General features: G+C 63.2%; 50 protein-coding genes and 1 pseudogene (2 of these 51 only partly in view). 15 read left to right on the forward strand and 36 right to left on the reverse strand.

From position 1 onward, the window contains the following. The 12 genes from astB to OKW44_RS28805 form a co-directional block, all read right to left on the reverse strand. A protein-coding gene (gene astB / locus OKW44_RS28750; RefSeq protein WP_026225472.1) for an N-succinylarginine dihydrolase crosses the window boundary here: on the reverse strand, positions 1 to 310 show its 5' end (the start). Its footprint begins 1,031 nt before the window's first position; the window shows 310 of its 1,341 coding nt (coding positions 1-310); its start codon is at positions 308 to 310; the stop codon falls past the left edge of the window. Positions 311 to 322: 12 nt separating this feature from the next. Further along, a complete protein-coding gene (astD, locus tag OKW44_RS28755; RefSeq protein ID WP_018418513.1) occupies positions 323 to 1,786 on the reverse strand; it encodes a succinylglutamate-semialdehyde dehydrogenase in 1,464 nt (487 codons plus the stop codon). Between the two features lie 2 nt (positions 1,787 to 1,788). Then, the gene (astA, locus tag OKW44_RS28760) at positions 1,789 to 2,826 is read right to left on the reverse strand and encodes an arginine N-succinyltransferase (protein WP_026225473.1); all 1,038 of its coding nucleotides are present in this window, start codon (positions 2,824 to 2,826) and stop codon (positions 1,789 to 1,791) included. After that, the gene (gene aruF, locus OKW44_RS28765) at positions 2,823 to 3,875 is read right to left on the reverse strand and encodes an arginine/ornithine succinyltransferase subunit alpha (RefSeq protein ID WP_018418515.1); all 1,053 of its coding nucleotides are present in this window, start codon (positions 3,873 to 3,875) and stop codon (positions 2,823 to 2,825) included. The genes astA and aruF overlap by 4 nt, the downstream gene beginning before the upstream one ends. 67 nt (positions 3,876 to 3,942) lie before the next feature. After that, on the reverse strand, positions 3,943 to 5,178 hold the full coding sequence (locus OKW44_RS28770) for an aspartate aminotransferase family protein (RefSeq protein ID WP_018418516.1): 1,236 nt from the start codon (positions 5,176 to 5,178) through the stop codon (positions 3,943 to 3,945). Between the two features lie 149 nt (positions 5,179 to 5,327). After that, a complete protein-coding gene (locus OKW44_RS28775) occupies positions 5,328 to 6,371 on the reverse strand; it encodes a GlxA family transcriptional regulator (protein WP_018418517.1) in 1,044 nt (347 codons plus the stop codon). A gap of 28 nt (positions 6,372 to 6,399) precedes the next feature. Continuing rightward, the gene (locus OKW44_RS28780) at positions 6,400 to 7,191 is read right to left on the reverse strand and encodes an ABC transporter ATP-binding protein (RefSeq protein WP_018418518.1); all 792 of its coding nucleotides are present in this window, start codon (positions 7,189 to 7,191) and stop codon (positions 6,400 to 6,402) included. A gap of 91 nt (positions 7,192 to 7,282) precedes the next feature. Continuing rightward, complete coding sequence (locus tag OKW44_RS28785) at positions 7,283 to 7,996, reverse strand: ABC transporter permease (protein WP_018418519.1); 714 nt, start codon at positions 7,994 to 7,996, stop codon at positions 7,283 to 7,285. 5 nt (positions 7,997 to 8,001) lie between these two features. Beyond that, positions 8,002 to 8,691: an ABC transporter permease gene (locus OKW44_RS28790; RefSeq protein ID WP_026225474.1), complete on the reverse strand. Its 690-nt coding sequence runs from the start codon at positions 8,689 to 8,691 to the stop codon at positions 8,002 to 8,004. Between the two features lie 355 nt (positions 8,692 to 9,046). Then, positions 9,047 to 10,000, reverse strand: a complete 954-nt coding sequence (locus OKW44_RS28795) for a patatin-like phospholipase family protein (RefSeq protein WP_026225475.1) — start codon at positions 9,998 to 10,000, stop codon at positions 9,047 to 9,049. Between the two features lie 60 nt (positions 10,001 to 10,060). Next, the gene (bamE, locus tag OKW44_RS28800; RefSeq protein WP_018418522.1) at positions 10,061 to 10,612 is read right to left on the reverse strand and encodes an outer membrane protein assembly factor BamE domain-containing protein; all 552 of its coding nucleotides are present in this window, start codon (positions 10,610 to 10,612) and stop codon (positions 10,061 to 10,063) included. A gap of 527 nt (positions 10,613 to 11,139) precedes the next feature. Beyond that, positions 11,140 to 12,741 (reverse strand): rhodanese-related sulfurtransferase, encoded by a 1,602-nt coding sequence (locus OKW44_RS28805; protein WP_018418523.1) that lies wholly within the window; start codon positions 12,739 to 12,741, stop codon positions 11,140 to 11,142. Between the two features lie 336 nt (positions 12,742 to 13,077). Here OKW44_RS28805 and OKW44_RS28810 point away from each other — a divergent pair, with 336 nt between their 5' ends. Continuing rightward, positions 13,078 to 14,073, forward strand: a complete 996-nt coding sequence (locus OKW44_RS28810) for an LLM class flavin-dependent oxidoreductase (RefSeq protein ID WP_018418524.1) — start codon at positions 13,078 to 13,080, stop codon at positions 14,071 to 14,073. 126 nt (positions 14,074 to 14,199) lie between these two features. On the opposite strand, the gene OKW44_RS28815 is transcribed toward OKW44_RS28810, so the two are convergent. Next, entirely contained in the window at positions 14,200 to 14,934 is a 735-nt protein-coding gene (locus tag OKW44_RS28815; RefSeq protein ID WP_018418525.1) for an SDR family NAD(P)-dependent oxidoreductase, read from the reverse strand. Positions 14,935 to 15,392: 458 nt separating this feature from the next. On the opposite strand from OKW44_RS28815, the gene OKW44_RS28820 reads away from it, so the two are divergent. After that, positions 15,393 to 15,593: a hypothetical protein gene (locus OKW44_RS28820; RefSeq protein ID WP_018418526.1), complete on the forward strand. Its 201-nt coding sequence runs from the start codon at positions 15,393 to 15,395 to the stop codon at positions 15,591 to 15,593. 51 nt (positions 15,594 to 15,644) lie between these two features. On the opposite strand, the gene OKW44_RS28825 is transcribed toward OKW44_RS28820, so the two are convergent. Beyond that, entirely contained in the window at positions 15,645 to 16,562 is a 918-nt protein-coding gene (locus tag OKW44_RS28825; protein ID WP_026225476.1) for a LysR family transcriptional regulator, read from the reverse strand. Between the two features lie 130 nt (positions 16,563 to 16,692). Between OKW44_RS28825 and OKW44_RS28830 the strand changes: the two genes are divergently transcribed. From OKW44_RS28830 to OKW44_RS28850, 5 genes are all read left to right on the forward strand, one after another. After that, positions 16,693 to 17,625, forward strand: a complete 933-nt coding sequence (locus OKW44_RS28830; protein WP_018418528.1) for a DMT family transporter — start codon at positions 16,693 to 16,695, stop codon at positions 17,623 to 17,625. A gap of 266 nt (positions 17,626 to 17,891) precedes the next feature. Then, positions 17,892 to 18,638 (forward strand): SDR family NAD(P)-dependent oxidoreductase, encoded by a 747-nt coding sequence (locus tag OKW44_RS28835; protein WP_018418529.1) that lies wholly within the window; start codon positions 17,892 to 17,894, stop codon positions 18,636 to 18,638. A gap of 504 nt (positions 18,639 to 19,142) precedes the next feature. Next, a complete protein-coding gene (locus OKW44_RS28840; protein ID WP_026225477.1) occupies positions 19,143 to 19,877 on the forward strand; it encodes a hypothetical protein in 735 nt (244 codons plus the stop codon). Positions 19,878 to 20,407: 530 nt separating this feature from the next. Beyond that, the gene (locus OKW44_RS28845; RefSeq protein WP_162633904.1) at positions 20,408 to 21,451 is read left to right on the forward strand and encodes a hypothetical protein; all 1,044 of its coding nucleotides are present in this window, start codon (positions 20,408 to 20,410) and stop codon (positions 21,449 to 21,451) included. An 82-nt stretch (positions 21,452 to 21,533) separates the two neighbouring features. After that, positions 21,534 to 22,322, forward strand: coding sequence for a hypothetical protein (locus tag OKW44_RS28850; RefSeq protein WP_018418532.1), 789 nt, complete (start codon positions 21,534 to 21,536; stop codon positions 22,320 to 22,322). A gap of 321 nt (positions 22,323 to 22,643) precedes the next feature. Here the strand turns inward: OKW44_RS28850 and OKW44_RS28855 are convergent. The 11 genes and pseudogenes from OKW44_RS28855 to OKW44_RS28905 form a co-directional block, all read right to left on the reverse strand. Beyond that, positions 22,644 to 22,923, reverse strand: a pseudogene (locus OKW44_RS28855) (alpha/beta fold hydrolase); the annotation flags it as partial. A 441-nt stretch (positions 22,924 to 23,364) separates the two neighbouring features. Continuing rightward, positions 23,365 to 25,656, reverse strand: coding sequence for a two-partner secretion domain-containing protein (locus tag OKW44_RS28860; protein WP_026225478.1), 2,292 nt, complete (start codon positions 25,654 to 25,656; stop codon positions 23,365 to 23,367). Between the two features lie 510 nt (positions 25,657 to 26,166). Next, entirely contained in the window at positions 26,167 to 26,694 is a 528-nt protein-coding gene (locus OKW44_RS28865; RefSeq protein WP_018418535.1) for a hypothetical protein, read from the reverse strand. Between the two features lie 306 nt (positions 26,695 to 27,000). After that, positions 27,001 to 27,456 (reverse strand): RidA family protein, encoded by a 456-nt coding sequence (locus tag OKW44_RS28870; protein ID WP_026225479.1) that lies wholly within the window; start codon positions 27,454 to 27,456, stop codon positions 27,001 to 27,003. Between the two features lie 177 nt (positions 27,457 to 27,633). After that, positions 27,634 to 28,215: a carboxymuconolactone decarboxylase family protein gene (locus tag OKW44_RS28875; RefSeq protein ID WP_026225480.1), complete on the reverse strand. Its 582-nt coding sequence runs from the start codon at positions 28,213 to 28,215 to the stop codon at positions 27,634 to 27,636. A gap of 222 nt (positions 28,216 to 28,437) precedes the next feature. Further along, complete coding sequence (locus OKW44_RS28880) at positions 28,438 to 29,226, reverse strand: alpha/beta fold hydrolase (protein WP_018418538.1); 789 nt, start codon at positions 29,224 to 29,226, stop codon at positions 28,438 to 28,440. A 582-nt stretch (positions 29,227 to 29,808) separates the two neighbouring features. Next, the gene (locus OKW44_RS28885; protein WP_018418539.1) at positions 29,809 to 30,780 is read right to left on the reverse strand and encodes an AraC family transcriptional regulator; all 972 of its coding nucleotides are present in this window, start codon (positions 30,778 to 30,780) and stop codon (positions 29,809 to 29,811) included. A gap of 422 nt (positions 30,781 to 31,202) precedes the next feature. Continuing rightward, the gene (locus tag OKW44_RS28890; RefSeq protein WP_018418540.1) at positions 31,203 to 31,670 is read right to left on the reverse strand and encodes a DUF4188 domain-containing protein; all 468 of its coding nucleotides are present in this window, start codon (positions 31,668 to 31,670) and stop codon (positions 31,203 to 31,205) included. Positions 31,671 to 32,119: 449 nt separating this feature from the next. Beyond that, a complete protein-coding gene (locus OKW44_RS28895; RefSeq protein ID WP_018418541.1) occupies positions 32,120 to 33,358 on the reverse strand; it encodes an NHL domain-containing protein in 1,239 nt (412 codons plus the stop codon). A 525-nt stretch (positions 33,359 to 33,883) separates the two neighbouring features. After that, complete coding sequence (locus OKW44_RS28900; RefSeq protein WP_018418542.1) at positions 33,884 to 34,426, reverse strand: hypothetical protein; 543 nt, start codon at positions 34,424 to 34,426, stop codon at positions 33,884 to 33,886. 460 nt (positions 34,427 to 34,886) lie between these two features. Beyond that, a complete protein-coding gene (locus OKW44_RS28905; protein WP_035470118.1) occupies positions 34,887 to 35,999 on the reverse strand; it encodes an alpha/beta fold hydrolase in 1,113 nt (370 codons plus the stop codon). A gap of 474 nt (positions 36,000 to 36,473) precedes the next feature. Between OKW44_RS28905 and glgC the strand changes: the two genes are divergently transcribed. The 5 genes from glgC (at position 36,474) to OKW44_RS28930 (ending at position 42,636) form a co-directional block, all read left to right on the forward strand. Further along, entirely contained in the window at positions 36,474 to 37,739 is a 1,266-nt protein-coding gene (gene glgC, locus OKW44_RS28910) for a glucose-1-phosphate adenylyltransferase (protein WP_018418544.1), read from the forward strand. Positions 37,740 to 37,857: 118 nt separating this feature from the next. Then, complete coding sequence (gene glgA / locus OKW44_RS28915) at positions 37,858 to 39,342, forward strand: glycogen synthase GlgA (protein WP_018418545.1); 1,485 nt, start codon at positions 37,858 to 37,860, stop codon at positions 39,340 to 39,342. Between the two features lie 248 nt (positions 39,343 to 39,590). After that, the gene (gene pdxY, locus OKW44_RS28920) at positions 39,591 to 40,457 is read left to right on the forward strand and encodes a pyridoxal kinase PdxY (RefSeq protein ID WP_026225483.1); all 867 of its coding nucleotides are present in this window, start codon (positions 39,591 to 39,593) and stop codon (positions 40,455 to 40,457) included. Positions 40,458 to 40,602: 145 nt separating this feature from the next. Next, a complete protein-coding gene (locus tag OKW44_RS28925; RefSeq protein ID WP_018418547.1) occupies positions 40,603 to 41,064 on the forward strand; it encodes a hypothetical protein in 462 nt (153 codons plus the stop codon). A gap of 420 nt (positions 41,065 to 41,484) precedes the next feature. Continuing rightward, positions 41,485 to 42,636, forward strand: a complete 1,152-nt coding sequence (locus OKW44_RS28930; RefSeq protein ID WP_018418548.1) for a branched-chain amino acid ABC transporter substrate-binding protein — start codon at positions 41,485 to 41,487, stop codon at positions 42,634 to 42,636. Positions 42,637 to 42,694: 58 nt separating this feature from the next. On the opposite strand, the gene OKW44_RS28935 is transcribed toward OKW44_RS28930, so the two are convergent. Both OKW44_RS28935 and OKW44_RS28940 read right to left on the reverse strand, forming a co-directional pair. Further along, a complete protein-coding gene (locus tag OKW44_RS28935; protein ID WP_051103755.1) occupies positions 42,695 to 44,623 on the reverse strand; it encodes a DUF3857 domain-containing transglutaminase family protein in 1,929 nt (642 codons plus the stop codon). A gap of 187 nt (positions 44,624 to 44,810) precedes the next feature. Continuing rightward, positions 44,811 to 45,473, reverse strand: a complete 663-nt coding sequence (locus OKW44_RS28940) for a hypothetical protein (RefSeq protein ID WP_018418550.1) — start codon at positions 45,471 to 45,473, stop codon at positions 44,811 to 44,813. Positions 45,474 to 45,815: 342 nt separating this feature from the next. Between OKW44_RS28940 and OKW44_RS28945 the strand changes: the two genes are divergently transcribed. Beyond that, positions 45,816 to 45,950 (forward strand): hypothetical protein, encoded by a 135-nt coding sequence (locus OKW44_RS28945; protein WP_260328236.1) that lies wholly within the window; start codon positions 45,816 to 45,818, stop codon positions 45,948 to 45,950. Positions 45,951 to 46,286: 336 nt separating this feature from the next. Here OKW44_RS28945 and hutG read toward each other — a convergent pair whose 3' ends face one another. From hutG to OKW44_RS28985, 8 genes are all read right to left on the reverse strand, one after another. Continuing rightward, positions 46,287 to 47,099: an N-formylglutamate deformylase gene (gene hutG, locus OKW44_RS28950; RefSeq protein WP_018418552.1), complete on the reverse strand. Its 813-nt coding sequence runs from the start codon at positions 47,097 to 47,099 to the stop codon at positions 46,287 to 46,289. Between the two features lie 51 nt (positions 47,100 to 47,150). Next, positions 47,151 to 48,536: a formimidoylglutamate deiminase gene (locus OKW44_RS28955; protein WP_018418553.1), complete on the reverse strand. Its 1,386-nt coding sequence runs from the start codon at positions 48,534 to 48,536 to the stop codon at positions 47,151 to 47,153. 15 nt (positions 48,537 to 48,551) lie between these two features. Then, a complete protein-coding gene (hutI, locus tag OKW44_RS28960) occupies positions 48,552 to 49,781 on the reverse strand; it encodes an imidazolonepropionase (protein ID WP_018418554.1) in 1,230 nt (409 codons plus the stop codon). A gap of 84 nt (positions 49,782 to 49,865) precedes the next feature. Continuing rightward, entirely contained in the window at positions 49,866 to 50,516 is a 651-nt protein-coding gene (locus OKW44_RS28965; protein ID WP_018418555.1) for a HutD/Ves family protein, read from the reverse strand. Between the two features lie 8 nt (positions 50,517 to 50,524). Next, complete coding sequence (gene hutU / locus OKW44_RS28970; RefSeq protein WP_018418556.1) at positions 50,525 to 52,213, reverse strand: urocanate hydratase; 1,689 nt, start codon at positions 52,211 to 52,213, stop codon at positions 50,525 to 50,527. A gap of 61 nt (positions 52,214 to 52,274) precedes the next feature. After that, positions 52,275 to 52,970 carry a histidine utilization transcriptional repressor HutC gene (gene hutC, locus OKW44_RS28975; RefSeq protein WP_018418557.1) on the reverse strand — a complete coding sequence of 232 codons (696 nt, stop codon included), beginning with the start codon at positions 52,968 to 52,970 and terminating at the stop codon, positions 52,275 to 52,277. Positions 52,971 to 52,995: 25 nt separating this feature from the next. Next, entirely contained in the window at positions 52,996 to 54,516 is a 1,521-nt protein-coding gene (hutH, locus tag OKW44_RS28980; protein ID WP_018418558.1) for a histidine ammonia-lyase, read from the reverse strand. Positions 54,517 to 54,847: 331 nt separating this feature from the next. Further along, the gene (locus OKW44_RS28985) at positions 54,848 to 55,771 is read right to left on the reverse strand and encodes a LysR family transcriptional regulator (protein ID WP_018418559.1); all 924 of its coding nucleotides are present in this window, start codon (positions 55,769 to 55,771) and stop codon (positions 54,848 to 54,850) included. A gap of 103 nt (positions 55,772 to 55,874) precedes the next feature. Between OKW44_RS28985 and OKW44_RS28990 the strand changes: the two genes are divergently transcribed. Both OKW44_RS28990 and OKW44_RS28995 read left to right on the forward strand, forming a co-directional pair. After that, complete coding sequence (locus OKW44_RS28990) at positions 55,875 to 56,789, forward strand: NAD-dependent epimerase/dehydratase family protein (protein WP_018418560.1); 915 nt, start codon at positions 55,875 to 55,877, stop codon at positions 56,787 to 56,789. A 130-nt stretch (positions 56,790 to 56,919) separates the two neighbouring features. Further along, positions 56,920 to 57,102, forward strand: coding sequence for a hypothetical protein (locus tag OKW44_RS28995; RefSeq protein ID WP_018418561.1), 183 nt, complete (start codon positions 56,920 to 56,922; stop codon positions 57,100 to 57,102). Between the two features lie 92 nt (positions 57,103 to 57,194). On the opposite strand, the gene OKW44_RS29000 is transcribed toward OKW44_RS28995, so the two are convergent. Next, positions 57,195 to 57,671, reverse strand: the 3' portion of a protein-coding gene (locus OKW44_RS29000) for a DUF899 domain-containing protein (protein ID WP_018418562.1). The gene runs 270 nt beyond the window's last position; 477 of the gene's 747 nt are visible here — the last part of the coding sequence; its start codon lies beyond the right edge, outside the window; its stop codon occupies positions 57,195 to 57,197.

Genomic DNA, 57,671 nt, shown 5'->3' on the forward strand with positions numbered 1-57,671 from the left:
AGGCCGAACTCGCCGCCGCAAGCAGTTCGGGTGCGTTGTTCGCGACGCGCGCGATCACCGAAGCATCGTCGCCGGAAAAACCGAGCTCGCGCAACAGACGCATCGACGGACGCTCCTGCGGCGGCAGCACGCCCTGATGAAAGCCGAGGTCCGCCAACTGCTTCATCTTGCGCAGACCCTGGCGCGCGGCGGCCTTCGGATTCGCGACCGACTTCTCGTTGCTCTGCGACGCGACGTTGCCGAACGACAAGCCCGCGTAGTTGTGAGTCGGGCCGACCAGGCCGTCGAAATTGGCTTCAGTGGCTTGCAGCATCGTCGATCCTTAGAATTGAAGGCCCGGCGAGACGCTTGCGGGCATGTTCAGTTGCGCGCTCTCGACCGAGGCCATTGGGTATGCGCAGTAGTCGGCCGCATAGTACGCGCTCGGCCGATGATTGCCGGAGCGGCCCGGCCCGCCGAACGGCGCTCCAGAAGATGCGCCATTGGTGGGCCGGTTCCAGTTGACGATGCCCGCGCGAATCGTGCGCTGGAAATGCGTCCACAGCGCTTCGTCGTCGGCGAGCAGGCCCGCCGAGAGACCGAACTCCGTATCGTTCGCCTGTTCGAGCGCGTCGTCGAAATTGCGGTAGCGGATGATCTGCGCGAGCGGACCGAAGTGCTCCTCGTCGGGCAGCTCCTTTACGTCGGTCACGTCGAGAATCGCGGGCGTGACGAAGCCGAGTTGCGGATCGCGCTGCTCCATTTTCAGCAGAGCCTTCGCGCCGCTCGCGAGCAGACGCTCCTGCGCGCTGATCAAACGCGAGGCCGCGCGCGCCGACACCACGGCGCCCATGAACGGCTGCGGCTCCGCGTTGTATTCACCGACGCCGATGCGCGCGGTCACTTCCGTCAGGCGCGCGAGGAAACGCTCGCCGAACGCATCGTCGGGCACGAAGATGCGGCGCGCGCACGTGCAGCGCTGCCCCGCCGACAGAAACGCCGATTGAATCGTGTGGTGCACGGCGGCGTCGAGGTCCGCGACCGGGCCGATCACGAGCGGATTGTTGCCGCCCATTTCGAGCGCGAGCACGATCTCCGGCCGTCCGCCGAATTGCTTGTGCAACAATGTTCCGGTATCCGAACTACCGGTGAAAAACAAACCGTCGATCTGCCGGTGATTCGCGAGTGCGATACCGGTGTCCTTCTCGCCTTGCACGAGATTGAGCACGCCGGCAGGCAGCCCCGCATCGCGCCAGATCTGCACGGTCAGCGCCGCGACGCCGGGCGCGAGTTCGGACGGCTTGAACACGACCGCGTTACCGGCGATCAGCGCCGGCACGATATGCCCGTTCGGCAGATGGCCCGGGAAGTTGTACGGCCCGAACACCGCCACCACGCCATGCGGACGATGCCGCAGCACCGCGGTGCCGTCGGCCATCGCCGAGCGCTTTTCGCCGGTGCGTTCGTTGTAGGACTGAATCGAGATCTCGACCTTCGCGGCCATCGAGGCCGCTTCGGTGCGCGCCTCCCACAGCGGCTTGCCGGTCTCGCGGCCGATCGCTTCGGCGAGCGCTTCCTTGCGCTCTGTCACGAGCGCGGCGAAGCGGCGCACCACCGCGCAGCGCTCGTCGAGCGTCAGCGCCGACCATGCGGCGAACGCGCGGCGCGCGCTACGTACCGCGCGATCGACGTCGTCCGCCGACGCGCTGTTGCCTTGCCACACCACCGCGCCCGTGCCGGGATTGCGCGATGCGAATACGGGTCCTGTGCCGGCGGCCCATTCGCCGTCGATGAAAAGCTCGCTCATGATCATCCTTGTTTGTGTTTCAACGGCAGCACCCGCAGCGGATCGCCTGCCTGCACGCGAAGCGCGTCGGCCTCGGCCGCGCTCAGCCGGCACACACCGTTGCGCGGCACGCCCGTCACGACGCCAACGCGAAAATCGCCGAGCGACGTATTCGATACCATCGACTTCGGCCCGTCCTGCGCGGCTTGCTCCGCTGCCTCGCCAATTTCAGCCGCCACCAGCACGCTTTCGCGCACCGTGCGCAAATCGGCGATATGGCATTCGAGCACCGGACCCGCGTCGAAAATATCGACGTGATTCTCATAGCGCAGCCCTTCGGCTTCGAGCATGCGGCGCGCGGGGATCGTGTCGTTATGCGTGAGGCCGACGCAGCGCTGCGCCTCTTCCGGCAACAGTTCGACGTACACCGGATAGCGCGGCATCAGCTCGGCGAGAAACGCCTTGCGGCCGTGCGAGCTCAAATAGTCGGCCGCGTTGAAATCGATCTGGTAAAAATGCGAGCCGACCGCGCGCCAGAACGGCGACGTGCCCTGCTCGTCGAAATGGCCGCGCAGCTCCGCGCACAGACGCTGCGGAAAACGCTCGCGAAACTGCGCAAGAAACATGAAGCGCGAGCGCGACAGCAAGCCGCCGACGCCGCTCGTGCGATAACGCGGGCTCAGGAACAGCGAGCACACTTCCGCATAACCGGTGAGGTCGTGCGAGATGTTCAGCGCGTGCATGCGCGTCCAGATGCCGAGATCCTGGCTCGCGTGCACGACCGTGCTCACGCGATAGTTGTAGAACGGCTGCTGCAGACCCACCGCCGTTTCGATACCGCAGACGCCGGCCACGTCGCCGGTCGCGGTGTCTTCCATCACGAAGAAATAACCGGCCTCGTGCGGCGCGGCCTGATCTTCCATCGTGCGGCGCGCGCGCTCGACACGCGCCGCGAGCGCATCGCGATCCGGTTTGAAGGTGGTCAGGCCCGGCCCGGTTTCCTGCGCGAGCCGCATCAGCGCATCCACATCGCCTCGTTGTACTACGCGAACGACGATCATTGCGCGTCTCCCGATTGTTCATCCTGCGGCTGATGCAGCGGCACGCAGCGCACCGCATCGCCTTCCCGTACGCCGAGCGCGGCGCGCGCCGCCTCTGACAACCCGGCGCCCGACTTCTTGCCGGGCGCGAGATCGCCGAGCACGCACCGGAACTCGCCGGCGGCGCCGTTGTGCGCGATCAGGTATGTTTCGCCGTGCGTCGCAGATGCCTCGCGCACGACGCGCGTTTCGTTGTGCTGCACGCTGACACTGCGATCCACCTGCGCGGTCAGTACCGGACCCGCGTCGAAGATATCGACGTAGCGATCCGTCTCGAAGCCTTCCTCGAGATGAATCTCGTAGGCGAGCAGCGCGTTCGCGTCCGGCTCACCGAGCACGCGCTGGGCCGCTTCGGGCAACAGCGGCACATACACGGGATAGGTCGGCATCACTTCGGCGATGAAGGTGCGGCTGCGGCCGCCCGATTCGACTTCGATGTCGGCGAAATCGCGGCCGAAAAATTTGCGCCCCACCGCTTCCCAGAACGGCGATACACCGTTTTCGTCCGTCACGCCGAGCAGCAGCGAGAACACCTCGGGCGTGAAGCGCTTGCGATTCGCGGCGATGTACATCATCCGCGCGCGCGACATCAGTTGCGCGGCCGCGTCGCCGCGCAGCGACGGGTCGATGTAGTAGCCCGCGAGCCGGCTCTTGCCGGTCAGCTCGTGCGACATCGTCAGCGCGTGAATCTTGCGATTCACGTGCAGTTCGCGCGACGCATGAATCAGCGCGTCGTTGCGAAACACGTAGAACGGGTCCGCGTACCCGGCCGCCGCGACGATGCTCGCGGTGCCCATCAGCTTGCCGGTCTCCGAATCTTCGAGCACGAACAGATAAAACTCCTCGCCCGGAAAATCGACCTCCGCGCGAAACGAGTCTTCCGACAACGCGACCCGCGCTTCGAGCGCGCGCCGGTCGTGCGGCAGGGAATGCAGCACCGGCTGCGCGGTGCGTGCCATATGCTCGAGCGCATCGAGATCGGCAAGGCGGCCTGGACGTACGAAGAGCATCATCGTTCCCGTTGAATGTGACGCATGATCCGCTGCATCAGCGTGGGCGTGCGGGACTGCCTGAACATCAATGCGACGCCGCCTGCGCGTTCGCGCCGACGAGTTCGCCGAACGCCGTCTCGAGACGCGCGAAGCCTGCGGCCATGTCGTCGAGCGGCATGATCAGCGACGGCACGAAGCGCAGCACGTCCGGACCCGCCATCAGCATGATCACGCCGTGCTGGCCGGCCGCGTTGACGAAGTCCTTCGCGCGGCCCCGGAACGTGTCGTTCAGTTCGGCGCCGATCAGGAGACCCTTGCCGCGCACTTCGGTAAAAAGCCCGAAGCGCTCGTTCAGTTTCGCGAGATGACCCTTGAGCACTTCGCTGCGCGAGCGTACGCCTTCGAGCAGCTTCGGGTCGCTGACGAGTTCGGCCACTTTTTCCGCGATCGCCGAGCCGAGCGGATTGCCGCCGTAAGTCGTGCCGTGCACGCCGACCTTGAAGTGCGCGGCGAGCTCTTTGGTGGTCAGCATCGCGCCGATCGGGAAGCCGTTGCCGAGCGCCTTCGCGGTGGTCAGGATGTCCGGCGTCACGCCGGTGTCCTGGTACGCGTAGAAGAAGCCGCTGCGGCCCACACCGGTTTGCACTTCATCGAAAATCAGCAGCGCGTTGTGCCGGTCGCACGCTTCGCGCAGCGCCTTCAGGAACGCCGGATCGGCCGGGATCACGCCGCCCTCGCCCTGGATCGGCTCGACGATCACCGCGCAGGTCTGCGCGCCGATCGCCTTCTTCGCCGCTTCGATATCGTTGTACGGCAGATGCGTGATGCCGGCCGGCACCGGGCCGAAGCCTTCCGAGTACTTCGGCTGGCCACCGACGCTGACGGTGAACAGCGTGCGGCCGTGGAACGACTGCGCGAACGAAATGATTTCATCTTTCTGCGCGCCGTGACGGTCGAACGCGACCCGGCGCGCGAGCTTCAGCGCGGCCTCGTTCGCCTCGGCGCCCGAATTCGCGAAGAACGCGCGGTCGGCGAACGTGAGGCTTTCGAGGCGCTTCGCGAGGCGCAGCACCGGTTCGTTCGTGTAGCCATTGCCGATGTGCCACAGCTTGCTGCCCTGCTCATGCAGCACCTTTAGCAGCTCCGGATGCGCATGACCGAGTGCGGTGACGGCGATGCCGCCGGCGAAGTCGATATAGTCGCGGCCTTGCGTGTCCCACACGCGCGAGCCGAGACCGCGATCCGGTACGAAGGCGGCGGGGGCAAACACCGGCACCATGACTTCGTCGAAGGTCTGGCGTGTCACAGTCAGGTCGTTCATGGCAATTCCTTTTACGGGTGACAGGTAATACAGCTAGTGTAGGAAACCGCGCGCGGCACGTCTTGCGCATACGCGACGCTTTCTATGAGGTTCCGCGCGTCGCCGGGCCACAGCGGGTACTTTTCGTGCAGGCGTTTCGTTCGGACTCGTCAATCGAGCTCGGGCCGCTCGATCAGCGCGGCCGGCCGCGGCTCGCTCGCGCCGCCGTGCGCGCCGGTCTGGCGGTCGATCCAGTTGCGGCGATCCTCGCGCGGCGTGACGCCGAAGCGCTCCCGATACGCATTCGAAAAGTGCGCCGCCGACGAAAACCCGCATGCGAGGCTGATCTGCACGACGGATTTGCTGGTGCGCTGCAATTGCGTGCGCGCCTTCGACAGCCGCAGCCCCAGATAGTATTTGGACGGCATCGAGCCGAGATACTGGCGAAACAGGCGCTCGAGCTGCCGCCGCGAGACGCCTACGAAGCCGGCGATTTCATCGGTGGTCAGCGGGTCCTCGATATTGGCTTCCATCAGCAGCAGCGCGTCGTTCAGGCGCGGGTGTCGTTCGCCCGGCGCGGTCACGAACGGAATGCGCTGACGCTCCTCGCCCGCGCGCAGCACGCCTACGCCGAGCGTATCGGCGATGCGCTCCGCGAGTTCGGGCCCGTGCTCGCGGCCGATCATCGCGAGCATGAAGTCGACGGTCGCCTGGCCGCCCGCGCAGGTCGCGCGATCGCGATCGATTTCGAAGATCTGCTGCGTGACGATCGAGCGTTCGAACTGTTCAGAGAACTGCTGATAGGTTTCCCAGTTCACGCTGACGCGATAGCCGGACAGCTGCCCCGCCATCGCGAGCCACCACACGCCGTGGTGGATACCGGTGACGAGCGGCGTGCGCTGACCGACGCGCGCGAGGCTTGCGAGAAACAGCCGGTAGTCGGCGAACTGCTGGAACCGCTCGCTGACGATGATCAGCCAGTCACACGCGATCGCGTCGCCGAACGCGGCATCGGCCGGCCATTGCGCGCCGCCCGACAGTGGCACCGCTCGGCCGTCCCACGAACATACCTGCACGCGATACAGCGCGCGGCCGTCGATTTCATTGGCGAGATTGAGCGCGTCGACGATCGGCCCGACGCCCGACATCGACACGGGCGGCAGTGCCACGATCACGACCTGGGTCGTGCGAGCCGGGCTGGACGTGCGGGCCATCGGGTGTCCGTGAAAAGCGAGCCGCGCGTTACTTCAGACTGCCGGACAGGAACTGCTTCAGGCGCTCGCTGCGCGGCGCGCTCAGCACCTCGGCGGGATTACCCTCTTCCTCGGTGCGGCCCTGGTGCAGGAACATCACGTGGTTCGACACATTGCGCGCGAAGCCCATTTCGTGCGTGACGACGATCATCGTGCGGCCTTCCTCGGCGAGCTTCTGCATCACCTTCAGCACTTCGCCGACGAGTTCGGGGTCGAGCGCGGAGGTCGGTTCGTCGAACAGCATCACGTCCGGGTCCATCGCGAGCGCGCGCGCGATCGCGACACGCTGCTGCTGGCCGCCCGACAGATGCGACGGATACTGCTTCTCGAGACGCGGTGCGAGCCCGACCTTCTCCAGATACTCGCGCGCCCGGTCCTCGGCTTCCTTGCGCTTCAGACCGAGCACATGAATCGGCGCTTCGATAACGTTTTCGAGCACGTTCATGTGCGCCCACAGGTTGAAGTGCTGGAAGACCATCGCGAGCTTCGTGCGGATGCGCTGAAGCTGCTTGTGATCGGCGACTTCGAGATTGCCGGCGCGATCGGTCTTCGTCTTGACCGCTTCGCCGTCGACGACGATCTGCCCGGCGTTCGGCCGCTCGAGAAAATTGATGCAACGCAGGAAAGTGCTCTTGCCCGAGCCGCTCGCGCCGATGATGCTGATCACGTCGCCCTTGTTCGCGTTGAGCGACACGCCCTTGAGCACTTCGTTGTCGCCGTAGCGCTTGTGGATGTCCTGTACGGCGAGCTTGCAAGCTTCGGTTTGAGTGGTATGGAGCAAGACGCTCTCCCAGTGAGAATACGGATCGGTCTGGTGCGGACGCCACCGTGCCGAAGCTCGAGGCGCCCGATGCTATGTCGTCAACGCGGGCTCAGTGCGTGCGCACCGCGAGATGCGCGAGCCAGCGACGCTCGGCGCGCCGGAACAGCGCAACCAGCGCGAACGACACCACGAGATAAATCAGCGCCGCGAGCCCGAACGCATTGAACGACTGGTAGGTCGCCGAGTTCGCATCGCGCGCGACCTTCAGGATGTCGGGCACCGTGGCCGTGAACGCGACCGTCGTCGCGTGCAGCATCAGGATCACTTCGTTACTGTACAACGGCAACGCGCGGCGCAGCGCGGACGGTATCACAATGCGCCGGTACATCGTGAACCCGCTCATGCCGTAGGCACGCGCCGCCTCGACTTCGCCATGCGAGGTCGAGCGGATCGCGCCCGCGAAAATCTCAGTCGTGTACGCGCAGGTGTTCAAGGCGAACGCGAGGATCGCACAGTGAAAGCCGCTGCGAAAGAACGCATCGAGCAGACTGTGCGAACGCACGAACGCGAGACTGTACACGCCGGTGTAGATCAACAGCAGCTGGACGTAGAGCGGCGTGCCGCGAAATACGTAGGTGTACAGACGTACCGGCGTCGACAGCCAGCGCTTCTTCGACACGCGCGCGACCGCGAGCGGCACCGCGCACACGAAGCCGATCGCGATCGACGCGACCAGCAGCCACAGCGTGACCGCGAGACCCGACAGGCGCTGCCCGTCCCAGAACAGATACGCCTTCCAGAATTGATTGAGGATGTCGATCATGACGCTCAGAGCTCCGCGTGTCGCACGCCGATCGAATAGCGGCGGTTCAGCCAGATCAGCGCGACGTTCGATACGGTGGTGATCGCCAGATAGATCAGCGCGGCGACGAGGATGAAGAAGAACATGTTGAAGGTACTCTTGCCCGCGTCCTGCGCGGCCTTGACGACGTCGGCGAGACCGATGATCGACACGAGCGCGGTGGCCTTCACGAGCACCTGCCAGTTGTTGCCGATGCCGGGCAGCGCGAAGCGCATCATCTGCGGGAACAGGATGCGCGTGAACACGCGCACGCCGCTCATGCCGTAGGCGCTGCCCGCCTCGAGCTGGCCGCGCGGCACCGCGAGAAAGGCGCCGCGAAAAGTCTCGGTGAAATACGCGCCGTAGATGAAACCGAGCGTCAGCACGCCGGCCACGAACGGATCGATGTCGATCTGCTCGATGTTGAACAGGTCGGTCAGATCATTGAGCCAGATCTGGATGCTGTAGAACAGCAGTAGCATCAGCACGAGGTCGGGCACCGAGCGGATCAGCGTCGTGTAGCCGGTCGCGATGACCCGCAAGGGCCGGTTGAACGAGAGTTTCGCCGCCGCGCCCGCGAGGCCGAGCAACACAGCGGCCGCCAGCGACAGAACGGACAGCTCGATCGTCTGGAGTGTGCCGGCGAGCAGCACGGGACCAAAGCCGTATAGGAACACGCGTGTCTCCATCCAGGTTCGTTGAATTGGCGCGGATGGCGGCGGCTTCGTGGGCTGCTCGCTGCTCCGGTATGGCGCGGAGTCTCGCAAGCTGAAATCAATTTCTCAAATATGGGGCGGGTGGTTTGCTGCGACGCAACATGACACTTCGACGCACGACGGAAAGCTCGTAGCGCTTGGTTTCACGGGGGTTATCGTGTTGTCGCGCGCGCCGCGCGCGCCTGGCCGTGCGGCGATTTAGCAAGTTTCGGGTCGCTTTTTCGATAGGCCGCGCCGACGGCGGTGGCGCCGCCCGAACGCGTCGCGCTGTTGCATCAGCGCGTCCACGCCGGCTCCCACGCCTGACAGCTCGCGCTCAGTCGAGCCCGAGCCGCGCGCGAATCGCCGGCAGCATCTGCTCGACCGCCTCGCGCCCTTCCTCGATGGCTGGCGCCGCGCGATGAAAATCGAAGATGCCCATGCCGCCGAGACGCGGCTGGATCAGGATATCGGCCGGTTCGCCAGCGAGCCGGCTGCGCGTGATGCGCACCTGCATGATGTCGATGCTTTGCGCGATCGAACTCAGCATCGACGGCACGTTCGCGCTCGGCTTCGGCGGTACGCGCACGTCGTCGGTGGCGCTCGCCTCCGCCGGCGCGAGCCAGCGCGGCCACGGCTTGCCGTTGCGGCGCAGCGCGACGGGCGGCGGCGCGGTGGGATCGAGCGCGGGCGTTTGGACGACCGGGCCGCCGAAATCGCGGCCGTTCAGGATGTCGTTGTTCAGATCGATCGCGATCACGCAGTCCGCGCGCATGCCCCGCGCGACCGACACCGGCACCGGATTGCTGAGCCCGCCGTCGACGAGCCACACGCCGTTGTGCCATACCGGCGTGAAGATGCCCGGAATCGCAATGGATGCGCGCACCGAGTCGATCGTGCTGCCGTCCTGCAGCCAGATTTCGCGGCCCGTGTCGAGTTCGGTCGCGACCGCCGCGAACGGCATCTGCAGTTGCGCGATCGAGCAGCCGGCGAATTTGTCGGCGAATAGCTGGATCACCTTGCGCCCGCCAAGCAGGCCGCCCGAGATGCGCAGATCGAGCAGCCGCACCACGGTCTGCCACGTGAGGCGCGACACCCACTCCTCGAGCCAGTCGAGATCGCCGTTCGCATAGACCGCGCCGACCAGCGCGCCGATCGACGTGCCGCACACGACGTCGGGCCTGATGCCCGCGTCTTGCAGCGCGCGAATCGCGCCGATATGCGCCCAGCCGCGCGCGGCGCCGCCCCCCAACACCAGCCCGATCCGGCTGTATCGACGTCGACGTATCATGCCTACCCCGCTTTTTCGGCCCGCTTATCCGGCCGTCTTCTGATCGACATTGCCCCTCGCCTATCGCCCGCGAATCACGTCCGAGCGTGACGTGGTGTACACCCTCTGGTTCCGGTCGAAGTGAACGTTGAAGATGCCTTCTTCGGTCACGCCGCCCTCGCGCCATTTCCAGCTCCACACGGTTTCCGGCTTCAGCGGAAACACCGCGACCTGTCCAGGCTTGCCGAGCAAGCGCCGCACCTCGTCCTCGGACATGCCCGAGCGAACCTTCGCGAAGTTGTCCGCGGTCAGCACCTGCGTGATCGCCTGCAGCTTGCCGTCGCGATCGATGTCGACCATGTAGGTGTTCAGGCCTTGCGGGCCGCGCGGATATTCGAAGCGCTTCGAGCCGTCGGTGAAGCTGCGCGTGGTTTCGGGCCTGCCCATCTGCGCGAGGATTTGCGCTTCGGTCGTGACGCCCGGCGTCATGTTCTTGAGCAGCAACACGTCCGGTTTGACGGCGTTGAAAAAGTCCTTGAGTTTTTGCACGGCTTGATCGCTCTGCTGTTGGTCGCAGCCGGTCAGCGCACAGCACGCTATCAGTAGCGTGACGCCCAGCGGTTTGAGGCTCACTTCGGTTCCTGTCCGGATGTGCGGGATTTGTCGTCGCGGCGCCTGGCCGGTCTGTAGTGTGTACTACAAGGATAACCGCGCACGGAGAAAACCGCGAGCAACGCAGGCGCGACGGGTGCGGCTACGCACGCAACGTGTTGCGCGCAGCGCTAAGGGATCGGCTGAGGTCGGTTGAGATGGGCACGCCAGAAGCAAAAAGGCGACGCTGTATACAGCGTCGCCATGTCGGTCGATAGGATCAACCGGAAGTGACGGCGGCTCATTAGCCGCCTTGCGCGAAGCACCGCGGACGACGCGCAGCGGTCTGCTCCAGACGAAGCGATGAGCAACCTTGGCTACTCACCTTGCGCCATCGCCGAATGACAAACCGCTGCCTTTTATGGCCGCCCTGGTCCCTCGAAAAGCCTTCCAGATGCCGCTAATCTAAACGCATCGGAGGCTTTCGACGAGAGCGCGTTTACACCGAATCGGCAGAAGATTCGCGCGGCGCAAGGGGGGCCGCCCGCCCCCCCCGGATCGCCGGCCAATCAAATCACACGAAAGCCGTGCGTTCCGTCGCGCGCGAGTTGCGCGACGAGCCCATGCTCCCACTCCAGATACGCGCTCATCGCTTCGCGCGCGTTCTCGGTGCCCTCATACGGCCGCTGATAACGATCGATCCGCGGCGACGCCATCCGCGTGCCGCCCGACTCCACGGGCAAGCCCGCGTCGATCCACGCGGTCGTGCCGCCGCGCAGCACCTGCACCGGCCGCCCGGTCGCCGCGGCGAGCTCCGGCGCGACGAAGCGCGCGAGCACGTCGCTGCCGCACGTGAGCACATAGCGCTTCGCATCGGGCAGCGTGCGCAGCGCGTCGGCGAGCTGACTGCGGATCACGAACCACGCGCCCGGAACATGCCGCCTCAGATAGTGCGTGCTGCTCGTGAAGTCGAGCACGACGGTTCCCGTCGACTGCAGCAGCGCGGCGAGCTCGGCCGGCTCGATGTCGTCGACGTCGGGCGGCGTGACCGCGTTGCGCGCCAACGGCGTCATGCCCTTCTCGGCGAAATCGGCCGCCGTCAGGCCATCGACCACGTACACCTCTACGTTCATCTGCGCGAGCCACGATGCGGTCATGTTCGCGCGCACACCGTCGCTGTCCGCGAGGATCACGCGCGCGCCGCGCACCGTCACGAACAGGTCGGTTTCCTGCACGAGCTGGCCGCCCGGTGCGCTGCGAAAACCCGGCACGTGGCCCGCCTCGTATTCCTCGGTGTTGCGCACGTCGAAGCGATAGACGGTACGTACCGCTTCATCGGCCCAGCGGCGCGCTTCGTCGCGCGACGTGCGGCGCACGCGCGCCCGGTCGGCAACCGCGCGCGCGCCTTCTGCCGCGGCGAGACGGGAAGCGTCGTCGACCGCGCCTTCGACACGCCGCGCGCTGCCATGCGCGAGCGGTTGACCGGCGAGCGTCCAGCCCATCGTGCCGTTGCGCAGCGCGGCCACCGGATTCGGCACGCCCGCGTTGATCAGCGACTGCGCGCCGATGATGCTGCGCGTGCGCCCAGCGCAATTGACGATGATGCGCGTGGCCGGATCCGGCGCGAGCTGCCTGGCGCGCAGCACCAGCTCCGCGCCCGGCACGCTGATGCTGCCGGGGATGTTCATGGTCTGAAACTCGTCGAAGCGGCGCGCGTCGAGCACCACGACATCGGCCTCGCGATCGAGCAGCGCCTGCACCTGCTGGGCGGACAGCGACGGCGTATGACGCACGCTTTCGACCAGTTCGCCGAACGCCTTGCTCGGCACGTTGACATCCTTGAACAACTCGCCGCCCGCTTCGCGCCAGCCTTGCAGGCCGCCTTCGAGCAAGGCGACGTTGGTATAGCCGAGTTCGGCGAAGCGCTCGGCCGCACGCCTCGCGAGGCCTTCGCCGGCATCGAACACGACGATCGGCACGGCCGGGCGAGGCAGCCGCAGCGGCGCGTCGAGTTCGAGCCGCGACAGCGGCAGATTGGCGGCGAACAACGGATGACTGCGCGCGTGCGGATCTTCTTCACGCACGTCGACGAGCGCGATCTCCTCGCGGTCGAGCAATGCATGGCACACGTCTTGGAACGACCGGGTACGAAACTCTTTGACGACACTCATGGGATCGGGAACTCCTTTGCTACATTCCAGATTTCCGGCAACGGATCACATCACCGCACCGATACTTAACCGTACACTCGAATTCCGATCGGCGCACGGTCACTCGCTGGATTGGTTATTCGGGCGCACTGCGAATGCGAAGCACCGCCGCGCGAACACGCTACGCACGCGCAATTTCCGCGCCACGCGCCGCATCCCCGTCGTGCCTCATCGCGCCGCGTGGGTCCCGCCGACCCTTCAGCCGACAGGGGCATCGCCGCGCCGCCAGCAGAAAAGGCGCCGCTTTGCCACAATGCCCCATCGCGCGAAAGCGCCGCCCATCGCAATCAACAGACAATGATCCCCTTCTCGGTTCTCGATCTTTCGCCGGTCACCGCGGGTGCCACGCCGGCTGACGCGTTCAGGAACACACTTTCACTCGCGCAGCACGCGGAAAAGCTGAACTACAAGCGTTACTGGCTCGCCGAGCATCACAACATGACCGGTATCGCGAGCGCGGCGACCTCGGTCGTGATCGGCTACGTGGCCGGCGGCACGAAGACGATTCGCGTCGGCTCCGGCGGCATCATGCTGCCGAACCATGCGCCGCTCGTGATCGCCGAGCAGTTCGGCACGCTCGCGTCGCTGTATCCGGGGCGGATCGATCTCGGCCTCGGCCGCGCGCCCGGCACCGATCAGACCACCGCTCGCGCGCTGCGCCGCGATCTCCAGGCGAGCGCCGAAACCTTCCCCGACGACGTCGTCGAATTGCAACGGTATTTCGCCGAGCCGGTCGCGGGCCAGCGCATTCGCGCGGTGCCGGGCGCGGGCCTGAACGTACCGCTGTGGCTGCTCGGTTCGTCGCTGTACAGCGCGCAACTGGCCGCGGCACTCGGGCTGCCGTTCGCGTTCGCGTCGCACTTCGCGCCCGATTACATGATGACCGCGCTGCAGGTGTATCGCACGCAGTTCCGGCCGTCCGCGACGCTGGCGAAGCCCTATGCGATGGTCGGCGTCAATCTGTTCGCCGCCGACACGAACGACCAAGCCGCACGGCTGTTCACGTCGCTGCAGCAGCAGTTCATCAATCTGCGGCGCGGCACGCCGGGACAATTGCAGCCGCCGGTCGAGCGGCTCGACGCGTCGGAGATGGAGTTGAACAACGTCGCGCGTGCGCTCGCTTGCACGGTGCTCGGCGATCGCGACGCAATCCGCGAAGGTCTGCAATCGATCATCGAGCAGACCGGCGCGAACGAGTTGATGCTGACCGCGCAGATTTACGATCACGCCGCGCGGCTGCGCTCGTTCGAGATCGGCGCCGAGGTGCGCGATGAAATGATGGCGGCCAGATAAGCGGTTCGCGAATCGATCGGCGGACATGGCGACGCACGAAAAGAGGGCGGCTCATGCCAAGCCGCCCTTGTCTTTGCACTGAGTTGGGGCCGATCGTGTGAGAAGCCGGCCCGATGCCTTCGGGGTCTAGAAGGCGCTTTTTATAACGCCCCCGTCGGCCCGCAACGCGGCTCCCGTCGTGGCCGACGAAAGCGGACTGGCGATATAGGCCACGAGCGACGCGATTTCCTGCGGCGAACCAAATCGCTTGATGAGCGAGGTGGGACGGACCTTCTCGAAGAACTCTGTTTCGAACGCTTCAAACGATTTGCCGTCGGCCTTGGCAAGGGTCTCCACGAATTCGCCGGCAACGGCTTCGGCGAGCCCCCGCGAGACTGCCAACTGCGCGGTTTTCGTCATCCCGTAGTGGATCATTTCAGCAGGAATCTGCACCGCACTTTCGCTCGAAATGAAAATGATGCGCCCCCAGTTGGCCTGCCTCATTGCAGGCAAAAACAGGCGAGCGAGGCGTACCCCACTCAAGACATTGACGTCGAAGAACCGCTGCCAGTCCGCGTCGGGGATCTCTTCAAACGGCTTGGGCTCGAAGATGCCCAGGTTGTTGACCAGAATTTCCACGTCCGGATAGCGTCGCGCGAGCTCTTCTGCTGAAGCGGCGGTACTGAGATCGCCCGCAAATCCCTGCACGTCGCTGCCCGTCTGCGCTTTCAGCTGCGCGACCACGTCGTCCACAGATGACTGGGAGCGGCCGTTCACGATCACACGAGCGCCCTCCTGCGCCAACGTGCTCGCGATAGCGAAACCGATGCCGGCTGTGCTGCCGCTCACCAGTGCGAGTTTGCCTGTCAGGTTCAGGTCCATGAGTTGTTTCCTTTCAATGGATGAATTAAAAACGGCGACATCGGAACTTGAACGTCGGATGCCGCCAGGAGGTTCACGTACGTGTAATCGATGCGCCACCATCGACCAGTGAGGTGGTTCGGTCAAGAACGCCTGCGATTCGTTGCTGTCGTTCATGTCGAGATACATCTGCGTGTCCACAGCGCCCCCGGCAACACCGATTAAGTCAGGATCGGGCATAGAGCCTCGCTTTCGAACAGAAAAAGACTAGATGAGGTGAAGGAAAACAAGGCCATGTCAGCGATTTTCCAACTTCGTTTGGCTAAGTGATGGTGGCGCCCAGACTCACATCATCGCGATTCACCGGGGGGATGCGCTCCGCGCAGAGCACGCCCGGATGGCATGACATGTGCGTTGTGTGCTGCAGGCAGCCGGCCGCTCAAATGTTTCTACAACCCTCTTGTTCAAGGAGACACATCATGAACACACTGACCATCGACGACATCCAGAACTCTGCAGAACTTGATCACCAGGAGATGACGAGAATTCAAGGTGGCCGGATGAAACTACCCGGCCAGCACATCGGTTCGATCCTCACGTCCGCTGATGGCGACCCTGTCGGCGTCTATGTCGACGGCGTGCTGCAAAACTCGGTCACCGACGGCTTCTACCACGGTTGACAGCAAAGGAGGCGCGCAGCCCTGCGCGCCTGATGCCGTCGGTGTGGCAGCCTACCTGTCGTGGAGCTGGCTAACCAGGTAATCGATGAGCGCACGTGCTCGAGACGGTAAAAAACGATTCGACGGATAAAGCAGCCAGACCGGTCCCATATAGGGACGCGCCTCGAATTCCCAGTCGGTCAGCACCCGCACAATGTCGCCCCTGGAAATCGCCTGCGCAGCGGCAAAATCGGGCAAGCTCGCAATGCCCAGGCCATGCAGCGCAGCATCCAATCGCGCGCCCGCATCATTGGCGATGTATCGGCCCTTCACTTCGACCGACTGTGTCTCTGAGTCGCGGCGGAAATGCCATCGATTGTCGTCGACCGTCTCCCCTAGATACATGCATGCATGCCGGTCAAGGTCGCGTGGCTCGGCCGGTGTCCCCCATTCCGCGAGATAAGCAGGTGACGCGCATAGAACCCATTTGACCGCTCCAAGTCGCCGGGCAGCAAGGCCTGGCGGAGGCGAACGCGTGAGTCGGATCACCATATCGACATCGTCACGTAGCGGATCGACTTCGTGGTCGGCGAAGACCAGATGGACATCCACGTCGGGCCACATGCGCAGAAATTCGGGAACAAGCGGATGGATGACAGATCGCGCGAATGAAATCGGCGCACTGATGCTGACCTTGCCTCGCGGATCACCCGTCACTTGTCCAGCGACGTCGACGGCGCCCGACGCTGCGCCGACCATATCCCGGCAATACCGGTAGACCTGCGCGCCTGAATCCGTCAAACGGATGCTACGGGTCGAGCGCTCAAGCAACCGCGTGCCAAGCGAATCCTCAAGACGCTTGATCTGTCGACTGACAGTCGACGGTGTACTGCCCAGTTGCCGCGCGGCAATGGAGAAGTTGCCGGCGTCGACAACCCTCGCAAACGTCGCCATGTCGGGTAGCAACGCAAAGAGTTCATTGGGATTCATCGCGACCCTCGCACCCTCACCAGCTATTTGTGCATCTCAAACATAAAAGATGTTCCACTGATGCGGATTATATTTCTCAATGCAATACCCGACAATTTGGGCCGTTCGAATGAAAAACAGAAGGTCCGTCATGTCGAAGCAAAAGAGCCCGTTATGGATATCCGACCTGATGCTGCTTGCGGTCGCGATGGTGTGGGGCACGAGTTATGGGGTCGTGAAAGGCGCGCTCACGATCTATCCCGTGCTCGGTCTGCTGGCGTTGCGCTTCGGGCTGACGTTCCTCGTGTTGTCGCCGGCGTTGCGCTCGCTCCGACACGTCAAAGCGTCCGCCTTGCTGGGTGCGCTCGGCTCCAGTGCAATCCTGCTCGGCATCTTTTTGGCCGAGACTTTCGGGATAGCGCACACACGCGCGTCGAATGCGGCGTTCCTTATCAGTCTGTGTGTCGCGCTTACGCCGCTGGTCGAATGGGTGTTGCTACGACGAAAGCCGTCGAGTGGCGAATGGATCGCCGTGGGCCTGTCGCTGACGGGCGCCGCGTTCGTGAGCGGAGGCGTGATCATTCCGACCGCGGGCGACGCGCTGATTCTTCTTGCGGCGTTACTGCGTGCGCTGATGGTGTGCGTGACCAAGCGTGTGATGCGCGAATCGGAACTTGCTCCGCTGTCGTTGACGGCGGTCCAGGCAGGCGTCGTTGCATTGGGCAGTGTCCTGGCGGCGTTCGTGTTGCCGTCACAACATTGGGATGCGCTGCCGTCGCTCAGTGGGCACGGTGACTTCTGGGCGAGCATCGCTTACCTCGTGCTCGCCTGTACGTTGTTCGCTTTCTTCGCACAGAACTTTGCCGTCAAGCGCAGCAACCCAACGCGCGTCGCTTTGCTGATGGGAAGCGAGCCCGCGTTCGGTGCGCTATTCGCATACGTATGGCTCGGTGAGCATCTTTCTGGCTGGGCATGGTTTGGCGGAGGTCTGATGGTACTTGCATCGGTGCTGGCGGCGGTTCCATTTAAAAGGGACGCCAACGCGGCGTTCGAAATGCATCCCGCCACTTCGGTCGACGTTTAGCCTGTCTTTAGGTCGCAAGCGGCTCCTGGCCGGCTACAGCCTGTCCCCAAGCCCCTGAGCTGCCCTTCGGCCGAGTCTAGCTGCAACGGCGGCTTTGAAGCCAGAACGGCCGAAAGATCGATGAAAGCAGCAGGGCGGCTTTCCGGCGACGACGCTTTGAAGGGGGCAAACTAGGATGCTTTCCGGCAACGCCTCGCTCAGCGACACCACGCCTCGCAGACGAGGCCACAACCGGTTCTGTCCCCCCGCAACTGAGGAGTTCCACGATGCCAGCACATTCGCTCAACTTAAACGATCGCGTCGCCTTGGTGACCGGCGGCTCGCGCGGAATCGGACGCGCCATTTCGATCGCGCTTGCCTCAGCCGGCGCAGCAGTCGCCGTCAACTATCGGCAACGCGAGAACGACGCGGCCGACGTCGTCGCGGAAATCGAACGCGCCGGAGGCCGCGCGATCGCGGTATGCGCCGACGTATCGGTCGGAGACGACGTCGAAGCGATGATCGCCGAGGTGGAAAACCGCCTCGGCCCGATCGACGTGCTCGTGAACAACGCGGGCACCGCGACGATCGTCGATGTCGACGATCTCGCGGAAGCGGAGTTCGATCGAACGCTCGCCGTCAATCTGAAATCGGCGTTTCTCTGCACGCAGGCAGTGCTACCCGGCATGCGCGCGAGGCGCTGGGGCCGCATCGTCAACGTCTCGTCGGCCGCCGCCCGCGGCCCCGGCCTGGTTGGCGTTCACTACAACGCATCGAAAGCCGGCCTCGAAGGCTTGACGCGCGGCTATGCTGCACGGCTCGCCCGCGAAGGGATCACCGTCAACGCCGTTGCACCGGGACCGATCGACACCGAAATGGCTGGACCGCTTAAGGCGTCAAACGTCGCAGAAAGGCTGCCCGTCGGGCGCTTGGGCGAAGCAAGCGAGGTCGCGGACGTCGTGCTGATGGTCGTCGGCAATGCATTCATCACGGGCCAAACGATCCCCGTCAACGGAGGCGCAAGCTTCATATAGCTCCTTGGCCGCATGGCGCGCGGGCAAAGATCCGATGCGCGAGCGTTGCGCCCGCTCAGTGCACCGGCGTCCTTTGTTATCGCCGGATCGTGGGCCGCTTCGGCGGCGAGAATGGTCGCGCGAGCAACGCAGTGCACGCCCCATCTAACGACGCGTGTTGGCCGGTCTCAGCCTGACGTCGACCGGCCGCATGCGCCCCATCCGGACGCTCTGCATGCGTCGGGACGTGTCTCCGAAGTCGGCAAATGCAGCCGTGTATAAGTTGCATCGTACGGATGAATTCGACGCCGTGCCTCGTAAAGCTGCTGCTTGTCGACTACGGACGCGCGCAATAGTGCTCGAGGTTTTCGTGGATCAAAGGGCGGGCTTAGCTCGGTTGCAATTCTAAAGTTCATACCAGTGGTGCCGATAAATGGCTTGCTGGTCCCTGATTGCCAGGGATCGCCATTATTCAAAGGCGCTGGGCTGTTGCGCGTCGACGCTCTCCATCCACAGATAAAGAATATGAAGACCAAAGCACTTTCAAAGTCCGTGCTCGCCGCGGGTTTTGTTGTCACAACACTGCTCACGGGCTGTGCTTCGCTTCCGAAAACCGACCTTGCCGCCAGCAATCGACAAAAGCTCCATACGATCGCAATGATGGACGTCAAGGAACCGCGCGGGGAGAGCGTGGTCAACTTCGGTGGCGCTGCCGGAGCATTTGGATTGATTGGTGGATTGGTGCAAGCCGGGGTCAACGCCAATCATACGAGTACGTACACGCAGCGTGTGGCGAGCGAAAAGATCGTTTTCGCTCCCGTTGTTGACGATGGCCTTACAGCGCGACTTTCCAGTTCCGGCTATCAGATCGTTGCGTTGCACGGCCAGAACGTGAAGCTCTCAAGCGATGGCAAGTCAGACGACTTCTCAGATGTCAAGACCGACGCGGATGCCATCTTGAGCGTGTGGATTACTTCGTTTGGCTATGCATCCCCACCGGATACAGGCGACTTCATTCCGTGGGTCGTCATCCGTGCGCGCCTGCTCGATTCGAAGTCCAGGCAGGACATGTACTTTAAGACATTCGCTTGCGGCTGGGACATCAAGGCCAATTCGATTCATATCGAAGCGGACGCCAAATATCGTTATGGCAGCTTCGGCACGCTGACCGACCAGTTCGATCAGTCGGTGGCAGGCCTCAAGGATTGCGAACAGGCGGTCGTCGCAGCAATTGGGCAGGATTTGACGCAGCCGCAGTAAGCGGGTTGATAGCCGCAGCCGTTCTCAGCAGTTCCGGAATGAGGTCCTTGCATGTCGACCCGGCTGCGCGTAGTCGTCGAAATTGGGTGAGGTATGTTGCTGCGAGCGTTGGCGATTCATCGACACATTGCGGATGCTCGGCGTAACGGTTCCTTCAAGCTATATCGACCTGATCGCCTGCTGTTCGCGTGAAAGCGGGCGTATGGACGCGGCCAAAACGCGTGCTGAACGCGGCGTTCTGAAAAACCGACCGTTCAGATCGCGCCGTATCGGCTTGGCAGAAATTTGGAAAGGGTAAAGCGACACCCGAAAACCGAGTACTTTTGCCTTTTCATAACACTATCCTATTTGTCGCGCACCGCCTGCTTGCGATGCGAGATGACGGTACGCGGCATTCTTCTGGGATTGATGAAGGCACTTACAAAACGTTACAATTTGTCAAACCGACTGATAGAATCGCAAGAAGTCACCCTGGGGGTCAGTTGGTGGCCGCAGCACCATAATAAATTTATGAATAAAAGGATAAAACTATGTCAGTCGGCTTTACGAAAAGCGTCTTTGCTGGTTTGATCAGTGCTTGCTTATTGGCGGCGTGTGGCGGCGGAGGTGGCGGAGACAGCGGTACTTCGGCGGCAAATTCAAATTCAAGTTCAAGTTCCGCTCCTGTAGGTGTTATTACCTCCACTAACGCTCAGGATACTGTGGCATATGCGTATTCCGGGGTACAGGACTTAGGCACTCAAAGTAATACCGGAGCATCGCTGGCAACAGGCGTGTCCGTAGAGACCCCAACAGCTGGCCTCATTACGGCGTCGCTTGCGCAGCTTTATAAAGGCGTTGCTGTACAGCCGGTCAATAACCTCGTAACCGGTGTAACGGCCTCGAGCACAGGTGCATGTGCAAGCGGAGGGACAATTTCGGTATCTGTCAGCGAAGCGAATCCGGGGACAGTCAGCAACGGCGATAGTATGTCGATTACCGCCAATAATTGTTCGGAAAATGGCGAGGTAATGAACGGCCAGATCACTTATGGATTTAGCAACCTTTCCGGTACGATTGGTTCGGGCACGTCATGGGGTGCTACGCTCACCCTTAATTACGCCAATATGACACTGCAAAGCGGCGGCGTCACTATCGGTGCCAACGGTGATATGTCTCTAAGCTACCAACAATCTGGTTCCCAAGTTGCCACTGCTGCTGTCAGCGGATCGTCACTCCAGATGAATCTGACTGAGAGCGACGGAACCGTCATTAGCCGTAAGCTGACGGCCTATAGTTTTAACGGTTCAATCAATGGCAGCAGTAACACGTCAAGCGCAAACTTTACGTTGAGTGGCAGTTCGCCCAAGCTTGGTAGCGTCAATTTCAGCGTGAAGACCAACGCACCGTTCCAAGCCGTTGGCGCAGCGAGTCCGTCGACTGGATCAATGACGGTAACTGCAGCAGATCAGAGCAGCGCCACGCTTACCGCAATTGACAGCACCAATGTCAGGATCGATATCGATAGCAATGGCGATGGGGTCATCGATCAAACGATCAATACCACCTGGGCGGATTTGATGAACCGAATTTAAGCAACGATTCATGATTAATGGGCGCGGTTAAGCGCCCATTTTTTATTTCTTCCCTCGGATAAACACAAATTCATTGCATTCCATGAGGCAAGTTGTCTTATTTATCGCTTTGATCACTGGATTAGTTTCTGGTAGGTCGGCCTATGCACAGTGGGAATTTTACGGTGCCGGGGGAATTCGGTACGCAACCACGGATGAAGTTGACATCAACGGAAAGCAGCTAGTAAAAGAGCACGGCTTCCTTCCCGGCCTTGAATTCAAGGCTAATTACAAAAGAGGCGACTGGCTTGTCAGCTTGAGCGGTGAAATTTATGGAGGCAATCTTACCTACGACGGCCAGATGCAGAGCGGAATTGCGTTTTCAACAAACACGAGAACCAGACAGTTTCGCATGACGACTGAAGTGGGGCGATACATCTCCGACGCAGTGTTACTCCTTGCGGGCACCGAATGGGATTATTGGAAGCGAGATATCCTGGGACAAGGCGCCACACTAGGACTGAAGGAAGAATACAACTCCTGGCGATTTCTTGCGGGAGCGCAAACACGTGTTTTGCAGGCATCATGGTCAGATATCTATCTGACCGGCTTGCTCGTCGCGTCATCCCCCGAGCATCTCGAAGTGAACTTCGATAATCAGTTATTTGACCACGTAAATTTCTCGACTAGATCTGCGATCGGCGCACGGTTCGCACTCGAAGTACGGCCAAAAGCAGTTCCCAACGTCAGTGTCGAGAGTGATTTCGAATGGATGCGTATCGGTCGCAGTGACGATGCGGTACTGAGTAAAGGCGGCTCTCCAGTCGGGACGGTGGTGCAACCTGAGCATGTACGTAAAGCGATTGGTATAAAGGTAAAATATCGTTTTTAACTTATTCACGGTTAAGGTTTGAATGCGAGATAACTGGTGACGCTTAGTTGTCAGTAACGGCGAGAGGCTCTTCGGCCGACCGCAACGGTTCATTGCGTTCGATGCATCATCGCCGCCCGAACGGCGGGTAACTTGCTGTCAAGCCGGCACCGGCATGTCGGCTCTATGCCACAAGTGAACTAGCCTTGTGGCCGACTACCGCCTGTCCGCAGGCGGCCCTCTCCGGAACGCCGCGATGGACCAAAAAATAGCCCCAGGCTGCTTCGCTTAACGCAGAGCGACGCAGGACTATGACTGCGGGACAGAAACCCACGTAATCGATCAACGGTTTTCCGGCGCCGCTGTCAGCCCCTCCAACAGCGCCTTATGAAACGCCTGCGGGGTCCTGCATCTGCGGCGCGTGACCGAGCCCCGCGAATTCGACCAGCGTCGCACGGGGAATCGCCTTCGCGGCCGCGCGGCACAATTCGGGGTAATGGCCAATCTTCGCGCGCACCTCGGGCGGCGCTGCATCCTTGCCGATCGCCGTCGTGTCCTCCTGGCCGATCAGCAGCAGCGTCGGCATGCCGAGCTGCCCCAGCTCATAGACGACCGGTTGCGTGCTGGCGTGTCGACTATAAACAGTTCACGAAAAGCGCCGAAAGGCTTGCCAGTCTTGCGTTTACGGTATTCCCACGTGCCTTCGTTGCACCGCTAAATTCGCGCAGGAATCGTTCGTGCTGATCTAGCGGGCTGAATCTCGGAGGATCACGCCATGTGCTATCAGGGGTGCCGTCAATAAAGGGATTTTTTCGTACGCCAAGCGCTCAGGGCGTGCGTCCCGAGCGTCGCTGATCGACCCATCAGAGACATCGGGGGCGGGATTCTGCATACGTCTCACACCAGACCATTCTCAGACGTTCAACGTCATTGTCTGAACTCCAGCACAGACATAGCGATGCGCTCCCCAGCACGCGGGCATCAAGGCGTCGATAGCCCAGATCGACTCGCTTCGTTCTCCGATCGTCTGCGTGACGGGCAGTTCCACCAACATCGCGCCAGGCTAATGTTCCACTTGCCACCGCAGCACTGGATGCGTGGCGCCGGTCGGCATGACCCACGCGCCGTTCGGCCCGAAGTCCCAGCCGACGAAGCTGGCGGGGTTGCTCATCTGGGCTGTGGTGAGCCCGTTGGATGCAGGTAGATTGCCGCCGCCCGACGGTTGCCCGGTGGTCTGAACGTCCCAGTAAACGTCGGCGCCAAGGCCACCCGAGCAGCCTGCGCAGATGCCGCCCATCCCCAATCCGTTGCCGCTGATAACGCGACCTGTCGCGAAAGATTGCGTTATGACGCCGTAGCTGGAGGTGGCGTAGTTGTAGTTGTTCGCCATCAGTCCGCCACCACCGCCGTGCGTCAAAAAGCCTGTGACGGAGCCGGTCGCATACGACTCGTCGATGCTTCCATAGTTGGTGCTAACCAGTCCGGCCGCTACGCCACCGGTCCGAACCGTAGCGCTGCTTCCCGAGCGCTCGATCAGCCCGAAGTTCGTCCCAACGAGCCCTGACAGTGGTGCATAGAAGCAATCGCAGCTGTTCGCGCCAGAGGTGAACGTATTGACTACAGTGCCGTGATTGTTAATAGCCAGGAGGCCAATTCCATAGTAAAACCCAGTGTCGTTGGCGAGCGGGTGGGCGTCGACTTTCAAATCGCGCACGACGCCGTGTTGCCCGATATCGCCGAAGATGGCGTCGAGGCTCGGCGAAAGATTCGAAACGATATGCCACATGCCGTCGAATTGACCGGTGAACAACGTGCTAATTGTGTACGGGGTAGTGCCCAGCGTGGTGAACGCGGCGTTGTTCGCTTCGATATCTTTTCCGAGTGCGTAGTTGCCGGTCATGTCGTTGCCGACCGCCTGAAAGTCCGCTACCGAATTGACGAGTCGATAGCCGGTGATCTGCGTAACCAGCCCGCTGTAAGCCGGAGCGGACCACGATGCATTGCCGACTAAGGTGCCGGGGCTGTAGGTACCGTTCATGTCGTAGAGCGCGCTGACGATGCCGGTGCTTGCCGACCAGTCGATGATGCCGTTATTCGCGATGCTGCCGCCGTTGTCGCTGCCCGTTGCATCAGCGCGCACGGCCAGATTGCCCGCCCCGTGGTTCGCGATCGTCGTGCCCGTCGTCACTGAGACGTTGTGATACGCGGCAAGCGTCAGCGAAGCGGCACCCTGCCAGATGAGGCTCGACGCAACGCTCAGATCGCCCGTTACGCCATTGGCGCCCGTTGTCGTAACCGCGACCGAGGTGCCCGCGTTCAGGCTGCGCTGCAACGCATGGGCGGCGGAGTCGTCGATCGTTAAGCCGGGCGTCGTCAGATTCCATTGGCCCGCATGAACCGCTGCATGTCTGCCGAATGCGAGTTGCGCCGCTTGCGTGTCGACCGTTCCGCCGCTGCCGTCCGCGTTGCTTGCGGCGATCTTGCCGAGCTGCCCGACACGACCGCTGTCGGCGACTAGCCACACATGGCCGTCGCGGCTGGCCGTGCCCGTCGCGCGGATGCGCATGCCGCCGCCTGCGAGCGCATACACGTTGCCGTCGGCGGCCTGCAAGCTGATCTGAGCGGCCGTTATCCGCCCCTTGTTGATGGCCGTGCCCTGACTGCCCGTCTGCACGAACACCTGCCTGCTGCTGCCCGAATCCTGCAGGAGCACCTGCCCGCCTGCGGCCAGCTCCGCCGTGCCGGTGGGCGCTGCCACGGTGCCGTCGTTGATGACTGCGTCCCGGGCAATCAGGAACACATCGCCGCCGCTGGAACTGATCCTGCCGAGGTTGATGACGCTTGCATCCGAGTAGCCTGAAAGCGTAAGCGGGCCGCTGCCTTTCATGAAGGCGTCGTCGCAGATATCCAGGGTGGACGCGACGAAGCGGCCACCTGTGCTGATCACGCCCGATGAGCCGACGACGATGCCCTGCGGATTGATCACATACAGGCTGCCCGTTGCACTGAGCCGGCCGAAGATAGCGGACGGCGAGCCGCCCGTCACCCGGTTCAGGGTCGCGCCCGAACCGTTGTCGAACGTCACGCTGTTGGTTTTACTGATCGAAAAGCTGTTCCAGTCGATCACGCCGCGTGTCGAACCCGGTTGCGTGATGACAAGGCCGTTTCCGTGCCCTGCTATCGCGCCCGCGCCAGCCACGTATGTGCCGCCTTGCGGAAGGGTGCCCGCCGCGAGCATCGCTTGCGAAAAGGATAGCCCCGTGAGCGAAATACCGATGGCGAACCACAGATGTCCGTCTGCTTGCCCGCGATGGAGTGCGCGTCGCGCGCGCCGGGATCGGTCTGGACGTGACATACAACCCCCTTTCCGCGAGAAGCGCGGAATGCTGCCGACCACCACCCACAACCGACCGGGAACGCAATCATCGCAGCATATGAAGAATAGCCGCTGGAGTCGCCGATGCATGCCGATACCTCTGCTTTTTGCGCCTACTTGACTCGCCGTTTGTGGCCGCTTCTCGTGTGGCACCGTTTGACGCGCTTGCGAAATCGGCTCGAAACTGCTCGAAGGGCAGTGTGTTCCCGGCGAAGGTCGATGACCGTTTGCAATGCGATGCGACGTCTGAATGTCCGCCCGACGGCCGATCCCGGTCCGACGTCGGCCTCGCGCGAGCCAGGCCTGCTTGGCCGGTACGCGTTCGGCAGAACTCGACCCATTGCTGACAGTCGATCGGTCAGAGGTGCAACGGCGGGTATCGGAGTTGAGCCGTCGCTCGATACTGCAGCTCACGGACGTCAAATAGAGCGAAACCTGCTGCCAGCAGCCAGGTCCCAGTCTGGATTCCGCACACCGGCACGCGAAGGCCTAACTCTTTGCGACGGGTGCAGGAGGTACGGGCAGGATGATCTCAGAAGCAACCTTCCAGTCCTTCCCGACCTTTATCCAGTTGATGATCATCAGAAACGGCTTGGGAGTTCCGTCCTGCCCTGCATACGAGACCGTGATGTTCACCGGCGCGTAGGATTGCGCTACGTCCGGCGTCAAGCCGACGACCTTGAGCTTTGAGTAATCCGGTCGGAGGACGACCGGGCCGGAGGTGCCGATGTCGTGCAGCTTCCGATCGATTGCCTCGTTGCCCCAGAAGCCTGCCCAGTTCCCCTCGGAGGGAATTGCGCTTTTGGCGACGAGAAGGGCCGAGGGGGATTGCCAGAACATTTCGTGCAGAGCCTTGAAATCGTGCCGGTTGGCTAATTCCATGAGCTCGCCGAACTCTGATTTGATCGTGTTCAAGGCCTGAGCGTCCAGCGGATCCTTGTAAGCGGCAGGAGCGGCCGCGAGAGATCCGGCGGAGACGGTCAAGGTGATGGCAGCGGCCAATAACTTCCTGTGCATGGGTCAGCATTCCTTTGGGGATTCCATAGCTTCGTTGTGGTGCGGAGCAATCCTACGCGGCCTTCCTGGCGGAGTTCGCCGCGCCCCAGAGCGAGCCCGGATTAGCGTGATTGGGGGTAGAGTTCGAGCATCGCGTCGTAGAGTTGGACGACCACCTCGGGACACAAGGCCCAGCATATTCGATCGGCTGATCGGAAATCTTTAAATTCCCTACGTCCGTTTTCTGGCGTGCGCTTAACTCCTCCCGCTGGGGATGCGGATTTCGCGTCATTGCGCTCGTATGTGCGCGGCGTCGAGCCATGCCCGTCACCCCTTCAACTCAAAGATGCTGTCAATCTCAACCGGGATGCCCATCGGCAACGAATGCACTCCCAGCGCGCTTCGAGCCGGCAGATTGTCTTGCCCAAACAGCGTCAGCAACAGATCACTGGCGCCATTGGCCACTTGCGGATGCTGGGTGAACGACTGTGCTGTACGCACGTAAACTGTTAGCCGGCTGCATCGCCGGACGTTGTCGAGTCCGCAGGCCTGTTCGACACAGGCCAAGATCATGAGCATCGTTAGGCGCGCCGCGTCTTGAGCCTTTTCCAGAGAAATATCGCGAGCGACCATTCCCACGATTGGCTTGCCATCCTCGAAAGGGCCGAGCCCCGATACATACAGTTGATTCCCCGAAACGGAAACCGTTCGATAGGACCCAAGTGGGTTGATGGGCGATGGCAATTTTAGGCCTGCTTGCGCGAGGCGTTCGGATACGTTCATGTTCGGGCTCAACGTAACGTGAAAAGGAAATGGACTTGGCCTGATGAAATTAGCGCGATGCAGTGAGCTCAACCGTCCGATACACCGCACGACGTTCGTCGGTTGAGGCTCGATACGCTCGCGGATGCTTGTCCTGCCTACGATGCATTGACGCAATCGATCAGTTCGGTCAACGCATCACGTATTAAGAAGCGTGCGAGTCCCGTTCTTCAGCCCCTGATATGTACGCACTACGGGAAAGTCAATCTCCGTGTTTGCAACGACGTTGGCGTAGTTCGTCAAGACGCTCAGTGCGATGTGCACGACAATCTCGACGATCTGCGCATCAGTGTAGCCGGCCTCCTTGAGGACGCGCAGATCTTCGTCGGATACGCGGCCACGTTCGTGCGCGACCTTCGCGGCGAACTGCACGGCAGGGGCAGCCTTTGGTTCATTCGAGCCGCCATTTCGATTGGCGGACATTTCCGCATCGTCAAGCTTCGCCACGTTCTTTCCTAAATAGCTGTGCGCCGACATGCAATAGTCGCAGCCGTTGATTTCGGCGACGGCGAGAGCAATACGTTCGCCGGTCTGTGCTGGAAGTGCGCCTTTTGCCAAGGCTCCGGCCAGACCGAGGTACCCCTCTAGCGCCGCGGGGCTGTTGGCTATCAGACGAAACAGATTCGGTACAACACCCAGTTTCTTGTTGACGGCCTCCAGGAAGGGCTGAGAAGCAGCTGGTGCATCTGCGATCGTGGCGGGTATCTGAAGACGGGACATATCGGTTCTGCCTTTTGAAAACACGAGAAATTGTCGAAGACAACGGACGCGTATGCTTCTATTGGAAAGGGCATCCCGGCACAGACCATCGAAGAGCGGCCTGCAGGACGGTGCGCGGAAGCCCGGATATCGCAGCCCTCTGCCCAGAGCAACACACTCGAAGGCAAAGCGCGGGATGACGAAGCCTCCCGCCTTCGCTTCCCCGGACCGACCGTAAGCCGCCTATTTCGCAGCGGCCTCGATCGCCTTTGCCAGACCGTCGGGATCGGTGAGGAACGGCGTATGACCGGTCGGCAGGGAGTACTCGGCTCTCACGGGGGTGGCGGCAACCATCTCGGCCTGGAACGAGGGGCTGATGACCTGGTCCATGGCTGTGTGGATATAGACCTTGTCGACCTGACCAAAGTTGGGGGAAGTCACGTGTACAGGCGTAGCCAGCGGGCCGACGGGTTCATCCAGGATCAGATCCGGGATCGCCTCGCGTAGTTTGTCAGGACCTCCATTGGCAAACAGATCGGCACGTGCCGGATATTCGATGGAGGCAATGCCCTTTTCCTTATCGATCTGCAGGTGCGGGCCGATCTTGGCGTCGGCATCCTTACTGGCCATTGAAACGAGCGAGTCGCCGTCTTGCGGCAGGTAGGCAGCAACGAAGACCAAAGTCTTGATCTTCTTCGGTGCCGTTTCCGCGGCGTCGGCGATGACGATGCCGCCGAAGCTGTGACCGACCACGACGGCCGGGCGATGGGATTTGTTCAGCGCTGCGACCACGGTGTCGCGATAGAGGTCAAGGCTGACTTTGTCCGGTGTGGCTGGCGCGCCCGGACGCCCTGGCAGATCGACAGCCACCACCTTAAAGCCGTCGGTTTGAAGCCTGGATGTGACATAACCCCAGACCTGGGCGTCTTCGAAAGCGCCGTGGACCAGAACGATGGGGGGCTTTTCCGCAGCCATCGCACCGGTACCAAAGGCGAATGCTGACATGGCGAGAACAGCGAGGATGAGTTTCATCTACATTGCTTCCTTGAAGAGACATCGATGCCGATGTCGTGAATTGAAACCTGCATTTGAAAGATCCGTGGGCATGCCTCGATCTCTCGATTCCGTTTAGGAATCCAGAACTCTATTATGTTGGGGCGGAACTGAACGGCACCAGATCGACGAATTGCCCGAGATCAGCCGACGTTACTTATGCATCGCAGCATGCCCGGCCTTCATGCCGCCTATACGACGGTGAAGCTAGCGGCTCCGCTCCAGCTTCCGATCCAGACGCATGACGGAAGCGTGGGTGCTGCAACGAGAAGTGTTATCGCAAACCGTCTGGGCTGCCTGAGCATGAGAGCTCCGAACCATAGTGCGTGAGAGCCCTTCCTCCAATTCAGATACCGGAGGACCTTGGCTATCCACTCTAAAGAATGTATTCGAGACTGACCATATCTCGGCGTCTGATTTGCATGATCCATCGTACGATCGACGCACTCGGACAAGCGAGCAGATCGGCGCCGGCTGGGGACCGACGCGATGCCATTGAAAGGAAACCGCCGCAATGACAGTTTCAACTGACGAATCAAGCCAACAGTGTAAAGAGGACTCTCAAGGGAGTTCCGCACTTCGCGCGACAAAGGCCCCGGTCTGTGCGATTCGATGCGCGTCACGCGGTGGATAGCCAAACTCCTCCTTGAAGGCGCGACTGAAGGCGGCCTCCGAACCATAGCCGGCACCGTGGGCCACTTCGGTCACCTTCAGGGTCCCTCCGCTTAGCAAGTCTGCTGCGATTGTCAATCTCCAGCGTGTCAGGTAACGCAACGGTGGAAGTCCCACCACCGCCGTGAAGCGATCCGAGAACGTCGATCGCGACATCATCGCCGTCTCGGCGAGGGCCGAGACCGTCCATGCACGGTCAGGTTCCAGATGCATGGCGTTCAACGCACGGCCTACGCGTTCGTCGCTAAGTCCGGACAGCCAGCCGAGCCGATCGCCTTGCTGGCTGACCCACATCCGCAAGGTGCGGATAACGAGTAGATCAATAAGCCGCGAGATCATCAGCGATGACCCTGGGCCGGCGCTACGCGATTCCACGTCAAGGAAATGCGAGATAGAGGCCAGCCAAGGGGGCTCGCTGACTTTGTCGCATGTCAGATGAATCAGACCGGGAAGCCCGGTGAGCAAAGAGCGTAACGGCGCCCCGTCAAAATAGAATGATCCTGCGAGAAAGGATCCTGCCATGCCGTCATCAGCCGCCCATTTGAACGTCTGAGCATCTCTGCTGGGGGTAAAGTCCACCGCCGCCTCGAAGCGTTGATGTGCTTTCCGGCCCGGCTTGCTTCGAATCGTATGTCCGTCCGCATGTGGCAAAAGAACGAAGTCGCCTGACCGCAGCGTCACGGAGGGGCCATTGCGTTGAGACACCGACAGTTCGCCGGCACGCAGATGCAAAAACGTTGCCGGCCCTGGCGGAAAAATCACTTCGGTGGAACTGCCCAGCTCGCCGTGGAAAACATGATCTCCGCGAAGGCGAATCAGCCTGAGTACCTGTGACAAGACATCGGCGTGCTCGGACGGCATGGGCTACTCCTCTGGGGCGTATTCACAGGGCTGCGCCCATCAACGATGTATGCGAGGTCAAGAGACTGACGGTTGCCTCAGGGCCACCATCGTACCGTACCGTGCCGCTTCCGGTATGCGGACATATCTTCGGCGGAACGAACGCCACGCGGGGCGGGTTGTCCGATCTCAGCTTGTCTTCAGCCATTCGAGCTTTTCTCACAAATGGCCGCTGCTGGCCGCCTGACGCCCCACGACCAAGAGCGGCGATCGCCTCGGCAGCGGACTTCATGCAGAAGGCATGTGCCGACCCGGAAGGGACATTCGGCAGTGCTGGATGCAGACATTCGCGTGCGGCTTTCCACGTCAGCGAGTCTCCGAGTCGCAACCGGCGGCATTCGACGACAGGAATACGCAAACGCACGCGACGAACCACATGAACCTTATTGGCCACGTAGTCGAGTAGCTGCCGATTGCCTGCCACCTGTTGCGGGTTGTAGCGAACCAATCTTTCCGAGACCAAACGGCGGCATGTTGACGTAAATATTCTCATAACAACCCGGCGACACCGCATACGTCTCATGCCAGATACCGACTGATCCGTCCGTTCCAATGGCCTTGTTGAAGGCCTGCCAGGCCGGCAAATGCTCTGATTCACGATTTTTGGCATAGGCCAGCAATTGATCTATCGAACGCCAATACTGCACCATGATCGTCGTACGGCTGAACCACATCTCCGCGTGGAGGAAGCCCAACTCTGGTTGACGATAAAGCTCCTTTATCATCCGTGGCATTGCGGTGGCGACGGGCAACCATTTGTGTACCCTAAGAGGCTCATTGACTCTCATGCCAATTAAAAACACGACAAAATCGCCGTCAAACGTGGCTGTGACACGCGCTTTATTGATCATTGCGACCTATCCTCTCAAGAACTACATGTCGTTTTCCTCGCTTGCAGGGTGCCCGGCACTTACCGCGGTTGGGGACATCTATAGGCGTTGGGACGTTCCCTGCGTGCCGCAGGGGAGCGTACCTCAAAAATTTAGGCTGCGGTCGGAGCGTGCGACCGCTCAGCCGTTTCAAAGACTTACCATGGACGTCGACGGCCACCTGCATGCGAAAGCGGCTTCGCTCAATACACTCCTAGCCCGTCGTCGAGCGGCCGCTCCCGGACTGATTTGTGCGGTTGGGCTTGCAGCTTGTCAACGGCGCTTGTTGGTCGAACTGTGACGGTCGCAGCTGGTGGGATGGTCCGAAGTAGCCTGCTGGCCAGCAGGCTGCCTTCGTCTGTTCCGCATCCGGCGCAGGCGCGCACGCGATCATCTGCTGCGCGCGCAATAGTGGCGTAGCGCAAGCGGTGTCACCACCACCATGGAAGCAACGCACCGCCATCTTTGCGATCGGTGTGATCACCGGGGCGCCCCGCATCGCCGCCGTCGCGGTCCTCATCACGTTCTTCGCAGCGGCGCCCGGCTTTCGGCAGGCCGCTTACCTTGCGAATGTGCCCGGAGCCAGCGAAGAACAGATCGCCCTCGGGTCCAAACGCGAGCCCCCTGGGACCGCCTATGCTAGCTTGAGTGGCAAGGCCGCCGTCGCCGCCGTAGGAGTCCTGCCCGTTGCCGGCAATGGTTGTGATGATGCCGGTTTGCCTATTCACTTGGCGCACGCGGAAGTTGAAGGTATCGCTGATCGTCAGGTTACCCGCGCAGTCGAATGTGATATGCGTGGGGAAGTTCAATAACGCGTCGGTCGCCGGGACGCCATCGCCGTTATAGCCGGAGGGAGCCGGGGGCGCAGAAAAGAAGGCGAGGTGCTCTCCGGCCACAGTGGTAATGATGTTAGTCCTTCTATCCACCCGGCGAACATTTGCGAGACCGGGATCGACGATATAAAGTTCGCCGTGCGGGCCAAAGGCGAGCGCTGGGATGTAGCTAAAGCCCGCGCGGGTGGCCGGCCCGCCTTCGCCGCTGCCGCCGAGAAATGCATCGTGCCCATCGCCGACGACGGTCGTGATGATTCCCGTTTTGTGGTCCACGCGCCGGATGCGGTCGTCATCGCCGATATAGAGATCGCCTTCCCCGTTCAGAAGAACGTCGGTTGCAAGCATTATGGCTTGCGTGGCCGGGCCGCCGTCACCACGGTTAGGTACGCCGGGATTGCCCGGGCCGGCAACTGTGGTGATGACCCCGGTTTCCCGATCCACTCTTCGCACGCCAACGCCGAAATCGCCAATGAACACGTTCCCTGCTCGGTCAAGGGCAACCCCTGTCGGATAGCTGAGCATGGCCTGCGTCGCGGGACCGCCGTCGCCGCTGTAGCCAGCTTGCCCGGTGCCGGCAATGATGGTAACGGTTCCGCTCGCGTGATCGATGCGGCGAACGACGCGAAATGTCGGTTCGGCAATGTATATGTTTCCCCATCGGTCCAGCGCGATGGCTTCTGCGGCGATTCCGGCCGCACCTACGCCGCCCTGACCGGGGCCCGCGACGGTGCTGATGATCTGCGCGGCGGCGGGGTTTGCCGTCGCAATTAGCAGCAGTGCGTAAAGGGCCCGCAACGTGACAGCGATGCTCGGACAGAGCTGTGTTCCGTGCGACATACATCCTCCTGTTCGGTGCCACCGAATTGTCACGACTATTCAAGGAAAAGTCGTTGTCGCGGAACGCAGGATGTTGTGACCAGGAAAAGCAAGCCCGAAAGCCCCCAAACCGCCCAACACTTCATCTTAGTAGTGCGTTTCGAAAAGCAAATAAATTTTTAGGCTCCTCCCTTCGGGACGGACGCAATTTGCCGTGCTGTTGGGAAACGGAAATAGCTGGGCTCGGGCAAGCTCAGCCAGAGCCGAACGCACGGAACACGCTGGACTGCGCCGCCGAGATGCGTTCTTATGGCGGCTGGTTTGAGCATTGAAGATTCGGTGGCTAAACGTGCTGAACCATCAGGCTTCGCGCCGTGCCATGGCGCTGCCTGACGATCGCGACCGGTTGAATCCGCCAGCCAAACCAGCCGAATGGCATGTGAGCAAATCTGTCCGACTCGGGGCATAAAGCGGACGCCCCTTAGCATGAACATCTATGGGTATTTACGGACCGGTGGCGCCGCGCACTTGTGGGTGCGGGCGCCATCAATGATCGTTTGCCGAGCGCAGTCGCTTGTAGCGATAAACCGTTCTATCCGTGCCGGCCCCCATGGGGAGCCACAATAGCGCCATGTGATAGCTCATATGGGTCCACGTGGTGAGCAGAATGTCGCCATTGCTCTCCAGCCTAACGGAACGGCCAGAAAAGGAGTAGTTCGGGCCAAATTCAGATCGTGACGATTGCTCCGGGGCGATCCAACTAATAGTCCCCGCCTCGCACGATACTTTGACTTGGCTGTTAAAGCGGGTTTTGATGCTCCCTAGTTCGGAAGTGCCGTAGTATGTCGTGACCGTGTAATTGCCGTCAGCATTCTTCCGGAAAGAAGTGGTATCCGGCGCAACGCGACGACCGTCCGTATCCCTCCTGTAGCTTGCGCGCATGGTCTGGGCTGCTTCAATGTTCTCTGCGTGGAATACTTCGTCCGTGAAAGGCAATACGCTCGGCCCGTAACCTTCGACGATCTGTCGTACTCTGCCTTCGTAAAGGCCACTCACGTCAGGGCATTCAGTTAACGGAACGGCTTGCATATTGTTGCTAGCGTAGTCGCGTGGCTCAGGCGCGGATGCGCACCCGCAACTCATTAGGCACGCGACAACGGACGCAATCATGCGAGACATCGGATGAAACCGCATGCTGCCGGAGCGACTCGACGTTTCTCGCGCGCCATCCACCGATGTGCGGGCACGACAAGCATTGCGTTGCCTTGAAAACAGATAGCCAGTCGCTCGTTCGAGTGTCACGCAACCTCCGCCATATGGTTCGATGAACTTGGGATTTTAAACGTCGAGGTCCCTCCATTGGCCACATCAGAGCCGGGAGCGGACAGTCGCGCACCAAAGGCCAGGGACGGTTCATGGCCGACTACCGCCCGTCCGCAGCCGGCCCTCTCCAGAACGCCGCGATGGACCGCAAAATAGCCCCAGGCAGGTTCGCTTAACGCAGAGCGACGCAGGACTATGACTGCGGGACAGAAACCCACGTAATCGATCAACGGTTTTCCGCCGCCGCTGTCAGCCCCTCCAACAGCGCCTTATGAAACGCCTGCGGGTCCTGCATCTGCGGCGCGTGCCCCAACCCCGCGAACTCGACCAGCGTCGCATGGGGAATCGCCTTCGCGGCCGCGCGGCCCAATTCGGGGTAATGGCCAATCTTCGCGCGCACCTCGGGCGGCGCTACGTCCTTACCGATCGCCGTCGTGTCCTTCTGGCCGATCAGCAGCAGCGTCGGCATGCCGAGCTGCCCCAGCTCATAGACGACCGGTTGCGTGTAAATCATGTCGTAGAGCAGCGCGGAATTCCACGCGACGATCTGCTTGCCCGGCCCACGATACATGCCCGCGAGCATCTGCACCCACGGTTCGTAGTCCGCGCGCCATTGCCCCGCGTAATAGGTCGCCTGCTCGTAGCGGCGAATGCCGTCCGCGGTAGTCTTCAGCTCCCGCTGATACCACTGGTCGACCGACAGCGACGGCACGCCCTTCGCCTTCCAGTCCTCGAGTCCGATCGGGTTCACGAGCACCAGTTGCTGCGTTTCGCGCGGATACATCAGCGCATAGCGGACGGCGAGCATGCCGCCCGTCGAATGGCCGACCACCGTCACCTCGCTGACGCCGAGCGAATCGAGCAGCGCATGCGTATTGCGCGCGAGTTGCTGGAAGCTGTACTGGTAATGCTCGGGCTTGCTCGATTTGCAAAAGCCGATCTGGTCCGGTGCGATCACGCGATAGCCGGCATCGCTCAGCCGGCGAATCGTCGCGTCCCACGTCGCCGAACAGAAATTCTTGCCGTGCAGCAACACCACGGTGCGGCCGTTCGCATGCGCGGGCTTCACGTCCATGTAGGCCATCTGCAAAGGCACGCCCTGCGAGGTGAATTCGAAGCGTTCGACCGGCGCCGGGTAGCTGAAGCCCTGCAGCTCGGGACCGTAGGCCGGGCCGGAATCGTCGAGCGAAGACGCGGCCGCGGCGCTCGCGGCGGTCGGGCTCGCCTCGCTGACCGGCGCGCCCGCCGGCGTGGCGGCCACCGCGACGGACGCCGCGCACAGCATCGCACAGGAGCAGACACTCGACAGGGCAAGCAGGAATGGGCGGTGAAGATTCATCGGGATGCTCTGCAAAAAACGCAATAGGGATGCACGAGGCAGGGAGCGCACGATTCTACGATGCGCCGCCGAACTCCGCCGCCAGTCGCGCACTGCAGGCACGGCACCCGGCCGCGGCGAGATGGCATGCATATTGCGCCTTCTGGGCTCAAGCATCGTCCGCACACGACCTTGTGGCCAATGTGTTGCGCCGCACCGAAAAAAGCGCCGTAACAGGCGATCGTTCGAGGATGGTCCGCCACGCGGCCCCCGCAATAAACATTATTCGCTCGCGTCCAATCGGTGCTAGAACTGACTGACGGACCCGCGAAAACAGGCAGCGAAGAACGGCAATGCGGCACGACTGCCAGGCAGCCCGAATCATCAGCGGAGAGGAAGCGACCAGATCACCCCGGGGGTATATCAATCAAGCAACCATCTTGCATGCGGTCGGAGTGAGTGCTGAAGGGTCACTCCGATCGACAGGAGACAAATATGAATACTCCGGCACGGCTGAACGACTTACAGCGCACTACCCTCGCGATCGTCCTCGCCGGCGGACGCGGTACCCGGCTCGGACCGCTCACGAACAAGCGCGTGAAGCCGGCGGTGCACTTCGGCGGTAAATACCGGATCATCGACTTCGCGCTGTCCAATTGCCTGAATTCCGGCATCCGCCGCATCGCGGTGGTCACGCAGTACAAGGCGCATTCGCTGCTGCGGCATCTGCAGCGCGGCTGGAGCTTCCTGCGCGGCGAGATGGGCGAGTTCATCGACCTGTGGCCCGCGCAGCAGCGCGTCGAAGGCGCGCACTGGTATCGCGGCACCGCCGACGCGGTGTTCCAGAACCTCGACATCATCCGCTCGATCCGCCCGAAGTACGTGGTCGTGCTCGCGGGCGACCACATCTACAAGATGGACTACACGCGCATGATCGCCGATCACGCGGACAGCGGCGCCGACTGCACGGTCGGCTGCATCGAGGTGCCGCGCATGGAAGCGGTCGCGTTCGGCGTGATGGCGGTCGACGAAAATCGCCGCGTGACCGGCTTCGTCGAAAAACCGGCCGACCCGCCTGCGATACCCGGTCGCCCCGACACGGCGCTCGCGAGCATGGGCATCTACGTGTTCAGCGCCGACTACCTGTACACGCAGCTCGAAGAGAACATCGCCGCGATCGATACCGATCACGACTTCGGCAAGGACATCCTGCCGCGCGTCGTCACGCAAGGCGTGGCGATCGCGCATCCGTTCAGCATGTCGTGCGTGTCGTCGGACCCGAGCGTCGAGCCGTACTGGCGCGACGTCGGCACGATCGACGCGTACTGGGCCGCGAACCTCGACCTCGCGTCGACGATACCGACGCTCGACCTGTACGACGAGTCATGGCCGATCTGGACATACCAGGAGCAGTTGCCGCCCGCGAAGTTCGTGCGCGACATGAAGGGGCTGCAGGGCTCGGGCAACAATCTGATCGTCTGCGGCGGCTGCGTGATCTCGGGCTCGCAGATTTCGCGCTCGGTGCTGTCTTCGAACGTGAAAGTGAGTTCGTTCTGTAATATCAATGAGGCAGTGTTATTGCCGCAGGTCACGGTCGGCGCGAGTTGCCGTCTGCAGAAGGTCGTGATCGACCGTGGCTGCACGATTCCGGAAGGCACGGTGATCGGCGAAGACCCGGCGCGCGACGCCGAGCGCTTCTATCGCACCGACGAAGGCGTCGTGCTGGTCACGCAGGAGGCGTTGCGCAAGCATCCGGAGTAGCGTGCCTGCCGCATGCCAGCGCCGGCGGCCACGCGCCGCCGGCGCTGGCTTCGCCCGAACCACCGCTGACTATTTGCCGACCCCGAGCAACCCTGCCACCCCGACAGAGACCCGGCCTATGACGATTCGCGCCCTGCACGTCGCAAGCGAGCTGTATCCCCTCCTCAAAACGGGCGGTCTCGCCGACGTCGCGGGCGCGCTGCCGTCCGCGCTGATCGAGCGCGGCGCCGACGTGCGCGTGCTGCTGCCGGGCTTTCCGGCCGTGCTCGCCGGCCTGCGCGATCTGCAGCCGGTCGCGCAACTGGGCAGCCGCTTCGGCGCGCCGAACGTGACGCTCGAACGCGGCACGCTGCCCACCAACGGGCTCGCCGTCTACGTGATCCGCGCCGCGTCGCTGTACGATCGCCCCGGCAACCCCTATCTGAACGACGAACACGTGCCGTACGGCGATAACGCACAGCGTTTCGCGCTGCTCGGCTGGGTCGCCGCGCAACTCGCGCAGCAAATGGACCCAACGTGGTCGCCGCAAATCGTCCACGCGCACGACTGGCACGCGGGGCTCGCGCCCGCCTACCTGAAGGCCGCCGAACGCCAGCACGGCCGCGCGCCCGCGCGCAGCGTGTTCACGATCCACAACCTCGCCTACCAGGGGATTTTTCCCGCGCATCAGTTCGGCCTGCTCGGCCTGCCGCACGATTTCTTCAACATGCACGGCGTCGAGTTTTACGGTCAGTTGTCGTTCCTGAAGGCCGGGCTCTACTACGCCGACCGCATCACGACCGTCAGCCCGACCTACGCGCGCGAAATCCAGACGCTCGCGCACGGCGGCGGCCTCGATGCGCTGCTGCGCCATCGCGCGCACGATCTGAGCGGCATCCTGAACGGCGTCGACTACACGGTGTGGAATCCCGCCACCGATACGCTGCTCGCGACGCACTACAGCGCGTCGAGACTGGCGGGCAAGCTCGCCTGCAAGGAAGCGCTGCAAAAGCGCTTCGGCCTCGCGCAGAGAAGCGACGCGCTGCTGTTCGGCGTCGTCAGCCGGCTGACCGAGCAGAAAGGCCTCGATCTGCTGCTCGGTGCGGTGCCCGAGATCGTCAAGCGCGGCGGGCAACTGGTCGTGTTCGGCACCGGCGATCCGGCGCTCGAGAATGGCCTCAGGATGGTCGCGCAGGCGCATCCGGAATCGGTCGCGGTCGAGCTCGGCTTCGATGAAACCCTCGCGCATACGATCATCGCCGGCAGCGACGTGGTCGCGGTGCCGTCGCGCTTCGAGCCGTGCGGGCTCACCCAGCTCTATGCGCTCGCCTACGGGTCGCTGCCGCTCGTGCACTGCATCGGCGGCCTCGCGGATACCGTCGCCGACGCATCGCTCGAAAACCTCGCCGACGATTTCGCCACCGGCTTCGTCTTCGAACGCTTCGATCCGAAGGGACTCGCCTCGGCGATCCGCCGCGCGTTCGCGCTGTACGGACGCCGCACCGAATGGAAGGCCACGCAGCGGCGCGCGATGCGCCAGGACTTCGGCTGGGGCGCGTCGGCCGACCGCTATCTGGCCTTGTATCGCGAGCTCACCCCGTCTGAAGCATCCGCCGCACGCTGAACTGTCAGCCTTCGTTAATCTTCACGCGCGTTTGATGGTTCGGCGCAACAGCACGGGGACGGATCAACTCGCGGCTGTCAAACTCCTGTATCGTTTGCTAACTTGCCGGCTATGCAGTTCGTGGGTTTTTCCTGCACCATCTGTATCAGGCATGTCTGCCGCGCGGCGCCCGGGCCATCGGCCAGCCCGCGCGAGCCTCCCCTTCCAGTGTTTTTTGATCGCGCATGACCGGTCGCGCGAGCCTTACCATGACGAAAAACGTTCTGAGCATCCAGTCCCATGTCGTGTTCGGTCACGCCGGCAATAGCGCGGCCGTGTTTCCGATGTGCCGGCTCGGCGTCAACGTGTGGCCGCTCAACACCGTGCAGCTCTCGAATCACACGCAATACGGGCACTGGAGCGGCAGCGCGATCGACGCATCGCAGATGGAAGATCTCGTCGACAGCATCGGCGCGATCGGCATGCTGCCGCGCTGCGACGCAGTGCTCTCCGGCTATCTCGGCACGAAGGAACAGGCGCAGGCGGTGATTGACATCGTCAAGGCCGTGAAGGCGGCCAATCCCCGCGCCTGGTACTTTTGCGATCCGGTGATGGGCGCCACGGGCGGCTACAAGGTCGAGCCGGGCATCCAGGAATTCCTCGTGAAAGAAATGCCGCAAGTCGCCGACGGGATCGCGCCGAATCACATCGAATTGCAGCGCCTCGTCGGTCGCGAGATCGAGACGCTCGAGGAAGCCGTCACCGCGTGCCGCGAGCTGCTCGCGCGTGGGCCGAAGCTCGTGCTCGTCAAGCATCTGCTCGATCGCAACAGCCCCGCCGACCGCTTCAACATGCTCGTCGTCACTGAGCGCGAAGCGTGGATGGGACAGCGTCCGCTCTATCCGTTCGCGCGCCAGCCGGTCGGCGTCGGCGATCTGACTAGCGCGGTCTTCGTCGCGCGCACGCTGCTCGGCGATTCGATCCGCTCGGCCTTCGAGCACACGCTCGCCGCGGTCAACGCGGTCGTCAAGGCGACCTGGCAGGCCGGACGCTATGAACTCGAACTGGTGGCGATGCAAAATGAAATCGCCCAGCCGCGCGAGTGGTTCGATGCGTGGGTCGCGGAGACGGCTTAGATAACTTAGGCACGTCGCTCGTTGCCGAGCGCCCTCGCCAGCACCCCGCTGGCGGCCGTCCTATAATGCCTGCCGCATGGACCAGGGCTTGCGCCCTCGCGCCACGGCATTTTCAGCATCCGGCATTCAGCAGACGAGGCATTCGATGGACGGTTATATCCGCAGCGAGCGGGAAGAATTTTTTGAGCAGTTGTGCATCAGCGTCGACGCGGACGAAGCGCACGAACAGGAAGCGATCGAGTTCTTCGAGAACCAGTTCGACCAGCCCGACTTCGATCCCGCGCAATGGCTCGATATCGCGCTCTACTACTCGGCCGCCGTCGCGCGCGGCATCGTCGACATGGTGACGGCCGACGACAAGGCACGCAGCAACATCGCCGAAATCATCGCCGACAATCTCGACATCTCGTACGGCGAGGACGAGTGCCAGCAGTTCGCCGAGACGATCGAATTCGCGCTGAACAACGGCGTGCCGGTCGATCTCGACGTGGTGCTCGACGGCTGCCAGCGCGCGATCGACGATCTCGACACGTGGGCCGACGAAGACACGAAGGCGCCGCTTTTGCGTCTGCGTGAAGAGCTGCTGCGTCAGCAAGGCGAGCGCTAGGCAAAAGGTTCGAATCTCCTCCGACAACGCAACGCCGCAACACCGGCCGGCGCGCTCGCGCCGGCTTCTTAAGCATATGCCGTAATCCGCAGCCGAAGCGGACCTTCGCACGGCAAGCCAGCTTGCACGCCTGACGCACGCTCCATGTGCACCACATGCACCTGCTGCGGCTTATGCCGAAATGCTCATCCAAAACGCCACGAATTGCCAAGACGAAGGCAATTTGGCTTTCTATATTCGCCCCAGATTGACGTCGCGAACACGCTGCGAGGCTCACCGCCAGTGCGCGTATTCCAGCATTGTGAGCGGCGATCGATCCTTCGTAGTCTTGCGATGCGCGAGGGCTTGCCTCGGCCTCACGTGTCGTACCGCTTTGCTGCCGTACCGCTTTCATAACAACCGTCGATGCAAGGAGAGACCATGAGTCTTCGCAACACGCTGAAACCGCTGGCCATGCTTGTGGGTGCGATGTTTGCCGTCGCGCCTGTTGCCAGTTTCGCCGACGACCTGCCGGTCAAGATCGGCTTTGCCGCGCCGCTGACGGGCGCCAATGCCGGCTACGGCAAGGATCTGGAAAACGGCGTGCGGCTCGCGATCGACGAAGCCAACGCGCAGAAGATCAAGATCGGCGACAAGGTCGCGCATTTCGAGATCGTCTCGCAGGACGACCAGGCCGACCCGCGCGTCGGCGTGCAGGCCGCGCAAAAGCTGGTCGACTCGGGCGTCGCGGTGGTCGTCGGCCACTTCAACTCGGGCACGACGATCCCGGCCTCGCAGGTCTACGAGCAGGCTGGCATTCCGGTGCTCGATCCCGCCGCGACGAATCCGATCATCACGGGCCGCGGCTTCGCGAACACCTTCATGGTGATTTCGACCGACGCGCAGAACGCCGGCAATGCGGGCGCCTATGCCGTCGAGGTGACGAAGGCCAAGCGCATCGCGATCATCGACGATCGCACCGCGTTCGGCCAGGGCGAAGCCGACGAGTTCGAGAAGGCCGTGAAGGCGCACGGCGGCAACATCGTCGCGCGCGAATACACCGACAACCACGCGGTCGACTTCAGCACACAGATCACCAAGTTCAAGGCCGCCAACGCCGACCTCGTGTTCTTCGCCGGCCTCGACAGCCAGGCGGCGGGCTTCGCGCGGCGCATGAAGCAGCTCGGCCTGAACGCACAGCTGATCGGCGGCGGCGGCGTGATGGACGAGGACTTCATCAAGCTCGCGGGCGATGCGTCCGACGGCGCAATGGCCTGGGAATACGGCCGACCGCTTGCGCAACTGCCGGGCGGCAAGGACTTCAACGCGAAGTTCAAGAAGCGCTTCGGCGCGGATGTGCTGTCGTATGCGCCATTCGGCTACGACGGTGCGTGGGTCGCGATCAGGGCGATGCAGCAGGCCAAATCCGACTCGCCGAACGTGTACCGTCCGGTGCTCAAGTCGATCGACTACGACGGCGTGACCGGCAAGATCTCGTTCGACAGTACCGGCGCGTTGAAGAGCGGCGCGTCGACGCTGTATCAGGTGAAGAACGGCGCGTGGGTGCCGATCGTGACGAAGAGCGGCACCTAAGCTCCACGTCCGGTAAATCGTGGCGGCCCTGCCCGGCGCGTGGCCCGCGCCGGGCGCGCTACTGCCGCGCGCTCGCCGCCCGGACGACCACTTCGGCATCGAGATCGCGCTCGATGCGCACGAGGGCGTCGCGAATCGCCGCGAATTCGGTTGGCGTACACATCCGATGGCCGAACGCGGCTCGCAGATGCCGGTTGACCTGCAACGTGCGCGTCGCCGGATCGAAGACGTAGCGCGACGCAAACGTGAGCAACGGGTCCTCGACCGTGCTGTCGGTCGGCAGGTCCGTCACGCGCACGAAGCGCGGCAAGCTCATTTCCAGCGTTTCCTCGAACTCCCCGCCGATGCACGCCCAAGGCTGCGTTCTGACGGGCTCCGCGAGCCACGCCTCGACCTGCGAGCCAATGCCGCCGGCGAGGCTCGTGAGCGCCCGCACGGCGGTCGTGCCGTCCGGCCAGATCAGATGCGGCACGCTGCCCTGCATGGACGTCGCGAACGGTCCGCCGGTCACGGCGACGTCGTCGGTCTGCAATTGCGCGGAGCCGTGCAAGCCCGTTTGCAGCAGACGCCTGGCGGCAAGCTGCTGCGCGCCCTGGCGCGTCGCGCGGCGGAACGTGTTGCGTTCGAGCTCCGCGGTATAGCCCCGATCCTCGACGCGGTACGCATAATGTGCGGTGCCGTTTTCGTCGATGTCGATCTGCACGCGCGCCTTGCGTTCGCGCCGTTGAGTGGCCGGCGTGCGCGCGAGCACGCCGTCGTCGACGAGCAGCACCGGCCGGTCCATGACGCCGCCAGGCAGATAGCCGAACGCGGTGCCGCCCGCCGTCGTGTCCGCGAATTGCGCCAGCTCGGGAATCCAGATGATCGCGTGATTGATCGCGCTCGCGCCGTAGCCGGGAACCTCGGGCAACCTGTAGTACGGACCGAGATTGAGCAGCACCGGCTCGCTGCGAATGCCGGCGGCCGCGAGCAGCGCGCCGTATAGCGCGACGTGGTCCTTGCAGTCGCCATAGCGGTTGCGCAGGATGTCGGCCGCCTTGTGCGGAATCGTCGCCGTCTCGCCGAGAAAAAGCGCGACGTAGCGGATGTTCAGACGCATCCAGTCGTACAGCACGCGGGCTTTGTCGCGAGGATCGGTGAGACCTGCCGTCAGTTGCCGCGCGAGACTGATGATCGCGGGATCGTCGCGGGTCGCGTCGTTGTCGGCGGGACCGCGATAGCGCGCGGCGAAGCTCGCGAAGTCCGGCACCGTCGACACCATCAGCCGGTCGCCCCAGTTCGCGTAGCCGACCGCGCCCGCTTCGAGCCGCGCATAGGGGCCGTGCCGGTAGTCGAACTCGTAGCGCGTGCGGCCGTTCGCGGTGACGGGCGGTAGCGCGACGTAGCCGCGCGCGTCCGCATAGAGCGGCACGTCGGCGGGAAGATCGAAGATCAGACGCTGCTCGTCGACGGGCTCGAGCGACGGCTCGACCAGATAGGCGAAGGTGCCCGCTTGCAGCGCCTTCGCGCGGGTCTTGCGAAATTCCAGGTGCACGCGCGAGCCGGTCGTGACGCCGGGGAAGATCACGGTGCGCAACACACCGTCCTCGAAGCTCGGCGCGCCGGACGAGCGCGGCTCCTGCACGTCGCGGATTGCCTCTGGACCGACCGCATGCGCGGTGCCGTCGGGGTCGATCGTTTCGGCGGCCAGCAGTTGCACCTGCTCGATGTCCTTGTTGAACCACACGTAGCGTTGCGCGATCGCGTCGACGCCGCTGGCCGTGTCCGCGCGCATCAGCGTGTCGTCGTGTTCCTCGACGGAACCGTCTTTCTGGATCACGAACAAATGGACGTCGCGCTCGATCGTCGCAGGGGCACGTTCGTTGGCGGAGGTGGCGATTTCGCCGGCTGCCGCGCAAAGCGGCAAGGCGATGCCGTTCGCGGCGGATAGCGTGGCAAGCAACGCCGCGACGCGCACGCTGCGCACGCGGCACGCGAGCCCGATCATCGCGATCGACGTGTGCGCCAACGTGACGACGATGTTGCCCAAGATCCACCTCGGCCAGGTTCGTGTCGTCGTTGTAGCACATCGCCGACCCGTGCGTTTCGGGCCGGAGTCGCCGTTGCCGCGTCGAGCTCGAGCGGCATCGAAGTCACAGGCGCACCCGCGATGCAGCGGCCGCCGTCGATCGTCTTCACTCGCCGTCGTCGAGCTGGCTCAGCAGCGCCTGCAGTTTTTCCACGTGTCGCAACAGCATGTGCCGGTGCTTATCGATCTGTTCGAGCCGGCCCTCCAGGTCGGCTTGAATGCGGTTGTCGAGTTCGGCCGCGGCCATGACGTCCTCGACCTTCGCGCGCATCGATGCGAGCTCCACCGGCGCGTGCAGCAGGTGCCGCTCGAAGCGCCGCACTTCCTGCGTCGCGAGATCGCGCACCTTGCGAAAATGCGCGTGACGGCGGTGCGCCTCGACATCGAGCGTTTCTTCCTCGAGGCGTCGCGCGGGCGGCGGCTGCCCAAAAATCGGCTCGGGCCGCAACACCGTCTTCTTGCGCACCGGATGCGCGGTGCCCCGAAAGCGCGCAAGCGGCAGCTCGTTGTCGATCGCCTCGCGCGCATTCGGCGGGATCTCCTGACCGGTGTGCGGCACGTTCATCCAGCCACCCGGCAAACCGGTGACGGCCTCGACGCCGCGCACGAATTCCTCGCTGAATTCGCGTTGCCCGGACAGCATCAGCTTCAGGTAGCTCGCGGAAAACGTCATCATGCGCGCGAGCCGGCTCGCGGCGCCGACCTCGCTGGTCAGCAACACCAGGTTCGCGCGCCAGACTGGCAGCAGCAATTCGTCGGAATCTTCCATCGCTGGGTCTTCCATCTTTTCGCCTGATGAATCGATAACCGCGTCGCGCACGTCATCGTTTTGAAAGGGTAGTCGTCGTGCGGTGTCGCGTGCAATGCCGCGATGCCGCTTTGCGTGCGCTGGGGCCCAGATGCCGAAGCTACACATTTGACACGGTACACACCGGCCAATTCAGCGCAAAGTGCGTTGAAACAGGGCTTATGACACATCGCGTGTTGCATTGATACACGTATTCGCCCGCCGTTCCTACCTGCGGCCGCTTCATATGGCATGCTTGCATGCCGATGCGGCACGCGTCGTGCTGCATCGGTTGCTCCACAACACTGACTTAAGGGTTTTGTAATGAAGAAAATCGTTCTCGCCATCGCCGCGGCCGTTGCCACCCTGAGCGCGATCGCTCCCGCTCAGGCCAATGAGCATCACCTCGAGTGCCATAAAGTGCACGTGCATCATCATTGGGAAAAGCGCTGCCACTAATGGCGGTGAAACCGTGTCCGATGGACGCGGTGCACATCAAAAAGCCCTGCTTTCGCGGGGCTTTTTTTCATGGCGCGCCGCGTCGTGAAACCGCCGGCGCGCGATACGCTGTGCGCGCTCGACGCTCAAACCATTCCATATGAACGCGCCGGCACGCAATCACGGACACATGCTGTTACACCTTCGCGATACGCTGACCGATGCAGGCCGACGCGGACCGCGATGCCGCGCGTTCTTGCAGCAATCGTGATCCGCGTGGTGACAAAGGAATACACGAAGCGAAGCGGCGCGTTTCGTCATAACCGTCATCGCGACGCCCGTCAGGACACCTTTGCTTCAGGCGGATTTCACGCGAGCGAGAGCCGTCGTTACCAGCGCTTCGAGCAGCGGCTCGACCTTCGCGGCTAGGTGTTCATCGTATGCATAAGGCAGGCGCTCTTCCATGTACGTGATCTGCGACAGTTCGAGTTGCACCGCATGCACGCCCTGCTCGGGCTGCCCGTATTGCCGCGTGATATAGCCGCCCTTGAAACGGCCATTCGCGACCGCCGTATAGCCGCCGTGCCGCTCGACCAGCGCGGCCAGTTCGTCAGCCAGGCCCGGCGCGGCGCTCGCACCGTTCGACGTGCCGAAGTTGAAATCCGGCAGACGTCCGTCGAAAAAACGCGGCACGCGCGAGCGGATCGAATGCGCTTCCCACAGCAACACCTTGCCGTGCTTCGCCTTCAGCGCCGCGAGCTCGCCGGTCAGCGCGTCGTGATACGGCTTCCAGTACGCGTCGCGACGGCGCGCGATCTCGGCGTCGTCGGGCAGATGGCCATTGCGATAGAGCGGCTCCTTCTCGAACGTATCGACCGGCAGCAGACCCGTAGTGTCCTGCCCCGGGTACAGGTTCGCGCCGTCGGGCGGACGGTTCAGGTCGACCACGTAGCGCGCGTAGGCCGGCGTCAGGATCGACGCGCCGAGGCGCTTCGCGAATGCATACAGGCGATCGAGATGCCAGTCGCAATCGTCGGTGCGTTGCGCGACCGGTGTCATCGTCACGGCGATGTCGGCGGGGATTTGCGTGCCCAGATGCGGGATCGAGATCAGCAGCGGCAGGCTTCCCTGATGCAGCGAGAAAACCGGCGTGAGGTTCGAAGCAGTCATGTCAGTCCGGAATCAGTGGGATCGGAGAATCAGTTCGGCGGGTCATGGCCGTTATTTGAGCAGTTCCGCGAGCGCCGCGCGATAGCGCGCATAGGCACCCTCTTCATCGCGATGCCGGCGATCGTCGACGAGCTTGACGCCGCCCGCGTAGACGTCGCGGATCGGCGTATCGCCGTGCTCGCAGAATACGACACTTGACAGCCACGCCTCGCGCTCATGCCCGGCGATGCTCGTATGGTCGGCGTCGAGCACGAGCCAGTCCGCGCGATGGCCCGGCTGCAACGCGCCGACCGCGCGGCCGGTCGCACGCGCGCCGCCGTCGAGCGCGGCCGCGTACAAACGATCCGCGACATGCGGTGCTTGCGCCGACGCCAGCACGTTGCGCTGCCGGCGCGTCAGACGCTGGCCGTATTCGAGCAGACGCAACTCGGCGCGCCAATCGACGCCGACATGGCTATCCGAGCCGACGCCGATGCGGCCGTGCGCGTCGAGATAGTCTTGCGCGGGAAAAATGCCGTCGCCGAGATTGGCCTCGGTGGTCAGACACAAACCCGCGACCGCGCCGCTCTTCGCGAGCGCGAGCGTTTCATTCGCATCGACGTGGGTCGCGTGCACGAGACACCAGCGGCTGTCCACATCGAAACGATCGAGCAGCCATTGCACCGGCCGCGTGCCTTCGGTTTCGAGGCACGCGTCGACCTCGGCGGTCTGTTCGGCGATATGGATGTGGACAGGCACGGTTGCGTCGATGCCGCCGAGCAACGTGCGCAGCGACGCCTCCGATACCGCGCGCAGCGAATGCGGCGCCACGCCGTAACGCAGCGCCGCATGTTCGGGGCGCGCGGCGCGTAGCGTGCCGAGCAGATCGAGCAGGCTCTCAGGCGTATTGATGAAGCGCCGCTGATCGTCGCGCGGCGCGCGCGCGCCGAAGCCGCTGTACTGATACAGCACCGGCAGCATCGTGATGCCGATACCGCTCGCCGATGCCGCGTCCACCACGCGTTGCGCAAGCTCGGCCTGATTCGCGTAGCGCTGGCCGTCCTGCGCGTGGTGCACGTAGTGAAACTCGCACACCGACGTATAGCCCGCCTTCAGCATCTCGATGTAGAGCCACTGCGCGACGCTCGCGAGGTCTTCCGGCATGATGCGCGCGGCAAAGCGATACATCAGGTCGCGCCACGACCAGAAGTTATCCGTCGCGTTGGCGCGATATTCGGTGAGCCCCGCCATCGCGCGCTGAAACGCGTGCGAGTGAAGATTCGGCATGCCTGGCATCAGCGGGCCCGCCGCCTTCGGCACACCAGCCGGCGCCTCGGGTCGATCCGTCGTGACAGCGGTCAGCGTGCCGTGAGCGTCCCATTCGAGCAGCACGTTGCGGCGCCAGCCCTCAGGCAGATACGCGTCAGCGGCGAACAGCGATTGATTGGATTGCGTCATCTCTCAGGTTCTAGTTCAGGTCGCACGCGACTCGCGCCGCGTATAAACGGTTTCGCCCGCGCGCACGACGCGCGCGCAGAGCGGCCGGCCAATCCAGTAAGCGAGCTCCGCCAGCGAATCGACCGACCACACCGCGAAGTCTGCCGCGCGACCGACCTGCAGCGCACCATGCCGCTCGCTCTTGCCGAGCGCGCGCGCAGCGTGCGTGGTGACGCCTTGCAGCACCTCGGGCACGGTCATGCGAAACAGCGTGCTCGCCATGTTCATCATCAGCAGTAACGAAGTCGCCGGTGACGTGCCCGGGTTGCTGTCGGTCGAGATCGCGATCGGCACCTCGTAGCGCCGCAGCAGTTCGAGCGGCGGCAACTGGGTCTCGCGGATGAAGTAGTACGCGCCCGGCAGCAGCACCGCGACGGTGCCTGCTTCCTTCATCGCGGCGACGCCGGCTTCGTCGAGAAACTCCAGGTGATCCGCCGACAGCGCGCGATGCCGTGCCGCGAGCGCGGTGCCGCCGCCGTTCGACAACTGCTCGGCGTGCATCTTGACCGGCAGCTCGTAGCGCGCGGCCGCGTTGAACACGCGCTCGCTCTGTTCCAGCGAAAATCCGATGCGCTCGCAGAACACATCGACCGCATCGACGAGGCCTTCGTCCGCGAGCGCGGGCAGCATCGTGTTGCAGACTTCGTCGATATACGCGTCCGCTCGGCCCGCGAATTCGGGCGGCAACGCGTGCGCGCCGAGAAACGTCGTATAGACCGTGACCGGATAGCGCTCACCGAGCTGCCGCGCGACGCGCAGCATCTTGCGCTCGCTCGCGAGATCGAGGCCGTAGCCCGATTTGATTTCGATCGCCGTCACGCCTTCGGCGAGCAGCGGTTCGAGCCGCGCGGCCGCTTGCGTGAACAGCGACGCTTCGTCCGCGGCGCGCGTCGCGCGCACCGTCGACACGATGCCGCCGCCCTGTCGCGCGATTTCTTCGTAGCTGACGCCCGCGAGCCGCTGCGCGAATTCGTCGGCGCGCTGGCCGCCGTACACGAGGTGCGTATGGCAATCGATCAGGCCCGGCGTCACCCATGCGCCGCGCAGATCTTCGCGCGGCCATGCGGCATAGGGCGTGGGTAAATCGGCGAAAGCGCCGAGCCACGCGATACGGCCGTCGTCGACCGCAATCGCGGCATCGGCGAGCGTGTGGCGAGGATCGCCCTGCGGGCACAAATTCAGGTGATGCCAGACGGTTTGCTTCATCGCGTGCTCTTTGCCGCTCGTTGCGTGTCTGTGGATGGGTTGTCCGCGATGGAGCGCATGTGAGGCCCTATCACGGTTGATTCATCATCGCGTGTAGCGGATCGTGATCGCGAGCACCGCGCCGTCGCCCGTCAGCGTACAAGTGAGCGCGTTCGGCCCGTCGACGCGCAGCGTGTCGCCGGTGTCGAGCCGCACGGCTTGCGCGTGGTCCGCCGCCAGTCCGACCGTGACCGCGCCGCCCGCGCAAAACAGCAGCGCCACGTCGCCGTCGAGCACGCGCGGCGCATCCTGCTGCGTGCCAGTGCGCCACACGTCCAAGGCGCCCTGCGCCACGTCGCGCCGCACCATCAGGTTGAAGTCGCGCGTCGCCCCGTCGACGAGCCGCGCGTCGATGCGCGTCGCGCCATCGAAGCGCGCGATGTCGAGCGGCTGCCGCAACACATGCGTCGAGGCGACGCCCGCATCGCCCAGCTCATCGAGCAGCATGCCCGCGCCAGACAGCAACACCAGCGTCCGGTCGACGCCGTCGAAGCGCGAGAACGGCCCCGCCTGCGCAACCTCGGCGACGCTCACGCGCCACACGAAGTCGGCGCTCACCGCGCGCTGCCCGCCGCCGTGCGACGGAAACGCCGCGACCTCACGCGTGACGCCGCCGCCGTTTTTCCACGGCGCCGCCACGAGATCGGCGCCGCGAATCAGCGTGACGCCTGCCATGCCGCCCGCATGGTTGGCCATGGTCACGATCAGCGGCCCAGCATCGGCAGATTGAGGCCCGCCTCGCGCGCCGTCTGCTGCGCGAGTTCATAGCCCGCATCGGCGTGTCGCATCACGCCGGTGGCCGGATCGTTCAACAGCACGCGGCCGAGGCGCTGGTGCGCGGCTTGCGTGCCGTCCGCGACGATCACGACGCCCGCGTGCTGCGAGAAGCCCATGCCGACGCCGCCGCCGTGATGCAACGACACCCACGACGCACCGCCCGCCGTGTTCAGCAGCGCGTTCAGCAACGGCCAGTCGCTGACCGCGTCCGAGCTGTCCTTCATCGATTCGGTTTCACGGTTCGGGCTCGCGACCGAACCGGTATCGAGGTGATCGCGGCCGATCACGATCGGCGCCTTCAGCTCGCCGTTCCTGACCATTTCGTTGAACGCCTGGCCGAGACGATAGCGATCCTTCACGCCGACCCAGCAGATCCGCGCCGGCAGACCCTGGAACGCGATGCGCTCGCGCGCCATGTCGAGCCAGTTGTGCAGATGCGGATCGTCGGGAATCAGTTCCTTCACCTTCGCATCGGTCTTGTAGATGTCCTCGGGATCGCCCGACAGCGCGACCCAGCGAAACGGGCCCTTGCCTTCGCAGAACAGCGGCCGGATATACGCCGGCACGAAGCCCGGGAAATCGAACGCGTTTTCCACGCCCATTTCGAGCGCCATCTGGCGGATGTTGTTGCCGTAGTCGAGCGTTGCCGCGCCGCGTTCCTGCAGCGTCAGCATCGCCTGCACCTGCCTGGCCATCGACTGCTTGGCCGGCGTAACGATGCTTTCCGGCGCGGTCTTCATGCGCTCGCGCCAGTCTCCGACCGTCCAGCCCTGCGGCAGGTAGCCGTGAATCGGATCGTGCGCGCTTGTCTGGTCAGTCACGCAGTCCGGCGTGATGCCGCGCGCGACGCACTCGGCGAACACGTCGGCGGCATTGCCGAGCAGACCGACCGAGATCGGCTTGCCGGCGCGCTTCGCTTCATCGAGCATCGCGAGCGCCTCGTCGAGCGTCTTCGCTTTCTTGTCGACGTAGCGCGTCTTCAGACGGAAGTCGATGCGCGTCTCGTCGCATTCGACCGCGATCATCGAGAAGCCCGCCATCGTCGCCGCGAGCGGCTGCGCGCCGCCCATGCCGCCGAGACCGCCGGTCAGAATCCAGCGGCCCTTCGGGTCACCGTTGAAGTGCTGGTTCGCGACGGCGAAGAAGGTCTCGTAGGTGCCCTGGACGATGCCCTGGCTGCCGATGTAGATCCAGCTGCCCGCGGTCATCTGGCCGTACATCATCAGGCCCTTGCGGTCGAGTTCGTGGAAGTGTTCCCACGTTGCCCAATGAGGCACGAGGTTCGAGTTCGCGAGCAGCACGCGCGGCGCGTCCGCATGGGTGCGGAACACGCCGACCGGCTTGCCCGACTGAATCAGCAGCGTTTCGTCTTCGTTCAGGTCCTTCAGCGACGCGAGGATCTGATCGAAGCAATCCCAATTGCGCGCGGCGCGGCCAATGCCGCCGTACACGACGAGCGCGTGCGGGTGCTCGGCGACTTCGGGGTCCAGATTATTCTGGATCATCCGGTACGCGGCTTCCGCGATCCAGGTCTTGCAGGTCTTTTCCGCGCCGTGCGGTGCGCGGATCGTGCGAGTCGGATCAAGACGCGGATCGATGTGTTTAGGATTGTTCATGGTGTCCCTAATAATGCGTGAAGATGTTCGATAAAGATTCGGCGAAGACGAAAAAGCGAATTCAGAAATGCCCCGTGAAGCGGTAACGGGTGCCCGGATGCCACAGATTCGCGATCGAGGCGACCTCGCCTTGCGACCACGTGCGCCGGTGCAGCACGAGACACGGCTCGCGTTCACTCATGTTCAACAGCTCGCGCGTGATCTCGTCGGCGGCGAGCGCCTCGATGCGGTACTCGACGCGCTGCAGCGGCGCGACGCGCACGAGGTACTGGTTGGGCGTGGTGTTCGTGAAGTCCTGCAGCGCGTATTCGGGTGCGACGGCCGGATTGACCCAGCGTTCCTCGAGCTGCACCGGCTCCTCGTTTTCGAAATGCAGCAGGCGCGAATGAAACACGGGGCCGCCCGCGCTCACCTGCATCTCTTCGGCGAGCGCCGCATCGGCGATGCTGGCGCCGATGTTCAGCACCTTCGCCTGATAGCGATGACCGCGCGCAACGATTTCATCGGAGATGCTGCGGATCGCCACCAGGGTCGACTCGTACTTGGGACGGGCGACGAAAGTGCCCGAGCCTTGTACACGTGTCAGCACCTGCTCCGAGGTCAACTCGCGCAACGCGCGGTTGACCGTCATGCGCGCGACGCTGAACTCGCGTGCAAGCTCGTTTTCGGAGGGCACCTGGTCGCCTTCGGCCCACTCGCCCGCATGAATGCGCGCGAGGATGAAGTCCTTGATGCCCTGATAAGCGGGTGCGTTCATGGGTGTGGTCCGCGCTCTCGACGACTCATCGTTCCGACGCGAACGAGAACGGGCTCAGCTTCGCGACCGCGCCGGCCTGCACGAGCTTCGTAACCGCCGCGATGTCCGGCGCGAAGTAGTGATCGAGCTCGTAGTGCGCAACGTCCTTGCGCACGAGGTCCATCACCTTCTGCAGGCTCGGGCTGGTCTTGTGCGGCGCGCGCAGATCGACGCCCTGGGCGGCAGCGAGCAGTTCGATCGACAGGATGTTCGCGGTGTTGTCGGCGATATCGCCGAGCTTGCGCGCGGCGAACGTCGCCATCGACACATGGTCTTCCTGGTTCGCGGACGTAGGCAGCGAATCGACCGAAGCCGGATGCGCGAGCGTCTTGTTTTCCGACGCGAGCGCGGCGGCCGTCACGTGCGCGATCATGAAGCCGGAGTTCACGCCGCCATCCTTGACGAGGAACGGCGGCAGGCCCGACAGCGTCGCGTCGATCAGCAGTGCGATGCGGCGTTCGGCGAGCGCGCCGATTTCCGCCACGGCGAGCGCCAGGTTGTCGGCCGCGAACGCGACCGGCTCGGCGTGGAAGTTGCCGCCCGACAGCACTTCGCCGGTGTCCGGGAAAATCAGCGGATTGTCGGAGACCGCGTTCGCTTCCATCAGCAGCGTTTCGGCGGCATTGCGCATCTGGTCGAGACACGCGCCCATCACCTGCGGCTGGCAGCGCAAGCTGTACGGGTCCTGCACCTTGTCACAGTCGGCGTGCGACACGTTGATCGCCGAGCCCTGCAGCAGCGAGCGATAAGCCGCGGCCGCGTCGATCTGGCCTCGATGGCCGCGCAGCTCGTGGATGCGTTCATCGAACGGCTTGACCGAACCCATCGCCGCGTCGACCGACAGCGCGCCGGCGACGAGCGCCGTGCGGTACAGGTCTTCGATCGCGAACATGTTGTACAGCGCGAGCGCGGTCGAAGCCTGGGTGCCGTTCAGCAGCGCGAGACCCTCCTTCGCCTGCAGCGTCAGCGGCTTCAGACCGACGAGCGCGAGGCCTTCGGTGGCCGGCATGCGCTCGCCCTTCGCGAACACTTCGCCGACGCCGAGCAGGGTCGCCGACATATGCGCGAGCGGCGCGAGGTCGCCCGACGCGCCGACCGAGCCCTTGACCGGGATCACCGGCAGCACGTCGGCGTTGAACAGCGCGATCAGCGCCTCCATCACTTCGCGGCGGATGCCCGAGTGGCCGCGGCCGAGGCTCGACAGCTTCAGCGCGATCAACAGACGCACGACCGGACGCGACATCGGCTCGCCGACGCCGACCGCGTGCGACAGCACCAGATTGCGTTGCAGCAGTTCGAGCTGATCGCGCGGAATGTGCGTGCTGGCGAGGCGGCCGAAGCCGGTATTGATGCCATAAGCCGGCTCGCCCCTGGCGGTGATGTCGGCCACGGCCTGCGCGCACGCGTCGATGGCGGCGTGGCTCGCGGGATCGAGTTCAAGGGTGAGCTGCTCACGCGCGATCTGGCGCAGTTGCGGGAGGGTCAGGTAGCCGGGCTTCAGAATCATGGTTGTCGTCCTGTCTATACAAGTTCAAATTAGTCTAGCCGGCGGGCCTTGTATATACAACTCATTTTTCGAGATTTCGTGCCTGGGAATTTCCATTATTTGGCACGTGGCTCGGCGGGAGCGCGGCGGGGTTGGCGGCAGGTCGTAGGCGGCGGGTCCTGGACGCATGGGTCGGCGTGGCGCCGTGATTTAGCCCGCAGTTGTATATACACTTTCGCGGCGCGGGCCGCCATCTGGCCAACCAAAATTGGCGCGCTCTCGCTGGCGGGAAGCCGGACACGCCGGCTCCGCCGATATCTGGGTTATAGGACAGAAGGCCCTGCGACGCGGATCAGAGCTTGACCCGCGCCGCGATGAAATCCAGAAAGCACTGCACGCGCCCAGCGAGCGAAGCGCTTTGGTAGTACACCGCATGCACCGGCTGCCGTTCATCGACGAGCAGGTTGCCGAGAATCGGCACGAGGCGGTTTTCGCGCACGTCGCCGGCGGTCATGAAGTCGGCCAGACAGGCGACGCCCCAGCCGGAGAGAGCCAGTCGCCGCAAGGTTTCGCCGCTCGACGCGGTGATCGACGGTTCGATCTTCAGCAGCGCGGCTTCGTCCCGCTGCCCCTTGGCGCGCTTCGTTCCCCTGCCCCCTTCCCGCAACGGCCAGCGATTCAAATGCTCCGGCGCCGTAAAGCCGATCAGCCGATGCGCTTTCAGCGCGTCGAGCGTGGTCGGCTCGCCGTGCTCTGCCAGATACGCCGGGCTCGCGAGCACGCGCAGCCTGCTCTCGCCGAGCGCGCGCGCATGCAGCGTCGAATCCTGCAGCGCGCCGATGCGAATCGCGATGTCGACCTTCTGTTCGAGCAGATCGACGATCCGCTCGTTGCTGGTCAATTCGAGCCGGATCTCCGGATACAGCGCTGAAAAGGCGGTCATATGCGGCGCCACGCAATGCAGCATGAACGGCGACGCCGCATCGACGCGCAAGCGCCCCGACGGCCGTTGCCGGCCGCGCGCGACCGACTCCTCGGCCTCTTCGAGCGCGTCGAGGATCGCGCGGGCGCGCCGCAGGAACGCGTCTCCTTCCTCGGTCAGATGCAGCCGCCGCGTCGTGCGCCGCACGAGCGCGGTGTCGAGCTTGTGCTCGAGGCGCGTGAGCGCGCGGCTCACGCCGGACACGGTCTGCCCCAGCTTCTCGGCCGCCGCGGTAATCGAGCCGCTGTCGATCACGGTGACGAACACCAGCAATTCGTCGGTGGAGGTTTTCATTGTTGATTTCAGATCAAGATTGATTTGAGACTAACACGCTTTTTGCGAGAATCCGCGCGAGCGATACTGCGTGCCGGTCTGACATTTCCCTCAGGAGAACGTCTTGAAGATTTTCGTTACTGGCGCAAGCGGTTTTATCGGCGGCTCGATCGCGGCGTATCTGGCGCGCGCCGGCCATCAGGTGCGCGGGCTGATCCGCCAACCCGAACACAGCGCCGGGTTGCAGCGGCTCGGCATCGAGCCCGTGCCCGGCACGCTCGACGACCGCGCGTTGCTGATCGCCGAAGCGCAAGCGGCCGACGCGGTGATTAACGCCGCGAGCAGCGATCACGAAGGCGCGGTACGCGCGCTGATCGACGGACTCGCCGGTTCGGGCAAGGTGTTCTTGCACACGAGCGGGTCGAGCATCGTCGGCGATGCGTCGGGCGGCGAAGCGGGTGAAGCACGCATCTATTACGAAGACGCGCTGCCCACACCGACCGCCGACAAGGCCGCGCGCGTCGCGATCGATCAACTGGTGCTCGACGCCGCGCAACGCAACGTGCGCTCGGCCGTGCTGTGCAACACGCTGATTTACGGTCACGGCGCGGTGGCCGGCAGCGCGAGCGTGCAGTTGCCGCGACTCGTGCGCCAGGCGCAGAAAAGCGGCGTCGTGCGTCATGTAGGCAGCGGCGGCAACGTCTGGTCGAACGTGCATATCGACGACGTCGCCGAACTGTATCGCCTCGCACTCGATAAAACCCCTGCCGGCACGTTCTATTTCGTCGAAAGCGGCGAAGCGTCGTTCCGCGACATGAGCGCCGCGATCGCACGCGCGATGAAGCTCGGCGCGCCGCGGGACTGGCCGCTCGAAGACGCGAAACAGGAATGGGGCTACGAAATGGCCTCGTACGGTCTTGGCTCGAACAGCCGCGTGCGCGGCGAACGCGCGCGCAAACTGCTCGGCTGGCAACCGCGTCGCACGTCGGTGATCGAATGGATCGTACGCGACATGATGGGGCCGCAAAGCACCGTTTGACGCGGCTTTGCGCGCCGCGCGACGTAAGCTGTGTAAGCGCGGTCGTTGCGAATCCGTAAGCTCCTTTCGCTAGAATCGCGGGCACCTGACGGTGCGATTCCACCGTCGCACACACGCCCCGATTCGACCGATGAGCTTTGCGCTGAACTTCGACTGGCTGACCAACCTGATGGCGATTCTGTTCGTCGTCGCGTGTCTGTACGACACGCGCTACGACGAATACGGCGTGCTGACGCTCGCCGCCGCGGCGATGAGCCTCATCGTGATGGCGATGGAAATGTTCCTCAGACCCGCCTTCGAGATGGCGCTGTAGCGAGCTGATGCAGCGCTCGTGCAGCACGGAGGCGGCGCGCCAGCTAGCGCGGCGCGCGCCCCTCGCCCCCTTCGTCGACCCGCTTCACCGCTTCACACCGTGTACGAACCGCACGCCGGGCAAGCCGCGCGCGCGTGGTCGTCGTAACGGTCGTGATGCCTGACCCAGTCGGTCAGATTACTGTTCTCGTTGCGGCCTTTCGGCGCGATGTCCAGAAGCGCGTAGGTGTTCACGAAGCGCTCGTCGCCGCGTGCGTAGCATGAGTACGTGTGATACACGTCGCCGTTTGCGTCCTTGTAGAACACGCTGTGGCCGTGCTGTTCGTCGATGCCGACGTCCTGCTCGGTGAAGTTGTAGAACGCCTTTTTACTCGCCAGCTGCTCCGGCGTGAACGACACGTGGTAGTCGAAATTGAAATCGCTGCCGCTCGACGACACCCACGGAAAGGTCCAACCCATGCGCCGTTTGAACGCGTCGATCTTCTCGAGCGGCGCGTGCGATACCGTCACATAGCTGACGTCGTGATGGACCAGATGCGTGAGAATGCCGCTCATATGGTCCGACAGAAA

Source organism: Paraburkholderia lebeckiae (assembly GCF_050436325.1).
Taxonomy (GTDB): Bacteria; Pseudomonadota; Gammaproteobacteria; order Burkholderiales; family Burkholderiaceae; genus Paraburkholderia; species Paraburkholderia tuberum.

Coding starts and splice junctions, on each gene's coding strand:
- astD (WP_018418513.1), bottom strand. CDS start 1,786: ATGAGCGAGCTTTTCATCGACGGCGAATGGGCCGCCGGCACAGGACCC.
- astA (WP_026225473.1), bottom strand. CDS start 2,826: ATGATCGTCGTTCGCGTAGTACAACGAGGCGATGTGGATGCGCTGATG.
- aruF (WP_018418515.1), bottom strand. CDS start 3,875: ATGCTCTTCGTACGTCCAGGCCGCCTTGCCGATCTCGATGCGCTCGAG.
- OKW44_RS28770 (WP_018418516.1), bottom strand. CDS start 5,178: ATGAACGACCTGACTGTGACACGCCAGACCTTCGACGAAGTCATGGTG.
- OKW44_RS28775 (WP_018418517.1), bottom strand. CDS start 6,371: ATGGCCCGCACGTCCAGCCCGGCTCGCACGACCCAGGTCGTGATCGTG.
- OKW44_RS28785 (WP_018418519.1), bottom strand. CDS start 7,996: ATGATCGACATCCTCAATCAATTCTGGAAGGCGTATCTGTTCTGGGAC.
- OKW44_RS28795 (WP_026225475.1), bottom strand. CDS start 10,000: ATGATACGTCGACGTCGATACAGCCGGATCGGGCTGGTGTTGGGGGGC.
- OKW44_RS28805 (WP_018418523.1), bottom strand. CDS start 12,741: ATGAGTGTCGTCAAAGAGTTTCGTACCCGGTCGTTCCAAGACGTGTGC.
- OKW44_RS28810 (WP_018418524.1), top strand. CDS start 13,078: ATGATCCCCTTCTCGGTTCTCGATCTTTCGCCGGTCACCGCGGGTGCC.
- OKW44_RS28815 (WP_018418525.1), bottom strand. CDS start 14,934: ATGGACCTGAACCTGACAGGCAAACTCGCACTGGTGAGCGGCAGCACA.
- OKW44_RS28820 (WP_018418526.1), top strand. CDS start 15,393: ATGAACACACTGACCATCGACGACATCCAGAACTCTGCAGAACTTGAT.
- OKW44_RS28825 (WP_026225476.1), bottom strand. CDS start 16,562: ATGAATCCCAATGAACTCTTTGCGTTGCTACCCGACATGGCGACGTTT.
- OKW44_RS28830 (WP_018418528.1), top strand. CDS start 16,693: ATGTCGAAGCAAAAGAGCCCGTTATGGATATCCGACCTGATGCTGCTT.
- OKW44_RS28835 (WP_018418529.1), top strand. CDS start 17,892: ATGCCAGCACATTCGCTCAACTTAAACGATCGCGTCGCCTTGGTGACC.
- OKW44_RS28840 (WP_026225477.1), top strand. CDS start 19,143: ATGAAGACCAAAGCACTTTCAAAGTCCGTGCTCGCCGCGGGTTTTGTT.
- OKW44_RS28845 (WP_162633904.1), top strand. CDS start 20,408: ATGTCAGTCGGCTTTACGAAAAGCGTCTTTGCTGGTTTGATCAGTGCT.
- OKW44_RS28850 (WP_018418532.1), top strand. CDS start 21,534: ATGAGGCAAGTTGTCTTATTTATCGCTTTGATCACTGGATTAGTTTCT.
- OKW44_RS28860 (WP_026225478.1), bottom strand. CDS start 25,656: ATGTCACGTCCAGACCGATCCCGGCGCGCGCGACGCGCACTCCATCGC.
- OKW44_RS28865 (WP_018418535.1), bottom strand. CDS start 26,694: ATGCACAGGAAGTTATTGGCCGCTGCCATCACCTTGACCGTCTCCGCC.
- OKW44_RS28870 (WP_026225479.1), bottom strand. CDS start 27,456: ATGAACGTATCCGAACGCCTCGCGCAAGCAGGCCTAAAATTGCCATCG.
- OKW44_RS28875 (WP_026225480.1), bottom strand. CDS start 28,215: ATGTCCCGTCTTCAGATACCCGCCACGATCGCAGATGCACCAGCTGCT.
- OKW44_RS28880 (WP_018418538.1), bottom strand. CDS start 29,226: ATGAAACTCATCCTCGCTGTTCTCGCCATGTCAGCATTCGCCTTTGGT.
- OKW44_RS28885 (WP_018418539.1), bottom strand. CDS start 30,780: ATGCCGTCCGAGCACGCCGATGTCTTGTCACAGGTACTCAGGCTGATT.
- OKW44_RS28890 (WP_018418540.1), bottom strand. CDS start 31,670: ATGATCAATAAAGCGCGTGTCACAGCCACGTTTGACGGCGATTTTGTC.
- OKW44_RS28895 (WP_018418541.1), bottom strand. CDS start 33,358: ATGTCGCACGGAACACAGCTCTGTCCGAGCATCGCTGTCACGTTGCGG.
- OKW44_RS28900 (WP_018418542.1), bottom strand. CDS start 34,426: ATGCAAGCCGTTCCGTTAACTGAATGCCCTGACGTGAGTGGCCTTTAC.
- OKW44_RS28905 (WP_035470118.1), bottom strand. CDS start 35,999: ATGAATCTTCACCGCCCATTCCTGCTTGCCCTGTCGAGTGTCTGCTCC.
- glgC (WP_018418544.1), top strand. CDS start 36,474: ATGAATACTCCGGCACGGCTGAACGACTTACAGCGCACTACCCTCGCG.
- glgA (WP_018418545.1), top strand. CDS start 37,858: ATGACGATTCGCGCCCTGCACGTCGCAAGCGAGCTGTATCCCCTCCTC.
- pdxY (WP_026225483.1), top strand. CDS start 39,591: ATGACGAAAAACGTTCTGAGCATCCAGTCCCATGTCGTGTTCGGTCAC.
- OKW44_RS28925 (WP_018418547.1), top strand. CDS start 40,603: ATGGACGGTTATATCCGCAGCGAGCGGGAAGAATTTTTTGAGCAGTTG.
- OKW44_RS28930 (WP_018418548.1), top strand. CDS start 41,485: ATGAGTCTTCGCAACACGCTGAAACCGCTGGCCATGCTTGTGGGTGCG.
- OKW44_RS28935 (WP_051103755.1), bottom strand. CDS start 44,623: ATGATCGGGCTCGCGTGCCGCGTGCGCAGCGTGCGCGTCGCGGCGTTG.
- OKW44_RS28940 (WP_018418550.1), bottom strand. CDS start 45,473: ATGGAAGATTCCGACGAATTGCTGCTGCCAGTCTGGCGCGCGAACCTG.
- OKW44_RS28945 (WP_260328236.1), top strand. CDS start 45,816: ATGAAGAAAATCGTTCTCGCCATCGCCGCGGCCGTTGCCACCCTGAGC.
- hutG (WP_018418552.1), bottom strand. CDS start 47,099: ATGACTGCTTCGAACCTCACGCCGGTTTTCTCGCTGCATCAGGGAAGC.
- OKW44_RS28955 (WP_018418553.1), bottom strand. CDS start 48,536: ATGACGCAATCCAATCAATCGCTGTTCGCCGCTGACGCGTATCTGCCT.
- hutI (WP_018418554.1), bottom strand. CDS start 49,781: ATGAAGCAAACCGTCTGGCATCACCTGAATTTGTGCCCGCAGGGCGAT.
- OKW44_RS28965 (WP_018418555.1), bottom strand. CDS start 50,516: ATGGCCAACCATGCGGGCGGCATGGCAGGCGTCACGCTGATTCGCGGC.
- hutU (WP_018418556.1), bottom strand. CDS start 52,213: ATGAACAATCCTAAACACATCGATCCGCGTCTTGATCCGACTCGCACG.
- hutC (WP_018418557.1), bottom strand. CDS start 52,970: ATGAACGCACCCGCTTATCAGGGCATCAAGGACTTCATCCTCGCGCGC.
- hutH (WP_018418558.1), bottom strand. CDS start 54,516: ATGATTCTGAAGCCCGGCTACCTGACCCTCCCGCAACTGCGCCAGATC.
- OKW44_RS28985 (WP_018418559.1), bottom strand. CDS start 55,771: ATGAAAACCTCCACCGACGAATTGCTGGTGTTCGTCACCGTGATCGAC.
- OKW44_RS28995 (WP_018418561.1), top strand. CDS start 56,920: ATGAGCTTTGCGCTGAACTTCGACTGGCTGACCAACCTGATGGCGATT.